Source organism: Streptomyces sp. NPDC050743 (genome assembly GCF_044456925.1).
GTDB lineage: Bacteria > Actinomycetota > Actinomycetes > Streptomycetales > Streptomycetaceae > Streptomyces.
The window spans coordinates 1-57318 of record NZ_JBITGJ010000011.1; the positions used below are offsets into that span (position 1 = coordinate 1).

Annotated in this window: 46 protein-coding genes and 6 pseudogenes (1 of these 52 only partly in view); 22 read left to right on the forward strand and 30 right to left on the reverse strand. The window is 70.2% G+C overall.

The window, feature by feature from the left end; translation table 11 throughout:
• Positions 1-117 precede the first annotated feature (117 nt).
• A complete protein-coding gene (locus ACIBJF_RS14105) occupies positions 118-1821 on the forward strand; it encodes a recombinase family protein (RefSeq protein ID WP_399173972.1) in 1704 nt (567 codons plus the stop codon).
• A 14-nt stretch (positions 1822-1835) separates the two neighbouring features.
• Here the strand turns inward: ACIBJF_RS14105 and ACIBJF_RS14110 are convergent.
• Together ACIBJF_RS14110 and ACIBJF_RS14115 are read right to left on the reverse strand one after the other, a co-directional pair.
• Positions 1836-2087: pseudogene (locus ACIBJF_RS14110) on the reverse strand (IS701 family transposase); the annotation flags it as partial.
• Positions 2088-2571: 484 nt separating this feature from the next.
• Complete coding sequence (locus ACIBJF_RS14115) at positions 2572-2709, reverse strand: hypothetical protein (protein ID WP_399173973.1); 138 nt, start codon at positions 2707-2709, stop codon at positions 2572-2574.
• Between the two features lie 624 nt (positions 2710-3333).
• Here ACIBJF_RS14115 and ACIBJF_RS14120 point away from each other — a divergent pair.
• The 5 genes from ACIBJF_RS14120 (at position 3334) to ACIBJF_RS14140 (ending at position 7431) form a co-directional block, all read left to right on the forward strand.
• Complete coding sequence (locus ACIBJF_RS14120) at positions 3334-4215, forward strand: MBL fold metallo-hydrolase (RefSeq protein WP_399173974.1); 882 nt, start codon at positions 3334-3336, stop codon at positions 4213-4215.
• Between the two features lie 626 nt (positions 4216-4841).
• Complete coding sequence (locus ACIBJF_RS14125) at positions 4842-5534, forward strand: TetR/AcrR family transcriptional regulator (protein ID WP_399173975.1); 693 nt, start codon at positions 4842-4844, stop codon at positions 5532-5534.
• A gap of 44 nt (positions 5535-5578) precedes the next feature.
• Complete coding sequence (locus ACIBJF_RS14130) at positions 5579-6250, forward strand: enoyl-CoA hydratase-related protein (RefSeq protein WP_399173976.1); 672 nt, start codon at positions 5579-5581, stop codon at positions 6248-6250.
• 497 nt (positions 6251-6747) lie between these two features.
• Positions 6748-7191 carry a PaaI family thioesterase gene (locus ACIBJF_RS14135; protein ID WP_263279980.1) on the forward strand — a complete coding sequence of 148 codons (444 nt, stop codon included), beginning with the start codon at positions 6748-6750 and terminating at the stop codon, positions 7189-7191.
• An 84-nt stretch (positions 7192-7275) separates the two neighbouring features.
• Positions 7276-7431 (forward strand): hypothetical protein, encoded by a 156-nt coding sequence (locus ACIBJF_RS14140; RefSeq protein WP_399173977.1) that lies wholly within the window; start codon positions 7276-7278, stop codon positions 7429-7431.
• 709 nt (positions 7432-8140) lie between these two features.
• Here ACIBJF_RS14140 and ACIBJF_RS14145 read toward each other — a convergent pair.
• Positions 8141-8416, reverse strand: coding sequence for a hypothetical protein (locus ACIBJF_RS14145; RefSeq protein WP_399173978.1), 276 nt, complete (start codon positions 8414-8416; stop codon positions 8141-8143).
• Positions 8417-8998: 582 nt separating this feature from the next.
• Positions 8999-9163, reverse strand: a complete 165-nt coding sequence (locus ACIBJF_RS14150; protein WP_014670850.1) for a hypothetical protein — start codon at positions 9161-9163, stop codon at positions 8999-9001.
• 551 nt (positions 9164-9714) lie between these two features.
• Here ACIBJF_RS14150 and ACIBJF_RS14155 point away from each other — a divergent pair.
• Together ACIBJF_RS14155 and ACIBJF_RS14160 are read left to right on the forward strand one after the other, a co-directional pair.
• Entirely contained in the window at positions 9715-9906 is a 192-nt protein-coding gene (locus ACIBJF_RS14155; RefSeq protein ID WP_399173979.1) for a hypothetical protein, read from the forward strand.
• A 388-nt stretch (positions 9907-10294) separates the two neighbouring features.
• Entirely contained in the window at positions 10295-11980 is a 1686-nt protein-coding gene (locus ACIBJF_RS14160) for a ribonuclease J (RefSeq protein WP_399173981.1), read from the forward strand.
• Between the two features lie 225 nt (positions 11981-12205).
• Here ACIBJF_RS14160 and ACIBJF_RS14165 read toward each other — a convergent pair whose 3' ends face one another.
• Complete coding sequence (locus ACIBJF_RS14165) at positions 12206-12694, reverse strand: GNAT family N-acetyltransferase (protein ID WP_399173982.1); 489 nt, start codon at positions 12692-12694, stop codon at positions 12206-12208.
• 247 nt (positions 12695-12941) lie between these two features.
• Between ACIBJF_RS14165 and ACIBJF_RS14170 the strand changes: the two genes are divergently transcribed.
• The gene (locus tag ACIBJF_RS14170; protein WP_399173983.1) at positions 12942-13436 is read left to right on the forward strand and encodes a DUF5994 family protein; all 495 of its coding nucleotides are present in this window, start codon (positions 12942-12944) and stop codon (positions 13434-13436) included.
• Between the two features lie 83 nt (positions 13437-13519).
• Positions 13520-13933: a PAS domain-containing protein gene (locus tag ACIBJF_RS14175; RefSeq protein WP_399173984.1), complete on the forward strand. Its 414-nt coding sequence runs from the start codon at positions 13520-13522 to the stop codon at positions 13931-13933.
• 141 nt (positions 13934-14074) lie between these two features.
• Here ACIBJF_RS14175 and ACIBJF_RS14180 read toward each other — a convergent pair whose 3' ends face one another.
• Positions 14075-14299, reverse strand: coding sequence for a hypothetical protein (locus ACIBJF_RS14180; protein ID WP_399173985.1), 225 nt, complete (start codon positions 14297-14299; stop codon positions 14075-14077).
• A 262-nt stretch (positions 14300-14561) separates the two neighbouring features.
• On the opposite strand from ACIBJF_RS14180, the gene ACIBJF_RS14185 reads away from it, so the two are divergent.
• Entirely contained in the window at positions 14562-15350 is a 789-nt protein-coding gene (locus ACIBJF_RS14185) for a PP2C family protein-serine/threonine phosphatase (RefSeq protein ID WP_399173986.1), read from the forward strand.
• A gap of 32 nt (positions 15351-15382) precedes the next feature.
• Here ACIBJF_RS14185 and ACIBJF_RS14190 read toward each other — a convergent pair whose 3' ends face one another.
• The gene (locus ACIBJF_RS14190; RefSeq protein WP_399173987.1) at positions 15383-16063 is read right to left on the reverse strand and encodes a hypothetical protein; all 681 of its coding nucleotides are present in this window, start codon (positions 16061-16063) and stop codon (positions 15383-15385) included.
• Between the two features lie 341 nt (positions 16064-16404).
• On the opposite strand from ACIBJF_RS14190, the pseudogene ACIBJF_RS14195 reads away from it, so the two are divergent.
• From ACIBJF_RS14195 to ACIBJF_RS14215, 5 genes and pseudogenes are all read left to right on the forward strand, one after another.
• Positions 16405-16666, forward strand: a pseudogene (locus tag ACIBJF_RS14195) (hypothetical protein).
• 73 nt (positions 16667-16739) lie between these two features.
• Positions 16740-17054 carry a hypothetical protein gene (locus tag ACIBJF_RS14200; protein ID WP_399173988.1) on the forward strand — a complete coding sequence of 105 codons (315 nt, stop codon included), beginning with the start codon at positions 16740-16742 and terminating at the stop codon, positions 17052-17054.
• Positions 17055-17247: 193 nt separating this feature from the next.
• Positions 17248-17646, forward strand: a complete 399-nt coding sequence (locus ACIBJF_RS14205) for a DUF5994 family protein (protein ID WP_399173989.1) — start codon at positions 17248-17250, stop codon at positions 17644-17646.
• A 1017-nt stretch (positions 17647-18663) separates the two neighbouring features.
• A pseudogene (locus ACIBJF_RS14210) lies at positions 18664-18801 on the forward strand (transposase); the annotation flags it as partial.
• A gap of 388 nt (positions 18802-19189) precedes the next feature.
• Positions 19190-20896 carry an alpha-keto acid decarboxylase family protein gene (locus ACIBJF_RS14215; protein ID WP_399173990.1) on the forward strand — a complete coding sequence of 569 codons (1707 nt, stop codon included), beginning with the start codon at positions 19190-19192 and terminating at the stop codon, positions 20894-20896.
• A 165-nt stretch (positions 20897-21061) separates the two neighbouring features.
• On the opposite strand, the gene ACIBJF_RS14220 is transcribed toward ACIBJF_RS14215, so the two are convergent.
• Positions 21062-21931 (reverse strand): 3-hydroxyacyl-CoA dehydrogenase family protein, encoded by an 870-nt coding sequence (locus ACIBJF_RS14220; protein ID WP_399173991.1) that lies wholly within the window; start codon positions 21929-21931, stop codon positions 21062-21064.
• Between the two features lie 221 nt (positions 21932-22152).
• Between ACIBJF_RS14220 and ACIBJF_RS14225 the strand changes: the two genes are divergently transcribed.
• The gene (locus ACIBJF_RS14225; protein ID WP_399173992.1) at positions 22153-23109 is read left to right on the forward strand and encodes a hypothetical protein; all 957 of its coding nucleotides are present in this window, start codon (positions 22153-22155) and stop codon (positions 23107-23109) included.
• Between the two features lie 583 nt (positions 23110-23692).
• On the opposite strand, the gene ACIBJF_RS14230 is transcribed toward ACIBJF_RS14225, so the two are convergent.
• The 7 genes and pseudogenes from ACIBJF_RS14230 to ACIBJF_RS14260 all read right to left on the reverse strand — a co-directional run.
• On the reverse strand, positions 23693-23935 hold the full coding sequence (locus tag ACIBJF_RS14230) for a DUF5302 domain-containing protein (protein ID WP_399173993.1): 243 nt from the start codon (positions 23933-23935) through the stop codon (positions 23693-23695).
• Positions 23936-24068: 133 nt separating this feature from the next.
• Complete coding sequence (locus ACIBJF_RS14235) at positions 24069-25484, reverse strand: DEAD/DEAH box helicase (RefSeq protein WP_399173994.1); 1416 nt, start codon at positions 25482-25484, stop codon at positions 24069-24071.
• A gap of 209 nt (positions 25485-25693) precedes the next feature.
• Positions 25694-28255, reverse strand: a complete 2562-nt coding sequence (locus ACIBJF_RS14240) for an ATP-binding protein (RefSeq protein ID WP_399173995.1) — start codon at positions 28253-28255, stop codon at positions 25694-25696.
• Between the two features lie 9 nt (positions 28256-28264).
• Positions 28265-29068, reverse strand: a complete 804-nt coding sequence (locus ACIBJF_RS14245; RefSeq protein WP_399173996.1) for an intradiol ring-cleavage dioxygenase — start codon at positions 29066-29068, stop codon at positions 28265-28267.
• Between the two features lie 120 nt (positions 29069-29188).
• Positions 29189-30022: a sterol desaturase family protein gene (locus ACIBJF_RS14250; protein ID WP_399173997.1), complete on the reverse strand. Its 834-nt coding sequence runs from the start codon at positions 30020-30022 to the stop codon at positions 29189-29191.
• A gap of 1 nt (position 30023) precedes the next feature.
• Complete coding sequence (locus ACIBJF_RS14255; protein WP_399173998.1) at positions 30024-30821, reverse strand: FadR/GntR family transcriptional regulator; 798 nt, start codon at positions 30819-30821, stop codon at positions 30024-30026.
• Between the two features lie 434 nt (positions 30822-31255).
• Positions 31256-32277, reverse strand: a pseudogene (locus ACIBJF_RS14260) (AMP-binding protein); the annotation flags it as partial.
• On the opposite strand from ACIBJF_RS14260, the pseudogene ACIBJF_RS14265 reads away from it, so the two are divergent.
• Positions 32277-32615, forward strand: a pseudogene (locus ACIBJF_RS14265) (MFS transporter); the annotation flags it as partial. The pseudogenes ACIBJF_RS14260 and ACIBJF_RS14265 sit on opposite strands and share 1 nt — an antisense overlap.
• A gap of 225 nt (positions 32616-32840) precedes the next feature.
• Here ACIBJF_RS14265 and ACIBJF_RS14270 read toward each other — a convergent pair.
• Positions 32841-33488: a TetR family transcriptional regulator gene (locus ACIBJF_RS14270; protein ID WP_399173999.1), complete on the reverse strand. Its 648-nt coding sequence runs from the start codon at positions 33486-33488 to the stop codon at positions 32841-32843.
• Positions 33489-34174: 686 nt separating this feature from the next.
• Here ACIBJF_RS14270 and katG point away from each other — a divergent pair.
• Positions 34175-36367: a catalase/peroxidase HPI gene (gene katG, locus ACIBJF_RS14275; protein WP_399174000.1), complete on the forward strand. Its 2193-nt coding sequence runs from the start codon at positions 34175-34177 to the stop codon at positions 36365-36367.
• A 289-nt stretch (positions 36368-36656) separates the two neighbouring features.
• Positions 36657-37376 carry a ribonuclease BN gene (locus ACIBJF_RS14280; RefSeq protein ID WP_399174001.1) on the forward strand — a complete coding sequence of 240 codons (720 nt, stop codon included), beginning with the start codon at positions 36657-36659 and terminating at the stop codon, positions 37374-37376.
• Positions 37377-37471: 95 nt separating this feature from the next.
• On the opposite strand, the gene ACIBJF_RS14285 is transcribed toward ACIBJF_RS14280, so the two are convergent.
• The 6 genes from ACIBJF_RS14285 to ACIBJF_RS14310 form a co-directional block, all read right to left on the reverse strand.
• Entirely contained in the window at positions 37472-38893 is a 1422-nt protein-coding gene (locus ACIBJF_RS14285; protein WP_399174003.1) for a diacylglycerol/lipid kinase family protein, read from the reverse strand.
• Positions 38894-38937: 44 nt separating this feature from the next.
• On the reverse strand, positions 38938-39366 hold the full coding sequence (locus tag ACIBJF_RS14290) for a hypothetical protein (protein WP_399174004.1): 429 nt from the start codon (positions 39364-39366) through the stop codon (positions 38938-38940).
• A 155-nt stretch (positions 39367-39521) separates the two neighbouring features.
• A complete protein-coding gene (locus ACIBJF_RS14295; RefSeq protein ID WP_399174005.1) occupies positions 39522-41609 on the reverse strand; it encodes a SpoIIE family protein phosphatase in 2088 nt (695 codons plus the stop codon).
• 60 nt (positions 41610-41669) lie between these two features.
• Positions 41670-44402: a SpoIIE family protein phosphatase gene (locus tag ACIBJF_RS14300; RefSeq protein ID WP_399174006.1), complete on the reverse strand. Its 2733-nt coding sequence runs from the start codon at positions 44400-44402 to the stop codon at positions 41670-41672.
• 118 nt (positions 44403-44520) lie between these two features.
• Positions 44521-46815 (reverse strand): FUSC family protein, encoded by a 2295-nt coding sequence (locus tag ACIBJF_RS14305; protein WP_399174007.1) that lies wholly within the window; start codon positions 46813-46815, stop codon positions 44521-44523.
• 187 nt (positions 46816-47002) lie between these two features.
• Complete coding sequence (locus ACIBJF_RS14310; protein ID WP_399174008.1) at positions 47003-47338, reverse strand: hypothetical protein; 336 nt, start codon at positions 47336-47338, stop codon at positions 47003-47005.
• Positions 47339-47582: 244 nt separating this feature from the next.
• Here ACIBJF_RS14310 and ACIBJF_RS14315 point away from each other — a divergent pair.
• Positions 47583-47846: pseudogene (locus ACIBJF_RS14315) on the forward strand (trehalase-like domain-containing protein); the annotation flags it as partial.
• Positions 47847-47946: 100 nt separating this feature from the next.
• Here the strand turns inward: ACIBJF_RS14315 and ACIBJF_RS14320 are convergent.
• The 5 genes from ACIBJF_RS14320 to ACIBJF_RS14340 form a co-directional block, all read right to left on the reverse strand.
• The gene (locus tag ACIBJF_RS14320) at positions 47947-49167 is read right to left on the reverse strand and encodes an RNA-guided endonuclease InsQ/TnpB family protein (RefSeq protein WP_399174009.1); all 1221 of its coding nucleotides are present in this window, start codon (positions 49165-49167) and stop codon (positions 47947-47949) included.
• Positions 49168-49177: 10 nt separating this feature from the next.
• Positions 49178-49744 (reverse strand): cytochrome ubiquinol oxidase subunit I, encoded by a 567-nt coding sequence (locus ACIBJF_RS14325; protein ID WP_399174010.1) that lies wholly within the window; start codon positions 49742-49744, stop codon positions 49178-49180.
• Between the two features lie 192 nt (positions 49745-49936).
• The gene (locus tag ACIBJF_RS14330; protein WP_399174011.1) at positions 49937-50776 is read right to left on the reverse strand and encodes an SDR family oxidoreductase; all 840 of its coding nucleotides are present in this window, start codon (positions 50774-50776) and stop codon (positions 49937-49939) included.
• Positions 50777-50939: 163 nt separating this feature from the next.
• On the reverse strand, positions 50940-52520 hold the full coding sequence (locus ACIBJF_RS14335) for a GMC oxidoreductase (RefSeq protein WP_399174012.1): 1581 nt from the start codon (positions 52518-52520) through the stop codon (positions 50940-50942).
• A 111-nt stretch (positions 52521-52631) separates the two neighbouring features.
• Positions 52632-53597, reverse strand: coding sequence for a cyclase family protein (locus ACIBJF_RS14340; RefSeq protein ID WP_399174013.1), 966 nt, complete (start codon positions 53595-53597; stop codon positions 52632-52634).
• A 278-nt stretch (positions 53598-53875) separates the two neighbouring features.
• Here ACIBJF_RS14340 and ACIBJF_RS14345 point away from each other — a divergent pair, with 278 nt between their 5' ends.
• Entirely contained in the window at positions 53876-54886 is a 1011-nt protein-coding gene (locus tag ACIBJF_RS14345; RefSeq protein ID WP_399174014.1) for a LacI family DNA-binding transcriptional regulator, read from the forward strand.
• A 107-nt stretch (positions 54887-54993) separates the two neighbouring features.
• Here ACIBJF_RS14345 and ACIBJF_RS14350 read toward each other — a convergent pair whose 3' ends face one another.
• The 3 genes in view from ACIBJF_RS14350 to ACIBJF_RS14360 are tightly spaced (each overlapping or abutting the next) and all read right to left on the reverse strand, a layout consistent with a single transcriptional unit that may run on beyond the window.
• Positions 54994-55851 (reverse strand): carbohydrate ABC transporter permease, encoded by an 858-nt coding sequence (locus tag ACIBJF_RS14350; RefSeq protein WP_399174015.1) that lies wholly within the window; start codon positions 55849-55851, stop codon positions 54994-54996.
• A complete protein-coding gene (locus tag ACIBJF_RS14355) occupies positions 55841-56803 on the reverse strand; it encodes a carbohydrate ABC transporter permease (RefSeq protein ID WP_399174016.1) in 963 nt (320 codons plus the stop codon). Before ACIBJF_RS14355 ends, ACIBJF_RS14350 begins: the two co-directional genes overlap by 11 nt.
• On the reverse strand, positions 56800-57318 hold the 3' portion of the coding sequence (locus tag ACIBJF_RS14360; protein ID WP_399174017.1) for an ABC transporter substrate-binding protein. Its footprint extends 849 nt past the window's final position; the window shows 519 of its 1368 coding nt (coding positions 850-1368); its start codon lies beyond the right edge, outside the window; it ends in the stop codon at positions 56800-56802. Before ACIBJF_RS14360 ends, ACIBJF_RS14355 begins: the two co-directional genes overlap by 4 nt.

Consider the following 57318-nt stretch of genomic DNA (forward strand, 5'->3'; position numbering starts at 1 on the left):
TAGGGCCTGCTTGAGCCGTGTGCGGGGCCAACCCGCCCGCACGGTTCTCAGGGGGCCGGGGCACAGCAATGTGCCCCGGCTACCCGACAGGCCGAACTCCACCTGCTCAAGCAGCGAATGTGGAGCGGGCGCCTGAACAAGGCCCGCCGCGGCGAGCTGGCCTTCCCGCTGCCCAGCGGCTACGTCCGTCGCCCGTCCGGGGAGGTCGCCTTCGACCCGGACGAGCAGGTGCAGACCGTCATCCGCCTGATCTTCACACAGTTCGAACGGCTCGGCACGCTGCACGCAGTACTTCGCTATCTCGTCGACCACGACATCCAGTTGGGCATCCGGCTGCGCGAGGGACCGGACAAGGGCACCCTGGAGTGGCGAAGGCCGAACCGGATGACGCTGCAAACCTTGCTGCACAACCCCGCCTATGCCGGGATCTACGCCTACGGGCGCCGCAGGGTCGAGCACCGCCGGCAGCAGCCGGGGCGCCCCTCCACCGGCAGGGTGGTGCGCGGTGAGGACGAGTGGCTGGTGTTCATCCCCGACGCGCTGCCCGCTTACATCACCGTCGAGCAGTACCGGGCCAATCTGGCCCGGCTTCAGGCCAACGCCGCCCGGGCCGAGACCCCCGGCGCCGTCCGAAGCGGCCCCGCGCTGCTGGCCGGGCTGGTGCGGTGCGGCCGCTGCGGCAAGCGCATGACCGTGCGCTACCACCAGCAGGCGGGCAGCACCCGCCCCGACTACGTGTGCGCCCGGCAGATGACCGACTACGGGGCCGGGGAGCGTTGCCAGGCACTGAACGGGGCCTGCGTGGATGCCTTCGTCACCGCCCATGTCCTGGCCGCGCTGGCCCCGGCGTCGCTTCAGGTCTCCTTACGCGCGGCCGAGCAGGTCCTGGCCGAACGGGCCGAGCTGGAGAAAGTGTGGTCTCAGCGGCTGGAACGCGCCGCGCTCAGTGTCGACCGGGCCCGGCGCTGTTACCGTCTCGCCGAGCCCGAGAACCGCTTGGTCGTACGGCAGTTGGAAAAGGACTGGGAGCAGGCCCTTGCCACCCAGCAGACCCTGCAGGAGGAGTACGACCGCTTCACCCTGACCCGTCCGCGCACCCTCACCGCCGCCGAGCAGCGGGCCATCACCGAGCTGGCCGGCGACATCGCGGGCCTGTGGAGTGCGCCGACGACCACCGCCGCCGACCGCAAAGAGATCATCCGCGCGCTCGTGGAGCAGGTCACCGTCACCGTGCTGGGCACCAGCGAACGCGTCACCGTCACCATCACCTGGGCCGGCGGCAGGACCACCACCGGCGAGACCGCCCGCCCCGTCGCCCTCCTGCAACAGCTCAGCTACTTCCCGCAGATCAAGGAGCGTGTCCGCGAGCTGGCCGGGCAGGGACATCGCGCCGAGGCGATCGCCCGGCGCCTGCACGCGGAGGGCTTCCGCCCGGCCCGCGGACGCGGGAACCGGATCAGCGCCAGCGCGGTCAAGGAGATCCTGCGCGAACTCGGCTGCCTGCCGCCCGCCCGCTCCCGGTCGGCCGCGGCCCCCGGTGAAGAACCCGGCCGCGATGAGTGGTGGCTGGAAGATCTCGCCGCCGAACTCGACATGCCCGCAGTGACCCTCTACTCGTGGATCTACCGCGGCTGGGTGAACGCCCGCAAGGAGTCCCGGCGCCCCTACCGCTGGATCCTCCACGCCGGACCCACCGAACTCGCCGAACTCCGCAAGCGACGCACCCGCCCGCCCGGCTGGTACACCCGACGACGCTGGACCGACACGGAGCCACCCATCCCGGCCCAAGACGGAGATCAAACAGCCAGTTCCCATTTATGAGTGCACTGTGGTTGACACATCTCGATGGCCCATCGGCTGCCCGCGATGCGGATCAGCTCGTCCAGGGTGGTCTCGGCGGGGCAGTACGCGATGTAGTAGGAGATCTCCTGCGGGCGGGCGACGCTGCGGCGGGCAATCACCCAGTGACGGCGGTCGGGCCGGTGCCAGGGCCGCGCCTCGACGCGTGCCCAGTCGCAGATCCGCAGGCCGTGAGCCCCGGTGCCGCGGGAACGGCGCTTCCATTTCCTGGTCACCGGTCGTCCGGGGAGTGGCAAGAGCACACTCCTGCGCTCCCTGGCCGCCAACCCGGAGATCCGCCGCTTCCGCTTCTACTTCGACCTCAGTCTCAAACCGAAGGACGAACCCTTCTCCGAGTGCGCAGCCCGAACTCCTCGCGCCGGCCATGACATCGGACCGCTCGCGCGCCTACGACCTCTTCCTCTACCTCATCCGTTCCGGGACCGCGCTGTGTCGTAGCCGGCCTCTTCTCGCTGCTTAGCAAGGGCATCCCGGAACCGAGCCACGCATCAAGCCTTCCGAGCAGGGCGATGGGCGAGGCAGCAGGCCCCTGCCACAGCCGCAGGTCAGTATGCCGGACACCGTCCTGCCTGATGCTGACCTTTTGCTGACCTGGAGGCCGCGATCAAGGCTCTGACCTGCGGAAACACCCAAACGCTAGATCTTGGACTTGAACAGAGTACGCAGCACTTTGGACTCCTGGAAGACGGCTCCCTGCCTGCTTTGTGCAGGTCAAAGGCGTTGTTCACTGTACACGGGCATACCTTCGACTCGAAGACCTTCCAGAACATCGTGCGCCGTGGCGAGCAGGTTCCTCACCTGCGCGATCTGCGCGAAACAAGCTGCCGCGAAGCCGTCGACCAGGAGCATGTACGGAAGACTCTCCCGGTCCAATGCCGATTGGATGCTGACTTACCTGATGAGTCATCAGGTAAGTCGAGAGATCCAGAGCAAGTTGCCAACTGGGGTCAGCGGCGGTGAGGTAGAGGACCAGGGCGCGACGCGCTCCTCCACCACACGACCGAGCGCTTGCGCTCTATTTCCGCTCTTCGCCATACCCAATGCGCATGAAAAAGTCTCGGATGACGACGGTTGCAGGCGCCCGTTCAGCCAGGACTTCCAGCAGATCGGGGCGGATCACGACGGCACAACCGGTCCTCCGCGGCCAGGCGAGGTGGTAGGAGCGCCTCTCGCACTCGGTGCACCGACAGGTAACAAGCCACTCCATTTGGGGATTTCGGCGCGGCCGAGAGCACACACCTGATCATGCGTTGCCGTCACCGCCACCAACAACTTGTCGCCGAGCCGGCTCCGGCCGATGACTGCGAGCGCCGCACACTACGCGCGCAGCCCAGACACGCGGCGCTCACCGAGGGGCGCATCACGTGCCCCCACAGACTCGGCGACAACGAGTTCACCGACCCGACAGGAACCATTTCGGATGGTCTGGCAAAAATAGGAATAGAGCATTGAAAGTGCAGAAAGCGGACAATCATGGCTCTCGAATACGACGTCCTCGTCACCCTTCCTCCCCGGGCGGTCCTGCCCGATGGTTCCTCGGTCCGGCCGCTGCCGGCCTGGTCCCCGATGTCGGCGACCCTCATCTACGGGGAGCGGGACGCCATCCTGATCGACGCCCCGCACCTGGAGGAGCAGTCCCGGCAGGTGGCCGAGTGGGTGCTGGCCTCGGGCAAGAACCTGGTCGCGATGTACACCACTCACGGCCACGGCGACCACTGGTTCGGTTTCTCCGAGGTCGCCAAGCACTTTCCCGACGCGCGGATGATCGCCACCGAGGGCACCGTGGCCCTGGCGGAGTTCACCGCCGGAAAGCGAATGGCGTTCTGGAACAGCCAGTTTCCCGGCCAGATCGTCAAGGACATCGTGCTGCCCGAGGTGATCGACGACTACACCTTCCTCCTGGAGGGCGAGGAGGTCCGGTTCGTCGAGGCCGGCGACAGCGACGGGCCGGACACCACGTTCGTGCACGTGCCGTCCATCGGCCTCGTCGTCGCGGGCGACATCGTCTACAACGGCGTCCACCCCTACCTCGCCGGCGGCGAGAAGGCCCGGCCGCTGCCCGAGCGGCGCGCGGACTGGATCGCCGCCATCGACAAGATAGCTGCGGTCCACCCTCGCGCAGTCGTCGCCGGACACAAGAACCCCGCCAACGACGACGACCCCCGCCACCTGGACGAGACCCGCAAGTACCTGCAGGACACCGAGGAAGTGGCCGCCGTCGCCCGCCACGCCAAGGAGTTCGCCGATCTGATGCTGCTGCGCCACCTGGACCGCATCAATCCCACCATGCTGGCCCTGACTGCCGAACACCTCTACCCCGGAACGACCGTCGACGGACGCGCCATCGAGTGGTGACACACCACTCCCGCGGGCACCGGCACCACGGCCCATACCGGCCACGTCGGGCCAACCGCGAGAACGACGGAGCCCCGGCCCATGAAGAGCCGCTCGGACCGCGCAGCAGGTAGCCGTCTTTCGTGGTGCCGTGCTTCTCCTCGTGGCGTTCCCTCGCTTCCCGCAGCGAGCGCGGCAGAGGAACCTCTCGGAACTCCCCTGCCTTGCGGTGCTTCAGCTTCGTCGGCAGTGCGTGTTGGAGTGGATCTGCTCTGCACCCGGTAGACGTCATCCGCCACAACGTTGTTGACGTTCACTGCCCGGGCTTCCCCGTTTCGCAAGCCGCAGCCCACCATCATGACGATCTCGAGAGCAAGGATGTGATCCGCGGCGGTCAGGGCCGTTTTCACATGGTCGAGGGACGGGATGACCGCCTTCCCGCGGGCGTACTCCGGCTTCTGGACCCCCTTTGCCGGGTCGTCCGCGATGAACGCCGCCCCCAAGCCCGCCACCACACTGGCAATGACATTGGCGGCGGCGAAGAACCGCAGGAGCAGTGGCTCGACGGGTAGCTGCCGGCTCTGGACGCGCGGCTGCGTGAGGGCCTGGACCGGGACGTCGGAGTCCTGACCCGCAACCCCTCTTGCATGTTCTATGGCATACACCTTAAGTTACTGACAGGTAGACCGTTTGGTGGCCCGTATGGCCATGGGGAAGCTGGTGAGCAGATGAGCCCGCGCAGGAGTGAAAGCCGTGACCGGATGGTCCTCAGTGCTGCAGCCCTGCTGCGTGAATACGGTGCGAGCGCGACCAGCATCGACCGTGTGCTCGCCCACAGCGGAGCTCCCCGGGGCTCGGTGTATCACCACTTCCCCGGCGGGCGGGCGCAGCTCATCGAGGAGGCGCTGGCACTGGCGGGGGACTTCCTCACGGGGCTGATCGAAACCGCGATGCAGGTGGATGACCCGGTGGCGGCCGTCGACGCGTTTTTCCGGCTGTGGCGTGACCGGCTCGTGGAGAGCGGCTTCCGGGCCGGCTGCCCGATCGTGGCGGTGGCCGTGGAGACCAACGACGATGCACCCCAGCTTGCCCGCTCGGCCGCCGCAGTCTTCGCCCGCTGGCAGGAGGCCCTCACGGCTTTTCTCGCCCGGCACGGCCTGACCGAGGAACGCAGCCGCCGACTCGGTGCCTTCATGATCGCCGCCGTCGAAGGCGCGGTGATCATGTGCCGGGCCGAACGGAGCACCGCCCCGATCGAGGCAGCCGCCGCCGAGATCCACGACCTGCTCCTCCACGCCCTGCGCGACCGCCCCAGTGCCGAATCCGGTCCCCGGCCGTAGCCCGCAGTCGCTTGTCCAAGTCAGCTCAGCCCGAAGGAGTCGCCATGCCCTCACTCGACCGTCAGGACAACGTCTTCGTCCTCGACCTGGGAGACGGAGAGAACCGCTTCCACCCCGACTGGCTCACCGCCGTCAGCGCCGCGCTCGACGAGGTGGAGAAGGCGGAAGGCCCTCGCGCCCTGGTCACCGCCGCCACCGGCAAGTTCTACTCCAACGGGCTCGACCTGGACTGGCTGTCCGGCCACACCGACCACTATCAGGACTACGTCGTCACCGTCCATGAGCTGTTCGCGCGGATGCTGTCGCTGCCGGTCATCACGGTGGCCGCGCTGCAGGGGCACACCTTCGCCGCCGGCGCGATGTTCTCCCTCGCTCACGACTTCCGCGTCATGCGCGCCGACCGCGGCTACTGGTGCCTGCCGGAAGCGGACATCAACATCCCCTTCACCCCCGGCATGGCCGCCCTCATCCAATCCCGGCTGGCGCCGCAGACCGCGCACGAGGCCATGATCACCGCCCGCCGCTACGGCGGCGCCGACGCCGCGGCCACCGGCATCGTCGACCAGGCCGTCACCGAGGAAGCCGTGCGCTCCACCGCGATCGAGATCGCCCAGGCACAGGTGAACAAGGCCGGCGACACCCTCGGCACCATCAAGGCCCGCATGTACGCACCGGCCCTGGCCACCCTGCGCGACACCACCAACCCGCTCGGCTGACCAGCACCTCACCGACCGCACCAAGCCGTGCCCCGGGCGCCGTCCCCCGGGGCACGGGCTGCCCCAACTGCCCACCGCATCAGGGCGTTCACCGCAAACACCATCTTCCGCGACAACACCTGGCACAAGCGCGACCAACAGGACGCCCTGCGCGTCAGCCCGCACGACGCCGAACAGCTGGGCCTGTCCGAAGCGACGCCCTCACCCAGCTCACCGCGTCGCGCGGCACCGCTGAGGCGGTGGTCGAGAGCGACGCCCGCCTGCAGCCCGGGCACGCGGCCCTGCCGAACGGCTTCGGCCTCGACCTGCCCACCCAAGACGGCGGCAACGAACGCACCGGTGTCGCCCTGAACACCCTCACTGACTCACCTGGCGCGACCCCATCGCCGGAACCCCCTGGCACAAGCACGTTCCGGCCCGTGTCCAGCCCCTCCCCGCCTGATGAACACCCTGCCCCTCGGGGCGGCACCACCAGCACCACGCAAGGAGAACGACCCGTGACCACCACCGACCTCACCGCCATGACCGGCCTGGAACTGATGCGCTGGGTGCAGACCGAACGCCCCACTGACATCCCCTCCATCGGCCGCCTGCTCGGCATGCGCTTCGACGAGGTCGCCCACGGCCGCATCGTCATCTCCCTCGACACCCGCCCCGACTTCGCCAACCCTCTCGGCACCGTCCACGGCGGCATCGCCGCCACCCTCCTCGACTCCGCCATGGGCTGCGCCGTCCACACCACCCTCCCCGCCGGCACCGGCTACACCACCCTCGAACTCAAGGTCAACTACATCCGCGCCGCCCGCACCGACGGCCAGACCCTCACCGCCGAGGGCACCGTCATCCACGCTGGCCGCCGTACGGCGACCGCTGAAGGCAAGGTGCTAGACGACCAGGGCAAACTGATCGCCCACGCCACCACCACCTGCATGATCCTTTAGGTCGCTCGCCGAGGTCGGCTTCACCTGCCGTGAAGGTCACGTTCCGCGTGGGCCGTCGGCGGCCGAGGCTGAGGGGGGCAGCCCGTGGACGATGGCAGCGCGCTGCCCGAGCTGCTGGCGCAGGATCTGGTTTTCGACCGTGGCCTGGTGCAGGGCGCCGACGAGAGCTTCGACGTCTTCCTTGTGCTGGGCGATCTCTCGGCGGCCGTGGCACGCAGCTCGTCGAGGGCGAGGACGTGATCCGCAACGGTCAGCGGCGTTTTCACATAGCCGAGGGATGGGATGACCGCCTTCTCACGGACGTACTCCGGTTCCTGGACCCCCTTTACAGGGTCGTCTGCCATAGCGCCCTTGCCATAGGCGTCCCGCAGGCCGGGGCCGCCACTGCTTCGCGGATTCCGCGACGGTCCGCTGACCGAGTTCCCGGCGGGCCTCGGCAACGGATGGCGCCGTGTTCTTTTTCTCCGCGTAGATCTGCGTCAGGCGCTCGACCGCGTCGTCCTGCGTGTCGTAGCCGGCCTCTTCCCGCTGCTCGCCGAGAGCGTCCCTGAACCGAATCGTGTACGGGTGCGGGCAGCGACTCGGCCTGAAGCGGGCGCCGGGCGGCGCAGCAGGTCCCTGCCGCGGGTACAGGTCAGCAAGCCGGACACCGTCCTGCCTGATGCTGACCTTTTGCTGACCCAGAAGCGGCGATCAGGGCTCTGACCTGAGGAAACACCCAAACGCTAGATCTTGGATTTGAACATGGTACGGAACACGGAGAAACTCCCAGTTTATCTGCTCCCTGCCTGCACTTTTGCAGGTCAAGGGCTGTTTCCACACCTTACAACCAGTCGCTTGTTCGGGCAGTTTTCCCATGTTTTTCAGGACTCATACGTGGTTCGGCCGGCTCACTCGGGCTTTTGGCTGGTCGCGCACGAGTCGGGGCTCGTCGGGCCAGGGGGCGCTCTCAGTCGTCCAGGGCGCTCAGCAGTTCCTGACGAGAGAAGCTGTTCGGCGGCAGTGTCGCGGTCCGACGGTACGCAATCGTGCCGTCGGCGTTCACGAGGAAGGTCCCTGCGAAGCGCCCGGGTTCCCACGACCGGCCATGGACAGCCTGCTCGAGCCCTTCGCGCGTGGCGAGCCCGCTCTCTTCGAGGGCCCGGACCAGTTCTTCGATCTCCTCGTCGAGGCGCTGCACGGCCATGGCGGAGGTGCGGCTCGCGGCGCCTGTCGTTCCGGCCATCCCCGGCGAGGAGAAGGAACTGCCCGCGCCGACGCCTGGACGGTACGCGCCGCGCGCGGGAACCCACTCCTGAGGTCGGTGACTTGAACGAGCTGATGGGGCAGGCTCGACAGGATATCCGGGCGGCAGCAGTCGACATCTGAACACGACTGTCGATGGGGCGGTGAACGGCATGACGGTGAGACTGAACGCGATGGCGTTCAACCACGCAGAGAAACTGACCGAAGAGGGCCGGATCGTCCTGGACGACCGGGATGAGTGGAGCGAGCACCGGCCTTCGGCAGCGGACGAGAATGCCTACCTCGAGGAGCACGGATTCAACGAGTACGCCAGATGGTACCTGGGCATCGATGACGAGATGGGAGAGGAGACCAAGGGCCGGTACAAGTTCCCCTACGGAGCGCGTCCACCGCTGCGGTGTGCTCTCTGCCGAGGTACGCGCCGGACAGCAGAAATACGCGGACATCGAGAACGCCGCCGCGCACCTGCACGGACTGCTGGACGGCAGGCGGGCCGGGAACCGGTGACGGCGCCGGAAAAAGTGCACCCTCTCCCGGCCCCCGGCGACGGGTAGTCCTGGCGCTAGGCGTCGTCGCCCCGCTCGCCCTCCGCCTGGGATGGCTCGCTCCGGGGGACGTCCGGGTGCTGTTCCGTTGCGGTACGCTCGTCCGTCTCGTCCCGCTCGCCCTCGGCCTGCGAGGGTGTGCGCGAGTACCAGGCGTCGTAATCAGGGGCTCCGGATTTCATGACGGGCCTCCTTCGTGGCTCACGTCCATCCTCCCCTCTCAGGCCGTGGTGGAACACCTGCGGCTTCACCGTGCGAACGGCAATCCAGCGTCGTTCAGAGAGGCGATCCGCGACCGGTCAGCCCCCACCATCGGCCGTCGCCAGGTCGTCGGCGCCGAGGCTGTCCGGCGCTGGTCCCTCACACAGGGAAAATGCGAATGCATCAACTACGAAAACCAGAGATGAACCGGTGAGCCCAGGACCTCGCAAGCGGGTAGCACCAGAACCGGCGGTGAACGGCCTGCACTTCCGGGCAGGACACCGAAGCAGGGTGTCCGGTGGCGCGGCGTGCGGTGCCGACCGGGTGGCGCGGAGTCTGGTGTTCCGTGGTGGCGCACGCAACCGTGGCCCCGTGGTGGAGCAGGACCCGCACGGGGAGGACGAGGAGATCCGACCGTACCGCCTGCACATGCTGGCAGGGGCCAGCGTGTCACGCGGCGTCGGCGTTACCTCGGGGGCATCCTGTGGCCACGTGCGATCGCGAGGGCAGCCGACGATAAGGAGTCATGCGGGTGTCGTCTCAGGACGTTACGGTCGTGGCTCTCCTGGCGGATCCGGATGCGCCGACGGAGATCGCGCAGCGCATGGCCCAGATGCTTCCTGATCGGCTCGCCGACAAGTCAGGCCAGGGACGACGGTTCGACGTCGAGGTGGTCAGTGAGCCCTTCACCGCAGGGGCCGAGGACCCGCCGCCACATCAGTGATCGGTATCCCGTTACCGAGCGCGTTCGATGCGAAGTAGTGCCGGAAGCTGTGGCTCTGGCCGACCACAACGGACTTCGAAGGTCGACATCACGTTCGACCTCGATACTTCAGCGGCCTGAGCGCATGCCCTGGCCGTCGGTTCGCCCTGCTCCTTCTGTGTGATCGCGGGCGGGGTGCTCACCGCCCGCACGACCCGCGAAGCACCCCGGCACCCGCGGCGGTCGCTGCGGTTGCCGCCGCCCTCTGTCTTGGGGCCGGGGCAGCGGGCAGATGAGACGGATGCCGACCTGAGCGCCAGTACGTCGTCGGCCGCGGGTGGTATCGAGCACTCGTCGGATCCCACAGGCAAGGGATCACCCTGTCCCGTTCTCCGGGTACCGTCAGGGTATGAGTCATCCGCACCCCGAGCTGAAAGCCGCCCCGCCCCTTCCCGAAGGAGGGCTGCGGATCATCGCCCTGGGCGGCCTGGGTGAGATCGGCCGCAACATGACCGTCTTCGAGCACGCGGGCAAGCTGCTCATCGTCGACTGCGGCGTGCTGTTCCCCGAGGAGACCCAGCCCGGCGTGGACGTGATCCTGCCGGACTTCACCTCGATCCGGGACCGGCTGGACGACATCGTGGCCGTGGTACTCACCCACGGTCACGAGGACCACATCGGCGGCGTGCCGTACCTGCTGCGTGAGCGGTCCGACATTCCCGTCGTCGGCTCCAAGCTGACGCTGGCGTTCCTGGAGGCCAAGCTCAAAGAACACGGCATCCGGCCGCGCACGGTGCGAGTGCGGGAGGGCGACCGGCGTGGCTTCGGGCCCTTCGACTGCGAGTTCGTGGCGGTCAACCACTCCATCCCCGACAGCCTCGCGGTCGCGATCCGCACCCGGGCCGGGATGGTGCTGCACACCGGCGACTTCAAGATGGACCAGTTCCCTCTCGACGACCGCATTACCGATCTGCGCGCCTTCGCCCGCCTCGGCGAGGAGGGCGTGGACCTGTTCCTCACCGACTCCACCAACGCCGAAGTACCGGGCTTCACCACCTCCGAGCGAGAGCTGAACCCGGCGATCGAGCAGGTGATGCGCACCGCGCCGCGCCGGGTCATCGTCTCCAGCTTCGCCAGCCATGTGCACCGCATCCAGCAGGTCCTGGACGCCGCCCACCAGCACGGCCGCAAGGTCGCCTTCGTCGGCCGGTCGATGGTCCGCAACATGGGCATCGCCCGTGACCTGGGCTATCTGAAGGTCCCCTCCGGTCTGGTCGTGAGCACGAAGGAGCTGGAGAAGCTCCCGGACCACAAGATCACGCTGGTGTGCACCGGCTCCCAGGGCGAACCGATGGCCGCGCTGTCACGGATGGCCAACCGCGACCACATGATCCGCATCGGCAAGGACGACACCGTCCTGCTCGCCAGCTCCCTCATCCCCGGCAACGAGAACGCCATCTACCGGGTGATCAACGGACTCACCCGGTGGGGCGCCCACGTGGTCCACAAGGGCAACGCCAAGGTGCACGTCTCCGGGCACGCCAGCGCCGGCGAACTCGTCTACTGCTACAACATCGTCAAACCCCGCAACGTCATGCCCGTGCACGGCGAATGGCGCCACCTGCGGGCCAACGCCGACCTCGCCATCCGCACCGGTGTCGACCCCGACCGGGTCGTCATCGCCGAGGACGGCGTCGTCGTCGACCTGATCGACGGACGCGCGTCCATCACCGGCAAGGTCCCCGCCGGCAACGTCTACGTGGACGGCATGGAAGTCGGCGGCGCCACCGAAGCGTCCCTCAAGGACCGCCTTACCCTCGCCGCCGAAGGCGTGGTCACGGTGGTGGCGATCGTCGACGCGGACACCGGCGCCCTCGCCGAGGCCCCCGACTTCCTGGCCCGCGGCTTCGTCCACGACGACGCCACCTTCGAGCCGGTCATCCCCGTCATCGAGAAGACCCTGGCCGCCGCGGCCGAGGAAGGTGTCGGGGACGCGCGCCAACTCGAACAACTCCTCGCCCGCGCCGTGGCGAACTGGGCGTTCCGCACCTATCGCCGCAAGCCCCTCATCATCCCCGTCATCATCGACGCCTGAGCCACAGCCCGGCAGCACGGTCCCCGTTCCGGCCGCGGCCCCGCCCGCGACGGACTCCCCGGGCGGGGCCGCCGCACGCCTCTTCCAGATCGTCGGCCTCGGGTGAGGGAGAGGCCGCCGACGCAGGCGATCCCCTCGCCAGGGCAGAGACGACGGCAGAGACGACGGCCGACACGGAGCGCGCCATGCAGGCGAAGCCGGTGCCCTGCGAACCGGCACACCGCGTCATTCCGCAGGAATGCGAAACTCGAATTGGGGACGGTCCCACAGGACCGCGGGCGGGTTCGCGAGGGCGGTCCCGATCCGTACGGCACCGACGCGGTGGTAGAAGTCCTCGGCGGGAAGGTGCGACACGACCATGACACGGTCGAGCCCGGCGGCACGGGCCTCGGATTGCATGTGCGCGACGAGCAGTCGTCCAATACCCCGTCCTTGCGCTTCGTCGGCGACGAACAGCAGGTCGAGCTCCGGTGGAGCGAGGACGAGCGAGTAGAACCCGAGGACCCGGCCTCCATGCTCGTCGGAGCCGACGGCTACGTAGGCGCGGTGGGCCTCGATGTAATCAGGGCCGACCCGGTAGCCCGCGACTGCGGCTGCGTACTTACCCTCGTAGGCGCCTGAGCCACGCACTAGCCGTGTGAGCCTTTTGGCATCCCGCGCGACGGCCCTCCGTATGGTGATCGGCTGACTGATCGGGGAAGTGCGTGAACTCATCGGGAGAGTATTTCGCACCAGGGGGTGCCTTCGTTCGGAGGGGTCGGCTGCTCGGGCAGGCGTTCCTGCACCGCTCCAGCCGCCGGAGGCATGCGCGTGGAGACGAAGCGGTCGTCCGGGAGGTACACGGCGGCGGCCGGGCGGAAAGTAGCGTGGTAGCGAGGGCGGTGATGCCCTCGGCGGCAGTCGCTAACTCACCGCCATCGGCGGTCGGCGGCCTGCCGGCACCGACAGGCAGGTGAGTTCCATGGCCGTCTCCGAGCCCTCTCCCCCGGCAGGACTACTGGCGGACGGTGTGTACGAATGCCTGCGCCCCGGAACGGCACTCCTGCGGCTCACGACGACCCACGACCGTGAGGGCGTTTTCGACGGGGCGTGGTGGCCCCGCTCAAGGAACCCAGGTGCCAAGCTGCCCGGCCTGATCGCCTCGCTGACCGATCGGCTCGGCCCCATCGCCCGCGTCGGCCTGGACCGGGACGCCTGGGACGAGCTGCCGACCCGGATGACTGTCGACGGACGCGTCGTGCGCATCGACTCCTCAGTCGTAGGTGACGACACCGCCCTCGTGACCCGTGGCGACCGCGACCTCTTCTCGCTGCTCGTGATCCCGCCGGAAACGCCCCCGCCCGCGGCGAGGGCCGCGATGGCCGAGGCGGTCCGCACCGGCAATCTCCGGCAGGCCGGGCAGATCCTGGTCGAGACCGGCAGTGATCGGGCCCGCCCCAGCCGCCCGCCGGAGTAGCGGCACGCGCCGATCGCCCAGCGGATCATCGTGACAACCGTGCGGCCGGGTTCCCACGGGACCATCGGTTCACCGGAGTTCCGGTGGCCCGGGGGCCGGGCCCCGGCGGCGGAGTGTCCCGCGAGGGGGTGCGCGACGTGGTGGAGGGCGTGAGGCCCGGCGGAGAGCGGGAGCGGCGGCTGCCGCCAGCGGAACCGTGGCTGTGGCATCGGGTCGTCGGGCAGCTGGGCACGGCGGTGACGGTGATCGACCCGGCCGGGCGGATCGTCGCGGTCAACCCGGCCGCCGAGCGGCTGCTGGGGCGCCCGGCAGCGGCGATGTACGGGCAGGACTGCATGACCTGTGCCATCGGGACCCGGGAGGCGCCCGGATCCCACGAGAGCGCTGCCCGTTGCTGCGGGCACTCGGCGAGGGGCGTTCGGCGCGCGTGGACGACGGCAGGTGTCTGCGGGATGACGGACGGCTGGTACCGATCGCCTGGTCGGCCACTCCCCTGATGCAGGACGGCGTCTCCCAGGGCATGGTCGTGCTCATCGTCGAGACAGCGGCGGACGGCCATGCCCACAGGGAAACGCGCGGAACCCGCGGAGCAGGCAGAACGCACCGAACAGCCGGAACGAGCCGCTCATACGACCGCTCTAGAGAGTCTCACCAAGCGGTTGACACTCGTCGCGGAGATCACCGAGGTGCTCGGCCAGACCCTGGAGGTGGACGAGGCCCTCGCCCGGTTGAGCCGGCTTCTGGTTCCCCGCCTCGGCGACGGGGCGGCGGTAGACCTCCGGGTCCGCTCCCGTCAGGTGCACCGGGTGGCCGTGACCGGGCCTGAGGGCCGTGACGCCGGACAGGAGGACTGGCGTGGTCAACTTTTACCCCCGGCCGGAGAGACGGCCCCTTCGCCCCTGGCCCAGGTGCCGAACGGAGGCGGTCCCATCCTGCAGGACCGGGCAGACACGGAGACACTGCTCGACTCCCCCTGGCCGCGGTTCACAGCGCCTTCCTCTCAGCGACCGGTGCGTCAGAGGTCGTCACGGTGCCACTGGGCACCGGACGGCAGGTCACCGGCGCCCTGACGCTGGTCCGCACCGACCCGGCACGGCACGGCCCTTCGACACCGGCGATCTGGACGTGGCGAGCAACATCGGCCGCCGGGTCGGCCCGGTCATCGACAACGCCCGCCGGTTCGGCCATCAGCGCGAGGTCGCCGAGGCCATGCAGCGCAACCTTCTTCCTGCACTGCCCGAGCACCGCCGGATCCAGCTGGCCGCCCGGTACCAGCCCGCTCCGGCCGGATCGCAGATCGGTGGCGACTGGTACGACGCGTTCCCGCTGAGGGACGGCGCGCTCGCCCTCGTCATCGGCGACGTCGTGGGCCACGATCTGGCCGCCGCGGCCGGCATGGCGCAGTTGCACGGCGTCCTGCGCTCCCTCTCCTGGGACCACACCGGGCCGACCGGTGCCGTCGTGGACCGCCTCGACGACGCCATGCACGCCATCACGACCGTGCCGATGGCCACCCTCGTCCTCGCCCGGTTGGAAGGCCCGGGCACCGGCCCCTGGACGCTTCGCTGGACCAGTGCCGGGCACCCGCCTCCCCTGCTGCTGCCCCCCGGCGGGAACGCGCAGTACCTCGAAGTCGGGCAGGGACTGATTCTCGGAACCCACCTGGGCGTCGGCAGTCATCGTCCGAGTGCCGCTCGCGCCCTGCCGCCGGGGTCCGCGCTCCTGCTGTACACCGACGGCCTGATCGAGGCTCCGGGCAGCGACCTGGACAGCGGGCTCGGCCGACTGCGCCGCCATGCCCTCGCCCTCGCGCACGAACCGCTGCACACCCTGTGCGACCAGCTGTCCGCCCGGATGCCACCCGGCAGCACCGACGACATCGCCCTCCTCGCCCGGCGCCTGCCCGTGCGCTGACCGGGGCGGGCCGTGATCGATGACGGCGCTGCTCACGCCCCCGCAGTCAGCACCAGCACGCGGCACGAGCCGGGCGGTCCGGCCGTGCGGGTGTCGTCTCCGGCGCTCCGCCACCCCCACGACCTCAACGTCTCAACCATGCCGACGTCCCAGGCTTCCACCAACGTGACTCCGAGCGCGGAGCCGTGGTCGGCGAGCAGTCGCCGCTGCAGGCGCCGGGCGAGGTTCCAGGCACGGCCCTGGTTCTCCCGGCGCACGCGGGACGGGACGACGATCCCGGAGACGACGAAGAGCCGCCCGGGGGCGACGCGGCGGAGCAGGCTCTCCCGAACGTCTCCGTCGAAGCCCGCCCACCACGGACCGGCGCCGCTCACGGGAAAGCCGTAGGCGCATCCGGTCAGGACCGTGGTCTCCGCGATCAGCAGCGAGAACCCCGGTCGTCGTGCGTCGGCCGCGAGGTGTCGCAGAAAGGCGGCACGCGCCTCGTTCCACGCCCATGGGCCGCCGCCGGACACCTCCGCGTACAGGTCGCCCAGCTCCTGCAGGCGGTCCTCGACCTGGCCGCGCGTCAGCGGGCGGAGGCGTTCTCCCTCGTGGGGCGAGGATCCCTGCTCCCGCATCGGTCGGCCCGGCCTGCGCGTGTACGACCTGCCCGGTGCCGGCTGGGGCGCGGGGAGGTTCGAGGTCGTCGGGAGGAGCATGTGCGCGCTCATGGGTCGGACCCTGCCCCGGGCGCGGACCAGGCCCACCCGGCGTCGCCGATCACCGAGAGCGGCACCGGTGCCGGAGCCGATGCCCGGCATGCCCTCGGTGTCTCCACCGTACTCCCGGCCGGTCCCGCCACGGTTGCGCGGCGGCGGCCGACGACTGCGACAGCCCGTTCCGGGAGAGCACCGGTCTTGCGCGAGGGGTCGGTCGTGGCACGCACGCTCCCTTGCCCGGCATACCCTTCAAAAAGGGGGTGGCCGTGGTGACACGCCGCAGCTCGCACCGACGACGGGCGTCGGGCAGCGACCTCGGTCGGGGTTGCTCCCTCACCTGCCAGGAGGTCCGTATGAAGCACGAGCCCTTTCCCTCCGAAGGCCAGGCCGAGGTCCGCATCGTGGCCGCGACGCCGGAGGTCGCCCGGCGCGTCGCCGAAGTGCTCCGGCGCTGCTTCGCCTCGACCGAGCAGCGCAGCTATCCCGCGGGCCACGCAGGAGGGACCCGGCTCCACATCACCCCTCGACACCGCTCAAGCGGCGGAACCCGCACAGTCCTGGCTCACGACCAGCACCTCGACAGAGCAGACACAGACACACGCCGACGAGGTGTGACCCGGATCCGAGCGGCCCGAGGATCCGCCGTCGCCTTGTCCCCGCGCGGCCGTCAAACCGGAGAACGACAGCCATGACGAAACTCCGCGAACGCAAGAACAACCGGAAGGCGGTCCTGCGATCCCTGTACGGGGCCGTCGAGCGCAACCGCCCCGAGGTGAATGGATCGGCGCTGCGCGCCGAGCTGGCCCTGCCCGACGAGGACCTCTCCGCCGCCTGCGCCTATCTGACCGACGAGGGTCTGATCAGCGTGGACTGGACATCACACCACACCCCCGCCACCGTCTCGCTGACGCACGCGGGCATCCGTCTGATGGAGGAACTGGAGGAGGAAGAGGAGGAACAGGAGGACCGGGTGAAGCCAGAGGAGGCACAGCCGGACGACTGACCCGCCCTCTTCTCCTCGTCCAGAGGTAGCCTGACCGCACCGAGAGCTTTTCGCGCAGCGCGACCGGCGGTGCCGTTCCCGGCGAGTGACGAAACGGGCAGTCGTCCGACGGCTCCCGGGACGGGACCGCACGATGGAACCCGGCGGAGCACCGGCCGAAGGCGCGTCCTCGGCCGACACGCACACGTACCGCATGCCCACGCCTCGCCTGGCCCTCACCCCGGACGTCAGCCACGGCCCGCTGAACGGGGCCTGGTGGCCGCACTGCGATGCGCTGGAGCTCGAACTTCCCTCGCTCGTCGGCTCGTTGGGGCCGGACCCGGACACGACGGTTCGGGTCACCGTGGACCCCGCCGAATGGTTCGACACCCCGCGCACCGTCATGGCGCCCGGCCGGGTGATCGCCGTGGAGTCGGCCGGCCCCGGAGGCGAGACGCACGTCATCTCCCTGGACTGCGGCTCCGTGGGACGTTGGGTGCTCCTGGTCATCCCGCCGGATGAGCCGGCCGGAACAGCCGCCCGGCTGCTGGCCGCCGCGGCCGACTCCGAGAACCCGCTGACCGCCGCGCGCCTGCTGGCGCTCGGCTGGTGAACGATTCCGAAATCCACAGCAGGTGAATTGTCGTCCGCGGGTTGGCACACCGAAGGATGTGGCACCCGGCTGGTGGCGGGCCGGACGCGCGAACCACGTCCCGTAGGGCCAACGGTTCGGCAATGAGCCGCGAGGCCGCACGAGGCCGGTACGACCCGCCGGCCCGGTTGTCGTCGCGGGGCTGCCCGGCGGCAACCGGTGTAGCCGGTCCGAGCCGTTACCCAGCAGTGCTGCACATGTGCCACCGCGACCGCGCATGGACACACGGCGCCGAACCGCCGACAACTACCGTCATCCTGCGCTGCCGAGGGCGCCACTGCTTCGCGTATTCAGCGACGGTCTGCTGACCGAGTTCACGGCGGGCCTCAGCAACGGACGGCGCCGTCTTCTTCTTCTCCCCGTAGATCTGAGTCAGGCGCTCGATCGCGTCGTCCTGCGTCCCGTAGCCGGCCTCTTCACGCTGCTTACCGAGAGCGTCCCGGAACCGAATCGTGTACGGATGCGGGCAACGAGTCGGCCTGGAACAACCGCACTCCTTGAAGAACGACCCCATCCCACGAGCGAGCTGTCGAGCCACCTATCAAGCCTTCCGAACAGGGCGGCGGACGGCACAGCAGGCCCCTGCCACGGGTGCAGGTCAGCAAGCCGGACACCCTCCGGCCTGATGCTGACCTTTTGCTGACCCGGAGGCGGCGATCAGGGCCCTGACCTGCAGAAACACCCAAACGCTAGATCTTGGACTTGAACATGGTACGGAACACGAGGAAACTCCCGATTCGTCTGCTCCCTGCCCGCTTCTGCAGGTCAAGGGCGTTGTGCGGAGGCTACATCGTTTCTCATGTGTGGTCAGCTGCCGGCAGCTGTTCGAGGACTCACGCTGACCCGTTGCTGCTTTTCTGAGGTGTATTCAGGACGAGATGTCCCGCAAACGCTTCTTGCCGACCTGACCGATCTTCGTCGACGGCTTGACCGGCTACCAAGCGCGCGCCCGCCGGATCGGCCGGTCTGGGCGTCATCGTCGACGCAGAGTTCCTGGCAGTCACCGGCGGGGACATGGACGTCTTCGGCACCGACGACCGCCTCGCCGGCTGCGCCGGCGTCGCCCCCGTGCCCCGCGACTCCGGCAGGATCAGCGGCAGCGGGCGGTGCCCGCAGATCCACCTGCCTGGCATCTACGTCCAGCGGATTGTGGCGCTCACCCCGGAGAAGCCGATGACCAGCAGAGCGAGAGGGGTACGGCACGTTCCTGATGGCCTGGGCCCGCAACCAGATGGCCGCCCGAGCCGTCATGCGTGCGCTGGGCGAGCGTCCGCCCGTCCCCGCGCCCGACAAGAGACTCTGCCGGCGATCTTGCCGTTGCAGCGTGCCCTGGCGCCACCACAGGGGCCGGGGTACGCGACCGCCCGCAACTCCCTGGTTGATCCGCCCGTGAGCGGAAGCGCGAACACCCCCACAGGCCCCCAACCATCTCTCATCGCAAAATGGACATAAGCCGCTCCCGCTCCCGGCGGAGACGACACCGGCGATTTCGGAGGCACAGGCGATGTCCACCAGCCCGAGCCGATGGATGACGATCGGCGACTTCCTGCTCCGGCGTCTGAAGGAGGCCGGCGTCGGCCACCTCTTCGGCGTCCCTGGTGACTTCAACCTCGAACTGCTGCAGCAGCTCCAGGACACGGGCACGCTGAAATGGGTCGGCAACTGCAGTGAGCTGAACGCGTCCTATGCAGCGGACGGCTACGCCCGGCTGAACGGCATGGGCGCGCTCCTCGTGACGAACGCCGTAGGCGCCCTGAGCGCGATCAACGGGGTAGCCGGCTCCTACAGCGAGCACGTGCCGGTGGCCTGTATCTGCGGGTCGATACCGCTCAAGTCCATCGATCGCGGCTTGGGGATGCACCACACGATGGCCGACGGCACCTGGGACCGCTTCCTCGGCGCCTACGCGCAGGTGACCGCCGCGCAGGCGCGACTGACCCCGCACAACGCGGTCACCGAGATCGACAGGCTGATCCTCACCGCGTGGCGGGAAAAGCTCCCGGTCTACATGGAGTTGCCTTCCGACATCGCCTATCTCGACATCGAGGTTCCGCAAGCCCCGCTCGAGCTCGCGCAACCGCCCAGCGACCCGGAACGGCTGCGGTCGTGCATCACCGCAATCGCAGCCCACCTGTCCGCCGCCAAGTCACCGGCGGTCCTGGTGGATCTGGACGCGGACCGGTTCGGCGTGGCAGCCGACGTCATGGGGCTGGCCGAGAAGATGCAGCTTGCCGTAGCAGTGATCAGCTCAGCCAAGGCGGTCATCGACGAAACGTTCCCCTATTACGTGGGCATCTACAACGGCCAGGCAAGCGAGCCGCACGTGCGCGCGGCGATCGAGACCAGCGACTGCCTGCTCTCCATCGGCTACCGGCCGATCGAGGTGACCACGGGCGACTTCACCGCTTCGCTGCCCGCCGACACGATCCACGCCCGCAGCCACTCGGTGGACATCGGCGATGACAACTATCAGGCGGTGACGCTCAAGGAAGTCATCCGCGGCGTACGGGACGCCGTCCCGCACGTCACGAGCCGCGCTGCACCACAGCGGGGGGCTACGGCGGCGGAGACACCCGCAGGCGGCTCCACCAACCTGACGCAGGCCGCGTACTGGCAAGCAATCCAGGGCTACCTCCGGTCCGGGGACGTGCTCCTCCTCGACAACGGCACGTCGTACGCCCTCCTCGGCCTGCACCTGCCACCGGACTGCACCTTCGTCGGATCGATCAACTGGGGCTCGATCGGCTACTCGGTCGCAGCCCTGCTCGGCACGCTGACCGCAGCACCAGACCGTCGCCACCTGCTGTTCCTGGGCGACGGCTCATTCCAGCTGACCGCCCCGGAGCTGTCGACCATCCTCCGGCACGACCACAAGCCGGTGATCTTCCTGATCAACAACGGCGGATACACCATCGAACGCGGTTACCTAGGCAAAACCGAGCAGTACAACGACATCGCCACCTGGGCCTACGCGGATCTACCGAGGGTGCTCCGCCCGGACACCACGGCGCGGTCGTTCGTTGTCAAGACCACTGCGGACCTGGCGGAGGCCCTCAGCGCGCCCAACGACACGCTGATCTTCATCGAAGCGGTCATGGATCCCTACGACGCTCCCGCCGCGGTCATGACCAGCAGCAACACCGGCGCGGACATCGACTACGGGCCTCGCGGCCCGCAGCACCGCGACAACGTACAGCTCAGGCCGGCCTGACTCCCCGGCCAACGCGAAGCGGCGGCGCGGCCGGGGGGGCAGACCGCCCGGGTGGCTTCATCTCTGCGCGGGCGCCATGCGGTACAGGCCCTTGCGGTCGTCATAGCAGGTCTTCGCGAAGCCGGAGGCGAGCGCGACCACGAAGCCCACCGCGATGCGGGCAGTTCAGTCCTGGTGGCTGTAGGTGTAGAAGCCCTGCCCGGTCTTGACGCCCAGGTGGCCTGCGTCCACGTACTTCTTCAGCAGCTCTCGCGGCCCGGTGGGCAGTGCCGGGTTCTCGGCGGCGTAGTGCTTCTCGATGTCCAGGACCACGTCCAGGCCGACCTGGTCCATCATCCGGAACGGTCCGGCCGGGGTACCCGTGTTGATCTTCCACATCTCGTCCACGTCCTGCGGCGTGGACACCCCCTCGGCGACCACTTCGAGGGCTTCGCGCTTGATGGCCGCCCAGATGCGGTTGAAGATGAAGCCGGTCGACTTCTGGTGAGCCTCGAACGCGTACACGCCGTACCGGGGCAGCTCCTTCTTGAGCAGTTCCATGATGCCCGGAGCGGTGTGGCCGTCGGACATGATGTCGATGGCGTTCTGCGCGGGCGGCATGTAGAAGTGCATGTTCAGCACCCGTTCCGGGTGCTCGACCTGGTCGATGAACTCGCTCGACGCGTAGGAGGAGGAGTTGCTGGCCAGGATCGCGTCGGGGGCCGCAGTGCGGTCGAGTTCGCCGAAGATCTCCTTCTTCAGGTCGAGGCGTTCGGGCACGGCCTCGACCACGAGCCAGGCGTCCGCGAGGGCTTCGGCCATGTCGTTGGTGACGACCACCGAGCCCGGCTTGCCGCCCTGGATCTTCGCGGCGACCTTGGGGAGGTTCTCCTCGACATAGGCGCGCGCCGCTTCGCCGGCCTGCGCGGACTTGTCGTAGATCCGGACGAGCCCGCCGCGGTCGGCGAACATCAGCGCGATCCTGCGGCCGAGGGTGCCTGCGCCGATCACCGCGACCGGACGGCTCTCGATGTTCGTGGGGAGCGCGAAGGACATGCTGGTTCCTGCTCTCGTGGCGGCAGCTGCGATTGCTGCGATGGTGAATCGCCTCGCAATCTCAGTCTCAGCGCGCGCCATGCGGTCGGAAACCGGGGAGGACCGTTCGAGGCAGAGCTCAGCCGCGGCCGGACTCGGTGGCATACGGCCTCTCCCATGTCATCCATCCGTTCCGCCGATCGGCCCATCTGCAGTCGCACCGCCGGGCGGAGCGCACTGCCATGGAAGGCACGCCCGCCGGCCAGGCCGAGGGACACGAGGAGAGCCAGATGTGGGACGAACTGCTGGCACTGACGGCCGTACCGGGGAGCGTGCTGCGGGTCGGCATCGCGGACGGCCGGATGGAAACCCTGGTCCAGGACGCGGGCTCCGCCCCGGACGGGATCGTCGTCGAGGCCGGTGTCGTCTACTGGACCACCATGGGCACGCCGACGCACGATCCGGCCAAGGGCTCCGGGGAGGCCGCCCAGGACTTCTCCCGGCGCAATGGCGGCGTGCACGCGGTGCGTCTGGACGGCAGCGGCCGCCGGGACGTGGTCGAGCCCGGAGCGATCACCACCGGTAAGCAACTGGCCTCGGACGGCGCCGGGTTCCTGTACTGGGGCGACCGTGAGGGCTGCCGGGTGAGCCGAGTCCGGACGGACGGCAGCGGCCTGTCCGACCTGGTGGTCAACCCGCCCGGCGACATCGCGCAGGAATGCGTGGGCGTGGCTGTGGACCCCGTACGCGGGCACCTCTACTGGACTCAGAAGGGCCCGGCCAAGGGCGGCCAGGGCCGTATCTTCCGCTGCGGCCTCGAGCTCCCCGCCGGGGAGAGCCCCGAGCGGCGCAGCGACATCGAACTGCTCTGGACGGGCCTGCCGGAGCCGATCGACCTGCACCTCGACGGCGACTGGCTGTACTGGACCGACCGCGGCGCTCCCCCGGCCGGAAACACCCTCAATCGGGCCCCGGTCCCGGCGGCGGGTGCCCCCGGCGGTACACCACAGATCCTGGCCGGCGGGTTCGCCGAGACGATCGGCCTGGCCGTCGACGACGACGCGGGCACCGCCTACGTGTCCGACCTCGGTGGACACATCCGCGCCGTCCCGCTGCCCGGCGGGCCGGCCGACGGGCGAGGGGAACGCGAGATCGTGTCCCTCCCCCACCCGCTGACCGGCATCGCCGGCATCAGTTGACCCGCACACCCACACGGCCGACCGGACAGCCACAGGCCCAAGGGGGCCGCAGAGCAAGGATGTGATCCGCGGCGGTCAGCGCCGTTTTCACATAGTCGAGGGACGGGATGACCGCCTTCTCGCGGACGTGCTCCGGCTCTTGGACCCCCTTCGCAGGGTCGTCCGCCACGCCCGCTCACCGTAAGCGTCCCGCAGGATGGCTTTGAGGACACGGAATAGCTGTCGACGTGCCGGCCCGTGGAGTACTCCGTCATCCTGCGCTGCCGGGGGCGCCACTGCTTCGCGCATTCCGCGACGGTCTGCTGACCGAGTTCACGCGGTCCTCGGCAACGAACGGCACTCCCCTTGAAGAACGCCCCCCGCCCACGGGCGAGCTGTCGAGCCACGCATCGAGCCTTCCGAGCAGGGCGCCGGGCGGCGCAGCAGGTCCCTGCCACGGGTGCAGGTCAGCGAGCCGGACACCGTCCGGCCTCGCCGGCAACGTGCACAGGGGTGTGCGCACGTTGCCGGCCACTGCACGGGACGCGCGTGTGGGTAGCGCTCAGAGTGCTGGTGAAGCGGCCGGAGCCCTGAACCGATCGACTCAGCCGCCGCTCTTGCGCCTGAACGACCGCTGGCTCGCAGCCGGGCCGTGCGCCGCGCGCACTTTCGACGCATTGGGGTTGGCGGCAGCATCGGCGGCGTCCGCCTGCACACCCCGCTTGCGCGCCAGGGCTTCGCGGAACTTGCGCTTGAGGTCGTAGTTGCCGTCGCTGTCCGGCGTCAGAGAGGACGTCTCCGGGTCAGCCGGCTCCGAACCTTCCGTGGATACGGGCTCTGCGGTCATGGTGACCTCCTGGGTTCGGGAGTGGGCGAGCACAGCATGTCATGCCGGGCGCGGTGCGGGGCGCCGGCAACATCATCCTGCTCCGCTGCGGCGGATATCTCTCTCATGACATTCACCGCCAGGGCAACGCCTCTCAGCCGTTGCGACGCACGAGGGCGGCCTTGCGGGCCTCGGCGAGCTTGCGGGCCTCGCCGGCCTTTCGTGACTTGCCGCCGACGCCGCGGGAGGGGTCCTTGCTGGTGCCGAGGCCGCGGAAGGGAGCGTTGGTGTTCTTGGGCCGGGGGACGGCGGGGCCGCCGTCGAGCGGGGTCCCGGAGGGAGCCTTGGCACCGGTGATCCGGCTCAACTCCGCCTCGCCCGAGCGCACCTTGGTGACGGTTGCCTCGATGCCGGCCCCGGCCAGCATGCGGCTCGTCTCGCGGCGCTGGCCCGCCGGCACGAGCGTGACCACGCTGCCGGACGCACCGGCCCGCGCGGTGCGGCCCGCCCGGTGCACATAGTCCTTGGGGTCGGTGGGCGGGTCGACGTTGACCACGAGATCGAGGTCGTCGACGTGCAGGCCACGGGCCGCGACATCGGTCGCGACCAGAACGGTGATCTGGCCGTTCTTGAACTGCGCCAGGGTCCGTGTGCGCTGTGGCTGGGACTTGCCGCTGTGCAGGGCCCCGGCGTGCACCCCGCTGGCCCGCAGGTGCCGGGTGAGCTGGTCGACGGCGTGCTTGGTGTCGAGGAACAGCAGTACGCGGCCGTCGCGGGCGGCGATCTCCGTGGTGACGGCGTAGCGGTCAGGGCCGTGGACGACCAGAACGTGGTGCTCCATCGTCGCGACCGTGCCCGCGGACGGGTCGACCGAGTGGACGACGGGGTCGTGGAGGTAGCGGCGGACCAGCTGATCGACGTCGCGATCCAGAGTGGCCGAGAACAGCATCCGCTGACCGTCGGGGTGCACCTGGTCGAGGACGTCGACAACCTGTGGCAGGAATCCCAAGTCGCACATCTGGTCAGCCTCGTCCAGCACGGTGATCCTCACCCGTCCCAGGCGGCAGGCGTTGCGCTCGATCAGGTCGTGCAGGCGTCCGGGGGTGGCAACGACCACCTCGGCTCCCTGGCGCAGCGCGGCGACCTGCCGGCCGATCGACATGCCGCCGACGACCGTGGCCATCCGCAGCCGCAGTGCCTCGGCGTACGGCGCCAGCGCCTGGGTGACCTGTTGCGCCAGCTCCCGGGTGGGCACAAGGACCAGAGCGAGGGGCTGCTTCGGTTCGGCGCGCCGCCCGGCCGTACGGGTCAGCAGCGGCAGGCCGAAGGCGAGCGTCTTGCCCGATCCGGTGCGCCCGCACCCCAGGACGTCGCGCCCCTCCAGGGCATCGGGCAGTGTGGCGGCCTGGATCGGGAAGGGCTCGCGCACCCCGAGTCCGCTCAGCGTCCGAACCACCTCCACCGGCAGTTTCAGACCGGCGAAGGATACGGCCGGGGGCAGCGCCGGGGTCGTAACCTCGGGCTGGGCGGGACCGCCGTGAGCGGTGCCGGAGTCATCGGGATGCTTCATGAACAGCCTTCCGCAGGGGAACGTACCGAGGAAGGCCCGGCAGGATTGAACAGCCCACGCACAAGCGGAACCGAACAGGCAGAATCGCCCACCGCGACGACCACGCAAACGCACAAGGCTAACACGATGCCTCGGGCCCTGACACCGATCCCCCCCCCCGCGTCGATGACGCGACGCACGGCGAGCCGGGACACTGCCCGGCCAGGTGCTCACCGCCGGGCCGTCCACCCGCCCTCGGTCCGTGCGGCTGCCCACAGTGCGATCTGGGTGCGGGAGCGCAGGCCCAGCTTGTCGCGTACCTTGTCCAGGTGCGTGGCGACCGTATGGATCGAAAGACCGAGCCGGTCCGCAATCTGGCGGTTGGTCAGCCCTTCGGCGACGAGTTCGGCCACCGTGGACTCCCGTGCGGTGAGCAGGAACCGATCGTCTGTGGCCCGGACATCACGCCGCGTTCGGTGGCCCCCGCTCCCTGCCCCGAGCGCGTACGCGACCAGCCGCTCTCCGCGCAGTCCACGAGCACCGGCGACGGCAGCCTCCCGCGCCGCCGCCGACAGCTGTGTCCGGGCACGCTCCGCCGCCTCTTCCACCCTGTGCCGCCAGGGACCCTCGGGCTCGGTGTCCAGGCGGCGCCGTGCCTGCACGCTCGCCTCGTACAGCCGCAGCGCACGCTGCATGTCGCCGCTCTCCACGGCCACGAGGGCCAGGCCCTCCACGGGGTACAGGGCATGGAAACTGGCTCCTGGAGCGATCCGCAGGACCTCGGAGAACAAGGTCTCCGCGCTGCGCAGCCGCCCCAAGGCCAGCCGTATGGCCCCCGCGGTGTGCAGCGCGGCCGCGGTACGAGGCCACGGCGCTTGCTGCCTCAGCACGGGCAGACACCGTGACATCAGGTCGTCGGCCTCCAGCTCCCCGCCGGCCTGAAGCAGCGCCCAGGCCAGGTGATGGCTGCACCAAGCAGTGTCCTGCGGCGTGCCGAAGGAGGCGACGACCTCCAGGCACTCCCTCAGATCCGCGACGGCCTCGGCGAACTCACCGCGGCACAGTCGCGCCGCCGCCCGGGCGTCCAGGGCGTTGGCCAGTCCGGCCGGGTCACGGCGCATCCGCTCGCTCTGCACCGCCTGCTCGCCCAGGCGCAGTGCCTCTTCCGGATCGGCCTGCTGACAGGCCACGCGTGCGGCGAGCGCCGGCAGCTGCCCACCCAGCGCCCGGCCCCCAGGTTCCCGCAGTAGTCCGGTGAGTAACGCACGGGCGGCCGACGGCTGCTCCTGCTGGTAGTGCACACGCGCCAGCTCCAGTGTCAGCCGCACCCGTACGGCATCGCCGTGGCCGGCGCTGCAGGCCAGCACCGAGGCGAGATTGTCCCGTTCCGCCGCGAGCGGGCTGCCGGCCTGGTCGGCGAACACCTCCCCGCGGCTCCGCCCGGCCAGCTCGGTCAGCCACGCGAGCGCCCGGTGCACGGTGGCGTGCAGCTCGCCGGATGCGCGCAGACGGTCCAGGGCGCAGACCCGGATGGCGCTCAACTGCTTGAAGCGTGTGGGCGCCGTATCTCCCGGCAGACGCACGACGAGCGACTTCGCTTCCAGGGCGCGCAGGATGCGGAAGACCTGCCGCCGGCCTATGCCGTTCCCGGCGCAGACTGTTTGCGCAGCGGTCGCGTCGAACCCGCCGACCAGGACCGAGAGGCGCCGGAAGACCGTCTGCTCGGCCGGATCCAGCAGCCGATGGCTCCAATCGACCGCTGCGGCGAGCCCGCTGTGGCGTGCGGGTCCGGTTCGGCTTCCCCCGGTCAGGAGGTCGAGCTGGGAGAACTGGTCTTCCAGCCCCGCCAGGATGTCGCTCAGCGCGAGCGCACCGACGTGGCGGGCCGCGAGTTCGACGGCGAGCGCCAGGCCGTCCAGGCGCCTGCAGATCTCGGCCACCAGGTGGCTGTTGCCGCGATGGAGTGCGAACCCCGGGGAGTTGCTCGCTGCGCGGTCGACGAAGAGCCGTACGGCCTCGGACTGTAAGAGGGCCGTCACATCGTCAACGGCGTCGGCCGGCGGCAGGGACAGCTCGCCGACCCGGAACACGGTCTCTCCGGGCACCCTCAGGGCCTCCCGGCTGGTGGCCAGGATCCGTAGACGGGGGCAGCGGCCCAGCAGGGTCGCCGCCGATCGGGCGCACTGCTCGGCCAGATGCTCGCAGTTGTCCAGGATCAGCACCCGGGGGGCGTCACCGATCGCCCGTACCAGCACGTCGACGCCGGTCCGGCCCGCTCGCTCACCCACCCCCAGCGCGGCGGCCAAAGACTGCGTCAGCAGCGCGCTGTCCTGGAGTGATGCGAGTTCCACGAGGTCGACTCGTGTGAAGCGCTTCGGTAATGCCTTGGCGAACTCCAGCACCAGCCGGGTCTTGCCCACACCGCCGGCACCGGTGAGCGTGAGGAGGCGCGAACTCCTCAGGAGAGTACGCAGGCACGACAGCTCGTGCTGCCGACCGACGAAGGAGTCGAGCGCCGGCGGCAGGACGCTCCCACCGGCAGTCGGGACCGCACCCGCGGCCTTCGAAGCCGTCCGTCGCCGCAGTGCCCGCTGCCGGCAGGCGCTGGAGCAGTATCGAGCCGGCCGACCCCCGTGCGGCCTCACGATCAGCGCCGCACCGCACACCTCACATGTTCGACTCCGGCTCATCTCCGATTCCTGGCCGCACCGCCCCGGAAGGAAACCATCGCCTTCAGCCATGTGTCTCTGCGCGATGGCCGGCACCGTGGCAGGGCCGGCCACCGCGGGCATCCGGGTGCGTCAGGGGGTGGCGGCGGGGTCGATGCCGAGTACGACGGTTCCGGTCACCCCCTTGCCGAGGTCGCCGCCTGCCTGGGTGAGGCTCAGCAGGGTCGAGGACCCGCCGTTGCGGTAGATGCCGTCCCGTGCGTTGAGCGTGCGGGTGGCCGTGTTGTTCCGGTACGGGGACAGGGCGGCGATCCTGGTGTTGTACGCCTCCGGGAAGTAGAGCTGGCCCGTATGGGACACGTGGCCGCCGTGGTACGTCCCGTTGGACACGGTGCCTCCCGCATGCGTCTTGACGTGGATGTGGAGGGCCCGGCCGACGTACCAGCCGGGGTAGACGGTGGTGAACTCCGCGACACCGGCGGAGTCGGTCAGCTGCACGCCGCGCAGGAATGTCGTGTCCGGGGTGGAACCTCCGGCGACATAACCGGAGTAGACCCCAAGCGCGTCGCAGTGCCAGATGTCGACCGCCGTCTGGGGCAGCGGGGCGCACGTCGCCGCGTCGACCACCGTCACGCGGAGGGTCAGCGGAACGCCGGCCTTCCCCTCTGTGATGTTCTTTCGGACCGTCTCCAGGTCCAGGTAGTACGGCCCCTCGGTTTGTTCGGGCGTGAGGACGCAGTCGGCGGCCGGCCGGGCCGCGGCCCGGTGCTCGGTGACAGCGGTCGCCTGCGTGGCGGCGAGACCCAGCGCGGCCACGCCGAGGGTGGCGCCGCCCAGGGTGGCTATGACGGACCTGCGGGTGGCACCTGCGGGAACGTCCGACGGCTCCAGGTCGCGCTGCGGTTCCACGGTGTTGTCGTGGGGGATGTCAGTCATGGTGCGAGCATGACGCCGGTGACGGCCCACGGGATCGCACGGACGACCCACGAAGCCACCGCGTTACGAAACCCACGGGACCGGCCTGAGCACCCTGGTGCGAAGATCAGCGGTGACAGGTCATCCATCCGCCCCGGGTGCCCAGCCGGGCGGCCCGAACAGATACCCGACCCGGTCGCGCCAGCGGCGCGCCGCGCGGACGTCGCGCCAGGCGGCCGCGAACTCGTGGAAGGCCACCCGCACCGGGTTGTAGGTGTCGATGTTCTTCGTCAGGCCGTACGCCACCCGCACGCCTTCCGGCTCGAACGTGCCGAAGAGCCGGTCCCAGACGATGAGGATGCCGCCGTAGTTGCGGTCCAGGTAGACCTCGTTGGAGCCGTGGTGGACGCGATGGTGGGAGGGCGTGTTGAAGAACCACTCCACCGGCCGCCACAGCTTGTCCACCCGCTCGGTGTGCAGGAAGAACTGGTAGACGAGGCTGAAGGCCTGCTGGAGCAGGATCATCCACGGCGGAATGCCGAGCAGTGCCAGCGGCAGCCAGAAGGGCAGCCCCGTCATCGGCGTCCAGCTCTGGCGCAGGGCGGTCGAGAGGTTGAAACGGACGCTGGAGTGGTGGACCACATGGCTCGCCCACAGCACCCGCACCCGGTGGTGGGCGCGGTGGAAGGCGTAGTACGCAAGGTCGTCGCCGAAGAACAGCAGCACCCACGTCCACGCCGAGGACGGCGACAGGTGCCAGGGGGCGACGGCGAAGAGAGCCGCGTACAGCACGATCGTCACCGCCTTCCACGGCATCGCGACGACCTGGCTGCCGGCGCCCATGGACATGCTGGTGACGGTGTCCCGCAGCTCGTAGCCGCGTTCGTCGTCGTCCGGGAGGAAGCGGTAGGACAGTGCCTCGACGACGACCAGCAGCACGAACGCCGGTATCGCGTAGACCACGGCCGGGATCATGTCAGCGCACCGCCTTCCGCGGCGTCGCGGGCACACTGCGGGACAGCAGCTCGCGCGCCAGCCGTTCGGCTGCCTCGGCCTCGCGTGCCGCGATGTGCGCCGCCAGCCGCTGATGTGCTTCGACGTCGAGGAGTTCCGCGGTCCGCAGGCCGTCCGGCACGTCGGCCACCGGGAGTGTGCCGCCCACCAGGCTGTTGAAGGCCAGCAGGTAGGCGACGTTCCCGGAACCCTCCACGATCAGCCGCCACCAGGCGACGTCCGCATCGCCGAGCTCGGTCAGATCGGGGCCGGTGCGCGCGTACCGGCACGCGGCTTCGACGATCTCCCCGGCGGTGTCCTCGGAGCACCGGATCGCGCACAGCCGGGCCGCGTCGGCGCCGATGCACGCCCGCATCTCCAGGGCGTCGCGGGCGAGGTCCTCCACCGAGGGCCCGGCGTCGGCCGCCGCGATGCCCATGGCGAGGTCGAGGCCGGCGGTGTGCCGCCAGTCCAGGACGAGCGTGCGGCCGCCGTGGCTGACCTCGACCAGCCGTGCCTGCTGAAGCCGCTTGACGGCCTCTCGGACGGCATGCCGGTTCACCCGGAACTCGGCCGCCAAGTCCCGTTCGGCGGTGAGCGCGGCACCGGCCGGCAGTTCCCCGCCGAGGATCCTGTCGCGCAGCAGCGCGAAGAGTTGGTCGGAGACCGCCTCGCGCCGGACGAGTCCATGGTTCATGGCGATCAGGGTGAACGCGACCGGCTCACTGGTCAACTGGTTGGACCAGTTTTTCTGCGGCGTTCCGCGCGCACGGATCGCCATCGGCGGACCAACCTGACGCATCCGCGATCCGGTCGGCGGACCGGGTTCCACGAGTCGATGTCGGCATCCCCGGCGAGCTGTGCCGCGAGCAGCGCGCCGTTGTATCCGGCGCCGATCGTGGGCGTACGCATCTGCTGTGGTGAGCGGTGCACGCTGCCGCCGCTTCAGCAGCAGTGAGGCCGACGACCCGACAACCGGTCGCCCCGACGACCGGCTCGCACACCGGTGCGCGTCAACCACCGTGACGGCAGAGGGGTTGGCGCGCACCACGACGCGGCCAGGCGCATGGCAGCGGAGAGTTCAGCGCGCTGACCCCGAGTTGATGGAACGCCTCACACGCGACGTGTGAGCCCTGGCGAAGGCAGACATGCCGTGGCCGTGCACCAGTTGGGGGGCTGCCGCAGCGCGGAGGGGCGGGCTGTGTGCCGTGGCCATGACGACCGGTTCCGGCGTTCGGCTCCCACGCGGGCGAAGTAGCCGATCAGATCAGGGTCGTCGACGGCGGCGGGGTTGACGACCTGCTCGACCGGAGCTCCTTGGAGGAGGCGCTTGACGGGTACTTCGAGCTTCTTGCCCGTGCGGGTGTGCGGGATCCCAGGCACTTGCAGGATCTCGTCGGGGACGTGGCGGGGTGAGGCACCGGAACGGACGGCGGCGCGGATCTTCTCGCGGAGGGTGTCGTCCAGGGTCACCCCGGGGGCCGGGACCACGAACAGCGGCATCCAGTAGCCGCCGTCCGGTTCTTCCGCGCCGATGACCAGGGCCTCGGTGATCTCGGGGAGGCGTTCGACGACGTCGTGGATGTCGGCGCTGCCCAGGCGTACGCCGTTGCGGTTCAGGGTGCTGTCGGAGCGGCCGTGGACGATCACCGAGCCGTGACCGGTGAGCGTGATCCAGTCGCCGTGCCGCCAGACGCCGGGGTAGGAGGAGAAGTAGGCGTCGCGGTAGCGGGTGCCGTCGGGGTCGTTCCAGAAGTACAGCGGCATCGACGGCATGGGGCGGGTGACCACCAGCTCGCCCACCTGGTCGGTGACCGGGGCGCCCTCGGTGTCGTACGCGGCCAGCGCCACGCCCAGGTGGGGTGCGGACAACTCCCCCGCCCAGACGGGGGGTTGGGCGCGCTGCCGGCGAAGCCGGACACCACGTCCGTGCCGCCGCTGATGGAGGCGAGCAGGGCGTGGTCGCCGACGTGGTCGCGGACCCAGGGGTAGGCGGAGGCCGGCAGGGCGGAGCCGGTGCAGCCGACCACGCGGATCGACGACAGGTCGTGCGCGGACGGGTCGATGCCGTACTTGGCCATGCCCAGCAGGTACTGGGGGCTGGTGCCGAAGACGGTCACCCGGTGGCGCGCGGCCAGCTCCCACAGGACGCCGAGCTTGGCGAAGGGCGCCGGGCTGCCGTCGTAGGTACAGGTCGTGGCACCCGTCAGCAGGGTGGAGGCGACCAGGTTCCACATCGTCCTACGAGCACAAGCTGACCGGCCTGGTCGGCGGACACCTTCCGGCCGCCGCGATGGACACCGCCAAGGACTCGGTCGGCGGCGGTCTCGCGGTCGCCGAGCAGGTCGCGAAGAACCCGCAGGCCGGGGCCCAGCAGGCCCAGGCCCTGGTCGCGGCGGTGCACGAGTCCTTCGCCCACGCCATCGCCCACACCAGCCTCATCGGCGGCATCATCATGGCCGTCGGGGCCGTGATCGTCATCGCGGTGCTGCCCGGCCGGGGGCACACCGGCAAGCACCGTCAGCAGGACGCGGCGGTGGCGGCGCAGGAAACCGAGTCGGTGGGCGCCGCCTGAGACCCACAAGACGGCGGGCCGGACTCCGTTTCGGCCCCCACCACCCCAGGACGGGCTGTGCCTGAGCGGCGCACGGCCCCGGACGGTGCCGGGAGGGGACGCCCGGCGCCGTCCCTTTTCCGCTGTCCGCTCCCGCTGCCCCGCGTTCGTCGTCCGCTGCCACACCGCACTCGGCGGCCAGCCGCCCAGCAGCCGCGTCGACGATGTCGGTGAGCGCGCTGCGGCTCAGCCGCCGGCGGCATCCTCCGCCGCTGCCGTGGCGGCCGCGTCATCGACCATGACGAGCGCACGCTTCTCCGGGACACCGGCCGCGATGAGCGTGGCGACGGCCACTCGGGTGCCGTCGTCCTCGAAAGCGCCGGTGTTGACCTCTTCCAGCAGGGCGACCGTCATCGCCTCCAGACCGGCGCTGAGCACAGCGGGGGGCAGATGGGAATGGAAGACGCCGTCGCGCTGCCCCCGCTCCAGGATGCCTGTGGCCCTGACACGGGCGGGCTTGAGGATCTCGTTGACACGTTCCACGCCCAGGTCCCGACGGGCCAGCGCCAGGAGCATCCGGTAGCGGTCACCCACGGGCCACATCGACAGGGAGAAGTGCGCGAGTGCCCGCTCGGCCTGCTCGGGCGCCGGCGGTGCGGCCGCCACGGCGGTCTGCAGGGCCTCGGCGGCTTCCTCGGCCAGCGCCTCAAGGAGCGCCGCCCGTCCGGGAAAGTGCCCGAAAAGGGTGCGCCTGACGACACCGGAGGCGCGAGCCAGCTCCTCCAGGGTGATGTCGGGGTTCCGTCCCAGCTCCTGACGCGCGGTGGCCAGGATGCGCGCCCGGTTGGACCGCGCGTTGCGTCGCTGCGGCACGCGGCCGACGGGCTGGGACACGGAAGAACCTCGATGCGGGCGGATGGACGAACGGGCGCCTTCATTCTGACACGCGAGCCCCGGCCCGATCCGTGGCCGCCTCAGCAGGGCATGGGCTTCCGTGCGGCAGCCGACTGCCGCCTGCAGGGCCGCCGCCCGGTCCGCGCACAGGGTGGCCCGCGCCGCGCCGACCCGGCCTGCCGCGTCGAGGTCGGCCATGGCCTCGGCGAAACGGTGCAGGGCCGCCCGTGCCCGGGCGCGAGCCGGCAGGGCGGTGCTGTCCTCGGGAGCGAGAAGGCCGCCCCGCACCAGTCCGACTTCGCGATGCTGACGGCTCTGACGGTGTTCCGGGCGGGCGCGTCGCCGCCATCACGGCCTCGTCGAGGACGGGCTCCGCCTCGGTGCGTCTCTCCCTTCGCACTCGCTTCTCACTCGCTCGAATTCGATTCGGCTTGCGCCGGAAGTCGGCACGGGAGCGGAAAGGCCGCGACTTCTCTCACGTCTGTCATGAGGGGTGCTCTGCGTGTTTCATAGAGGTGTGGTCTGCGGTGCGCCACGATAATACGGACGTGGCACAGCATATTTTCCAGCCGGTGGGCGCCATGGCGCGCTGATTGTGCGGGTCGACGTGCTCGACACCAGCAAAGCCGACGACGTCAAGGGCGGCAGCCGGCAGCAGGAACACCGAGACAGGAAGAAGGACGGGCATGTCCGGCAGTGAAAGCGAGAATCCTGCAATCCCTTCACCGACGCCCACACCGACTCGGCGGCCCAGGACGAACCGGGACTGGTGGCCGAATCAGCTGGACCTGCAGGTTCTCCACCAGCACTCGCCCCGGTCCAACCCGATGGACGAGGACTTCGACTACGCGAAGGAGTTCGCGACCCTCGACGTCGACGCGCTGAAGCGTGACGTCTTCGAGGTGATGACGACATCCCAGGACTGGTGGCCCGCCGACTACGGTCACTACGGGCCGCTCTTCATCCGGATGAGCTGGCATGCCGCGGGAACGTACCGCATCGAGGACGGCCGCGGCGGTGGCGGCAGCGGGGCACAGCGCTTCGCCCCCTTGAACAGCTGGCCCGACAACGCGAGCCTGGACAAGGCGCGCCGTCTGCTGTGGCCGGTCAAACAGAAGTACGGCCGGAAAATCTCCTGGGCCGATCTTCTGGTCTTCGCCGGAAACTGCGCCATGGAATCCATGGGGTTCAAGACGTTCGGGTTCGGTTTCGGACGAAAGGACATCTGGGAACCCGAGGAGATCTTCTGGGGGCCCGAGGACACATGGCTCGGAGATGAGCGCTACAGCGGCGACAGGGAACTCACCGGTCCTTTCGCCGCCGTGCAGATGGGACTGATCTACGTCAATCCGGAGGGGCCCAACGGAAACCCGGATCCGATGGCCGCCGCCCGGGACGTCCGGGAGACGTTCGGGCGCATGGCGATGAACGACGAGGAGACGGTCGCACTCATCGTCGGCGGCCACACCTTCGGCAAGTGCCATGGCGCGGTCGACGCCAGTTACATCGGCCCGGAGCCCGAGGCGGCCCCCATCGAGCAGCAGGGCCTCGGCTGGCGGAACACATACGACGGCGGCACGGGCCCCCACGCGCTCACCAGTGGTCTGGAGGGCGCATGGACCACCGAGCCGACCACATGGGACAACGGGTACCTGGACAATCTCTACGGGTACGAGTGGGAGCTGACGAGCAGCCCCGCCGGCGCCCACCAGTGGACTCCCACGGACCCCGCGGCGCGGAACACCGTGCCCGACGCCCATGATCCGTCGAAGCGGCACGCCCCCATGATGCTGACGACGGACCTCGCGCTGAAGGTGGACCCGGTCTACGGCCCGATCACGAAGAGGTTCCACGAGAACCCGGACGAACTCGCGGTGGCGTTCGCCAAGGCGTGGTACAAGCTGCTGCACCGCGACATGGGGCCCCTCTCGCGTTACCTCGGCCCGTGGATTCCCGAGCCACAGCTGTGGCAGGACCCCGTTCCCGTCGTCGACCACGAACTGGTCGGGGACGAGGACATCGCCGCCCTCAAGGGCAGGATCCTCGCCTCGGGTCTTTCCGTCCCCCAGCTGGTCACCACCGCCTGGGCGTCGGCGGCGAGCTTCCGCGGTACCGACAAGCGCGGCGGGGCGAACGGAGCACGGATCCGGCTCGCGCCGCAGAAGGACTGGGAGCTCAACGCCCTCCCCGAGGTGACGGAGGTACTGCGCACGCTCGAGGAGATCCAGCAGGACTTCAACGCCTCGCAGACCGGCGGAACGCGGGTCTCCCTCGCCGACCTGATCGTCCTCGCCGGGTGCGCGGCCGTCGAGCAGGCCGCGCGGAACGCCGGGTACGACGTCACGGTTCCGTTCGCACCGGGGCGTACGGACGCCTCGCAGGAGCAGACCGACGCGGCGTCGTTCGCCGTGCTGGAGCCCAAGGCGGATGCCTTCCGCAACTACCTTCCGGCGGGCGAGAAGCTGTCGCCGGAGACCCTCATGCTGGACCGCGCCAACCTGCTGACGCTGACCGCTCCCGAGATGACGGTGCTGATCGGCGGCATGCGGGCCCTGAACACCGGCTTCAAGGGATCCCCCCACGGTGTCTTCACCCACCGGCCGGAGACCCTGACCAACGACTTCTTCGTCAACCTGCTCGACATGGGCACGGAGTGGAAGGCGTCGGCTACGGACGAGAACGTGTTCGAAGGCCGGGATCGCGCCACCGGCGAGGTCAAGTGGACCGCCACCGCCGTCGACCTGATCTTCGGTGCGCACTCCCAGCTCCGAGCCGTCTCGGAGGTCTACGCGTCCCAGGACGCGGGAGAGAAGTTCGTACGTGACTTCGTGGCAGCGTGGAACAAGGTGATGAATCTCGACCGGTTCGACCTCGCCTGAGCCCGACGTCCCGGTCGGCCGTCATCGGCCGACCGGCGGCGAGCGCGACCGCGAGGACCAGGTGAACGGCTGCCCACCAGAAGGCGGTGGTGCAGCCGTGGGTCATGCTCGCGGGCGCCGCCCGCGTCCGTCGGCCGGCTGAAGGGACGTCACGATGGCGGTACGCCGACCGAGTCCACCTGGCCGCCGCCCCCCTGCCAAGGGCAGGCGTACGGCCTCGTACTGGAGTCGGCTGGACCACGCATGGCAGGCGACAGGAAGCCGTTTCGGGGCAAGCGCGGCGGGACGTTTGTGGGAACGCCTCAGCGCGGCGGACTTCTTCGGCCATTCGTTCCAGCTCGCGTCGCTCGCCTTCCTCTGCTTCTTCCCGTTCCTGATCCTTGTCACCGCCGCGTTCGGCCAGGACGCGGCGAAGGTCATGGCGGGATGGCTCGGACTGAACGAGCAGGCGGCCCAGGCCGTGGCCGGTCTGTTCAAACCCAATCCCGGCTCGTACACCCTCAACCTGGTGAGCGCCGTGTTGCTGATCGCGGGGGCGGTCGCCGTGGCCGGCACCCTGCAAGGCTGGTACCAGTTCCTCTTCGGCACGCCGTCACGTTGGTGGCGGGACCTGGGGGCTCAGCTCGTGTGGCTGGCGACGCTGGTCGCCTACAGCGCGGCCCGGGCCGGGATCGGCGCAGCACTCGGATCGCGGCTGAGCACCCTGCCCGATTTCGTCCTGGCGCTGTTCTTCTGGTGGGGGACCATGCGGCTGCTGCTGACCGGAGCGGTCACCTGGCGCTTCCTCCTGCCGGCGGCTGTGACCACCGGTGTCGCCTGGACCGGCCTCGGGTGGTTCTCCTCCCGCTTCTTCTCCGAAACGATCGTGGCCAACAATCAGAAATACGGCCCCGTGGGTGTCGTCATGGTCATCCTGTCCTGGCTGGTGGCGGTAGGCGTGGTCATCCACCTCGGTGCCGTCGTCGGACACGAGTTCGCCAAGTACCGCGCGGTTCGCCGACAGCACTAACCTCAGGCTCGACGCCGGCCGTGGTCCCCGCGTCCGGTCAAGCCGCCCGGCGTGACGGTCGCCGTGGCCGACGGTGCGTGTCCGTGGGCCTTCCATCACTTCAGGCGGTCAGACGCCGGCGGCTTCGGGACGCGCCGCAGCGTCGGACGGGCCAGGGCCAGGTGGAGCACTCGTCGCCAGTCGGCCGGGGGCCTGTTCGGCGGCGTTCCCGGACGGTGACGTGGTACACGCACCCGCAGGGCTCCGGGTACCACCCGGCAGACCACCGGAGCGGGCAGTACGACGGACTCGCCGTCGATGCCGGCCGGCACGGTGTCCGTGTCGGCCTCGACGACCACTTCGGAGGCCGTCAGCCGAGTCACGCCCGGTGACCGCCGGCTTCCCAGGAGCCGGGTCGACAGCCGGGCCGCCTGGCGCGGGGTGTCGACCCGCATGCACAGCACCCCCAGTCGCCCGGAGTCCAGGCTCTCCCGGAGTCCGGGATGCGCCGAGTCGACGACGACGGGGCGGTAGGGGTTGTTGCTAACCAGCAGGGCCTGCAGTCCCCCGATCCGCGTGTGTCCGGCACGCATGCGCAGCCGTGGGGCCCCGGGGCCGGTGAGGAGAACGGGCAGCGCCTCCAGCGCCGTGCGCAGCTTGGCCTCCCGGTAGGAGGGTTCGCGCACCACGGCCGCGTACGTGCCGAAGGACGCGTTGTTGACGAACACCCGGTCGGCGGCGAACCCCAGGTCGACGCGGAACTCGACGGCATCGGTGAACGCCTCCAGGGCGGCCGCCGGGTCGTCGCGGTCGAGACCGAGATCGAGGGCGAAGTGGTTGCGCGTTCCGGCCGGGACGACCACGAAGGGCACGTCGTGCTGGGCAGCGACCTCGGCGACCAGGGCCTGGGTGCCGTCGCCGCCGGCCACGGCCAGCAGATCGGCCCCCTCGGCCACCGCACGCCGGGCCAGGTCCGCCACGTCCTGGTGTCGCACCGGATCCAGCACGACGATGCTCGCGCCCGTCGCCCTCGCCTTCTCCACCAGGTGGAAGCGGTCCACCTTGCCCCCGCCGGAGCGCGGATTCATCACGACCCACGGGTGCCGCGCCGCCGGCACCGGCCCGGGCTCGCGGGTGCGTCCGGCGGAGGGTCCCGCCGGTGTGATCGCGATCCGGGCGGCTGCGAGTGCCAGGATCCAAAAGCCCCAGGACAGGCAGGCCGGCCACAGCATGCCCCGCGTGGCGAGCAGGGCCGGCACCGCGATGGGAACCAGGACGGCAAGGAGGGCACCCGCGGCCCGGAGGACCCCGGAGTGGGCGAGGACCCACCACACGCCGACGGCCGTGAGGGCCACTCCCGCCACGGCGACGAGTGCCCAGAGCAGGCCTTTCAGCCCGGCGGCGACGAACAGCACGAGCACGCTGCCCGCGAGGGCGAGGAGTGCCAGCCGGGCCCATGCCACGGGCGTTCCGCGGCCGGCTGCCCATGCGACGGCCCGCGCGTCCCGGCCTCGTCCCTGTCGCACGTCGAATCCCATCCCCTCATGCCGCGAGAACAGTGCCGTGCGACGGTCGCGTCGCCCTACCGGAAGCCGGCCGAGGGCCGCTCGGTCTGCACGACGCACAGCGCCCAGATCACGAATCCGGAGATCGCGATCGCCACGATCGACCACAACGGGTAGTACGGCATGGAGAGGAAGTTGGCGAGGATGAGGAAGCCGGCGATGACCACGCCGCCGACCCGGGCCCACGTCGCTGCCTGGAACAGGCCCAGGCTGACCACGAAGGCGACCGCGCCGAGAACGAGGTGGATCCAGCCCCAGCCGGTGAGGTCGTACTGGAAGACATATCCGTTCGTGGTGATGAACACGTTGTCCTGGGCGATGCCCATGATGCCGCGGAAGACGTCGAGCACTCCGCAGATCATCAGCATGACGGCGCCGAACATCATCAGGCCGCCGGCCCATTGCTGCTTCGCCGTTTCCGGGCGGGCTGCAGGTGTCGCAGTCATGGCCCACCTCCTTGTGTGCGTCGTCGCAAGACACCACCACGGCCACCGCTCAGGACCGGCTCGTAGGTGTCGAACTCCTTCTGCCGATTCAATTTGCGCATGTCAAAAGGCCATGCCGCCTCACCCCGAACGGGTGAGATGGCGTGTTCGAGGACTCACCCTGCCCCGTTGCCGAAGGGCCGGGCCCGGGCGATGAGCAGTGCCACGTCGTCCTCGCCGCCGGGCGGGCGCAGGATCTCCAGGAGCCGGTCGCAGGTGCTTTCCAGGTCGTGGCCGCGTGTCGCGGTGAGGGCGTCGAGGAGGGTGTCCAGGCGAGCGTCGATGGGTTCGCTCCGGGTTTCGACCAGGCCATCGGTGTAGAGGACCAGCACGTCGCCGGGGTGGAAGGTGATGGTGGCGGCCTCGAAGGGCACCCCGCCGACGCCGAGCGGCGCGCCGGTGGGGAGGTCGAGGAGCCGGGCTGCTCGGCCGAGTCGTATCAGGACCGGAGGCAGGTGGCCGGCGAGGCAGATCTCGCACGTGCCCAGGTGCGGGTCGTAGACGCAGTAGACGCAGGTGGTGATGGTCTGCTCGACACCTTCGGTCAGGTGATCCAGGTGATGGAGAGCCTCGGCGGGGGCGACGGCGAGCTCGGCGAACGCGCGGGCGGCACTGCGGAGTTGCCCCATGGTGGCGGCGGCTTTGATACCGCTGCCCATCACGTCCCCGACGACCAGGGCGGTTCTGTCACCCTGGAAAGGTACGGCGTCGTACCAGTCGCCGCCAATCTCGCACGTGGCGCTGGCGGGCTGGTAGCGGCAGGCGACCTCCAGGCCGGGCAGGTGCGAGGGGCGCTCGGGGAGCAGACTGCGCTGGAGGGTGAGGGCCGTCTGGCGCTGGGCCTGGTAGCCGCGGGCGTTGTCGATGCAGACCGCGGCCCGGGTGGCCAACTCGCCGGCGAGGAAGGCGTCGTCTTCGTCGAACGGCGCGGGGTTCAGGGTGCGTGCGAGGTCGAGGGCGCCCAGGACTTCGCCCCGGGCCAGGAGCGGTACGGCGAGATAGGAGTGAACGCCGGCCGCGGCGAGGAGGGCGGCGGCCTCGCCGTGCCGGGCGATGCGCTCCAGATCCTGACGGGTGGCGTGGGGCACCAGGACCGGTTGGCGGGTGCGCACGCACTGGGTGATCAGGCAGTCGCTGTCGTAGGTGGCGAGTCCCTCTGGCGGATCGGCCGCGCGGACCGCCTCGGTGGAGTGGGCCGCACTGACGGCGAGGGCGCGGAAGCGGGCCGGGCCCTCGCGTGACGCGCTCCGGCCGTCGAGGGCGCTGTCGAGTACGTCCACGGCGGCCACGTCGGCCAGGACCGGTACGACGATGTCGGCGAGCTCGCGTGCCGTCGTCTCCAGGTCGAGCGTGGAACCCACGCAGGCGGAGGCCTGGGCGATCAGTGCCAGCCGTTGCCGGGCCTGTGCCACCTCGGCAGCGGCTCGATGGCGCTCGGTGACGTCGATGACGGAATACGCCAGGCCCAGGACCCGCCCACCGGAATCCTCCAGCCGGTAGTACGAGACGGACCAGGCGTGCTCGTGGTCCGGGTCGGCGGGGGGACGGCAGACGATGTGCCGGTCCACGACCGACTCGCCCGTCTCCAGGACCCGGCGCAGACGTGCCTCGGGGTTCGTGTCCAGGTAGGTCAGGACCTCGCCGACCGGCCGGCCGAGACGCTCTGCGGCGGACTGGCCGGTGATGCGTTCGAGAGCGGGATTCACCGCGAGGTACCGCAGGTCCGGGTCCAGAATGGCCAGCCCGACCGGGGACTGGGACACCAGACGCATGGCCAGGGAGGCATCTCGCTCGATCCGTTCCACAGCGGCCTGGTCCGCGGCGAGGCCCAGAACGTAGACACCACCGAGGTCGTCCATCAGCCGCATGTTGCGGAACTCCACCCGGCGGGTGCTGCCGTCCTTGTGCCGGATCGGGAAGGACCCTGCCCAGTCGGTGCCGGATTCCATGATCCCGGCGAACAGCTTGATCACTTCGTCCCGGTGCTCCTCGTGGACCGTGAGCCGGGCCGCCTGCTGACCCAGCGCTTCCGCGGCGGTGTAGCCGAACAGGTCCTCGGCCTTCGGGCTCCAGAAGACCACCCGGCCGTTCGCATCCAGCACCACCGCGGCGACGCTCAGCAGATCCAGCAGGCCACTGGGCGGCGCGCCAGGACCCGCCACCGGCCGGCCGTGGCCTGCTCGGGAGGAGTCCTTCGTGCCCATGCCTCGTGTTCCTTCCCGCTCGGCGCCTCGGCTCCTGCCGTACCGGCGGGTTTTCTGCCCTCATCCATGGTCCGCCCAGACCCGGGAGCGCACACCTGGACCTTTGTGTGGTTCGGCGGTGTCCGCCACCGGTACGGGGGTCGTCTGCTCGGCCCAGATGATCTTGCCGGTGGACAGGTACCGGGCGCCCCACCGGGCGGCGAGCTGGGCGACGAGGAAGAGACCTCTGCCGCCCTCGTCGGTGGTGGCCGCGTAGCGCAGGTGAGGCGAGGTGCTGCTGGTGTCCGAGACCTCACAGATCAGGCTGCGGTCGTACAGCAGGCGCACCCGGATCGGCCCGGTCGCGTAGCGGATGGCGTTGGTGACCAGTTCGCTGAGGATGAGTTCGGTGGTGAACACCAGCTCGTCCAACCTCCACTCCGAGAGCACCTGGTGGACCCTGGTGCGCGCATCGGCCACCGCCGCGGGATCGGAGGGCACTTCCCAGGTGACGATCCGGTCGTCCGCCAGGGCGCGGGTCCGGGCGACGAGCAGGACGACGTCGTCGCGGGGACGCACGGGCAGCAGCGCGTCCAGCACCGCGGTGCAGGTCTCCTCCGGGGTGCGGCCCGCGTCGCCGAGGACGGCGCTCAGCAGCGCGAGGCTCTCGTCGACGTCGCGGTTGCGGGCCTTGATCAGCCCGTCGGTGTACAGCACGAGCCGACTGCCCTCGGGCAACCGCAGTTGCGTGGTCTCGAACGGCAGCGCTGCCAGACCCAGCGGCGGCCCGGCCGGCACGTCCGGGAACTCCACGGTGCCGTCGGGGATCACCACCGCGGGCGGCGGGTGCGCGGCCCGTGCCATCGTGCAGGCCCGGGTGGTCGGGTCGTAGATCACGTACACGCAGGACGCGCCGGTGATCCCCGTCCTGCCGTCGTCGCTGGCGTCCTCCTCGTCGATCCGTGCGACGAGCTCGTCCAGATGCCACAGCAGTTCGTCAGGGGGGATGTCGAGCGCGGAGAAATTGCGCACGGCCGTTCGCAGCCGCCCCATGGTGGCCGCCGCGTGCAGGCCGTGACCGACGACGTCGCCCACCGCCAGCGCGACCCGCCCGCCGGGCAGCGGGATGGCGTCGAACCAGTCGCCGCCCACGGACCGGGCCGGCAGATACCGGTGGGCGAGGTCGACGGCGTTCTGGTCGGGCATGGCGCGCGGCAGCAGGCTGCACTGCAGAGCGACAGCCATCGCGTGCTCGTGGGTGTACCGGCGGGCGTTGTCGACGGAGACCGCCGCGCGGGCCACCAGTTCCTCGGCCAGCGACAGATCGTCCTCGTCGAAGGGCTCACGCTCCCGCATGCGCCAGAAGTAGGCCACGCCGAGCAGCACACCCCGGGCGCGCAGCGGGGCCACGATGCGCGAGCGGAGGCCGGCGGCGAGGATGGCCTCCGCTCGCGCCGGGTCCTGGGCACGCCACGCCTGCGCGGCACGGAGGTCGGGCTCGAGCACCGCCTGCTGGTGGCCGAACGCCCACGCCTGCGGTGTGGCGGGGTCCAGCTCGAAGACCTCGTCGAGCCGGATGAAGGGATGCTCCTCGCGAATGCCGTGCACGGCCACCCGGTGCATCCGGGAGCCACCGCCGGGCGCCGGTTCCTCGCCGTGCAGGACGCACTCCACGAGATCGACCACGGCGAAGTCGGCGAAGTGCGGTATCACGACCCTGGCGAGTGCTGCGGCGGTATGTTTCACGTCGAGTGAGGTCCCCATGGACCCGCTGGCGTCATAGAGAAGCTGCAGGCGCCTGCGAGCCGCCTCGGCCTTCTGTGAGAGCAGCCGGAGTTCGGTTGAATCCCGCAGCGTGGCCACGCTCCCCGGAGGGCCGCCGTCGCGCCCCGTCGGCCAGCAGTTGACCACCAGCAACCGCTCCCCGACGGTGAGCACCTCGTCGCTGACGACGCGTCCCGGAGCCAGCAACTCGGCCGCCGCCCGCTCGAGCCCGAGCTCGGACAAGGGACGTCCCTCGACGTCTCCCGTGAGACCGAGCAGCCGCCGCGCCTCGTCGTTGACCACGGTGATCCGCCCGTGCGGGTCCAGGCCGACGACGCCCTCCCGGATACCGTGCAGCGTGGCCTCCCGGTCCTGGAGCAGGCCCGCGATCTCCTCCAGCTCCAGTCCGAACGTGCTCCGCTTGAGCCGTGCGGCCAGCAGGAAGGCGGCGCCCGCTCCGACCGCCAGCGCGACCCCGGCGTAGATGCCCAAGGCGGGCAGCTCACGCACCAACTCGCCGGACACCTGCGCCTCCGGAATGCCGGCCGAGACCTCTCCCACCAGACGGCGACCGCCGCCCGGTGCGTACACCGGCACCAGGCCATTGGCCGAGCGGCCCGTCGCACCCACGTTGATCCTCGTGTGTGCCTTTCCGTCCCGGACCACGATCGGTTCGGAGACTTTCCGGCCGATCAGGGCGGGAGTGGGATGCGAATGACGGACACGGTGCAGGTCGATCACCACGACATAGGAGGCACCGGAGTCGGTGGTGATGCGCTGGGCCGTGCTTTGCACGACGCCGTGGCGCGTCGGCGGCGCTCCGGCGGCCAGCGCGCCGCGAATCTGCGGGTCTCCGGCCGCGATCCGCGCGATCGCCACCGCCCGCTGCTCGTACAGGGCGTCCAGCCGGGCGCGCTGGGTGGAGGCGAACAGTGCGAAACCGATGGTGCTCGTCACCGCGAGGATCAGCAGCAGGGCGAGGAGAATGCGCTGCGAGAGCTTGCGTCTGCGGCCACCCGGCCGCCGTCCCCGCCCGGGCCACCAGACCACCGACGCCCACATCCCTCCGGTGACGGAGAAGACATATAGACAATTGTCGCGCCTTCTCCTGGCGGACGCAGACTCGTCCGGGGAAAGGCATGCGCGCACCGGGCGGGCCGTACCGGCATCAGCGGACGACGTTTCCCCGCGCCGCCGCGGCGAGGCTCGGCTGGAGGCGGCGGGCGGCGTCGACGTGGTCACGGGTCCAGATGACGCGGACGGCGGTGGCGGTGGCCCGGCCGCGGCCGTCGACGAGGTCGGTGCGGACGGACTCCACGAGCTGCGATGCGGACTTGGGGCGGAGCGGTACCGGGTCGGGGGTGGGCGCCTTGTGACCGAGACTCGCCGCGAAGCCGCAGTACCAGTCCATGACCGCGCAGGCGGCGCCGACGACGGCGCGGTGGGCGTCGGTCTGCCCGGCGTGGCCGGGCGTCGGCCCGCTGTCCCGCCACAGGGAGAGGACGGCGTCGGCGGCCAGGCGCAGGGCCGCCACTCCGGTGACGAGCGCGGTCATGTCGGCCAAGGGCAGGGGCTTGGCGCCGCGTTCGGCCAGGTACGTCCGGAAGGCGTCGTCGAGGCGGCGGGCGGAGGCCGCCGCCTGGAGGTTCTGCCGCACCGGTTCGCCGACGGGCGCGGCGGGGTCCGCTGGGCCGGAGGCGCCGAGGGTGTAGCGCACGGCGTCGACGAGGTAGTGAGCGCTGTCGGTGTACGCCTCGGCGAGAGCCTTGTGGACGGCGGCCGCGGCACCACGGGGCCAGAAGAACAACGCGACGGCGATGCTGACGGCGCAGCCCAGGGCGATGTCCTGGACGCGGAGCAGGACGATGTGCCAGTCGGGGTTCTGGCCGATGTTGAACAACACGGCGACCGTGACGGTGAAGGCGGCCTGTCCCGCGGTGAAGGAGATCGCGGCGGGGGCGATGCCGGCCACCAGGACGGCGGGCGGCAGCAGGAACCAGAGGGCGGTGCCGTGCTGGCCGATCAGTTGGAGCAGCCCGGCGCCGATGAACGAGCCCACCACGGTGCCGAGCACCGCCCGCAGGGCGTTCTGGCCGGTGTTGAGCGCATTGGAGCGCAGCACGGACAGGGTGCCGAGCAGGACCCAGAAGGAATGCTGTATCCCGGTGAGCTCGGCGAGGAGCACCGCGATGGCGAGCCCGACGGCGCCGCGCAGGCTGTTGTGCAGCCAGACCGAGCGGAGTCCGAGGTGCGCTGTGGCCCGTTCGCGGGCCAGGGCCAGCGGTGCGGTCAGCGCGCCCGGTTCACGGCCGAGGAGCCGTTCGTGCCAGGGACGTTGCCATGCGGTGGCGGCCAGTTCGACGTTGCCGGCGATCTGCAGGACGGCGTAGCCGAGCTCCTGGGCCCGGAAGGACAGGTCGAGTGTGGCGATGAACGCGTAGACCTCCGCCGGGCTGTCACCGACCGGGTGGTCGGCGGGCAGGCGCACCGTGGAGGTCTTCTCCATCCCTTTCATGGTCTGCCGCAGCACCTCCATGGAGGTCCGCAGCGGGCCTGTGTCGCCGCGCATCTCCGTCAGGAGGCCGGCGGCGTGATCGAGGACGTCGGCGGCGACGAGGCGCACCGTGCGCGCGGCCGGGTCGCAGGCCGGGGGCCCGTCGGTGTAGGCGGGTCGGTCCGCCAGGATGGTGCTCAGCCAGGTCAGCTCGTCGACCAGGCGGACCACGGCGCGCGAGGTCGTGGACAGACCGGTGGGGCGGTACGGGGTGGTGTCGAAGGCGCGCCGCAGTTCCGCGCCGGCGTCGGCGATCAGCTCGGCTGCCGCCCGGCGCTGCGCGGCGTCGGCCACCGGTCCCAGGCCCCCCAGGCCGGAGGCGTCCGTGCGCAGGTGGGCGGCGGCGGCACGGCAGACCTGGGCCGCGGGCGCGCAGAGCGGATCGGCGACGGGCCGCGGCCACAGCAGCCGGACCGCGGGCAACGCCGCCGCGGCCGCCAGCCCGGCACCCGCGAGGCGGTCGGGCAGCTGGGACAGCGGCACCTGTGACGTGACCGGCAGAACGAACGCCAGCAGGAGCGCGGTCGTACTGCCCGCCAGGAGTGAGCTGACGACGCCGGAGAAGAGGACGACGAAGCCGACCAGCAGCGTCGTGACGACGGCGAGCCAGGTCACGCGCGCCACGAGTGTCCCCACGCAGATCAGCACCGCCCAGGCCACCCCGAGCCACGTCTGCGCGCGCAGCCGCTCCGCCATCGGGCCGCTGAAGTCGACCAGCAGCAGCATCGAGAAGGACCCGAACGCGGCGAAACTCGCCATCGCCGGGGAGTGCAGGACCTGACCGCACAGCGCGAACAGGGCCGGCATGACGATCGCGGTCCGCCCGGCCCGCCGCGTCGCCGCCAGATCCGGATCGCGCTCACGCCACCACGAGAGCAGCCTCGGCGCGGTCGGTGTCTGCCCGGACATACGCACCTCCCGCCGACCCGGCCGTGGCCGGCTGCGACGCCCCGCGCCGCGCCCTTCATGGCATCCGGTCGGCCGACGGCCGAGGGGCGGCGGGTCACGTCCACATCGTGGTGACGCGACCGGCACCTGAGCGCGCGTCACCAGAGCCGATCCGGCCGCTGGTTGAGGCGGCGCCGAGCCCGCGGTGTCATCCGGGCGCGAAGGAGAAGCTGTGCCACAGGCCGGTGGCCCTGACAACCCGGTCCGACGCCCCGATGTCCAGGTAGCTGCTCTGTCCACCGGGCGGCACGGTGCAGTCCGGTGTCGTGTACAGGAGCAGGCTGCTCTGTGTCTGATTGTTGACGTGGGTCACGCCCTCGGGGAAGCGGTGGCACCGGTGGATCGGCGGGTTGGAGAGGGTCTGCACGATCCTGAAACCGTTGCGCGCCACGATCTGACCGGACGCCTGGTCCTGGCAGGCGGTGAGCGCGACACCGAGCAACGTGATGCCGGTGAGCGCGGCCAACAACCGTGAAGGGGGCATCGAGCGCCTCCTGAGGTGCGGGGAGCTGCCGGGGATCTCGTCCTTTCCTCACTATCCGCCAGACGGGACGGAGTCGCACGGTGAGGCCCCGCCGCCCGGCGGTTGCGGGCGTGCCGTCGCCGAGCGTTCGGTTCCCGGCTGTGTCCGGGGGCCGGTGGCGGCGCCGTGGCCGCACCAGGACCCGCGACTTACGCTGATCCAGGGGGCCCATCCGGGTGAATCGCACACCGAAAGGGGCGCCCCGATGGACGACTACCCGCTGATCGAGAACCACGGTCTGATCGGAGATCTGCAGACCGCGGCGCTGGTGACCACCGAGGGCGTGGTCGACTGGTTCTGCTCTCCGCGCTTCGACTCGCCGAGTGTCTTCGGGGCGCTGCTGGACAAGGACAAGGGCGGGCACTGCACGGTCCGGCCGGCGCATCTCACCCATGCGACCAGGCAGTTGTACCTGCCCGACACGGCGATCCTGGTGACCCGGTTCATGACCGAGGCGGGCGCCGGTGAGGCTGAGGTGAGGGAGGGTGCTCGACTTCATGCCCTTGAAGGCTCCCCTCCCTGGAGGGAGGGGATGCGTCGCCCTCCAGGGCTGTGCGGGGATTTACGGCTCAGGCCGCCGCCGGAGCCGGCGGCTCGGGTGGTCTTACGCCCTCGGCACCGTCCGGGTTCCAACCTGCCCGGACCAGCATCACGCGGGCGGAGTTCTTGTCCCTGGGGGACACGGCCGCGCACGCGGTGCAGGTATACGTTCTCATCGAGAGAGGTAGTGCGTGCTTGGTTCTCGCTCCGCACGTGGCACAGTCCATCGTGGTGTGCGCCGGGTGCACGAGACGGACGTCCCGTGCGTGCTTGCGGCCCATCTCGCACAGGGCACGCTTCGTCGCGGCGATGGCGGCATCGGCCGCCTTGCGGGCCATGGTGGTCTTCGCCAGGAACCTCGGCCGAAAGTCCTCCACCGCGACCCCGTCGTGGCCGCGCATCACCCGCTTGGCCCACTTGCGGGCGGTGTCCTCCCGCCGCCTCGCGATCTTCTTGTGCAGCTTCGCCGCCTGTGCCTGCGCCTTGCGGTAGCCGGCGGATGCGGGCTGTCCCTTCGAAGGCCGGCGCCGGGCCATCATCCGCTGATACCTCGCCAGCCGCTGCGCGGCCCGCCTGCCGTGCTCGGCATGCGCCAGGTCGTAGGCGTCGTCCGTGGTGGTGGCGGTCTCCGTCACACCCCAGTCCACCCCGAGCACGCGCCCCGTGGGAGCGAGCGGTTCGCTCTGCGCGGGAACGACGAAGGACGCATACCAGTGGCCAAGGCTGTCCTGGTACACGCGCACACTGGACGGGTCCGCGGGCAGCTCCCGCGACCACACCACCGTCAGCACGATCTGGCCCGCGAGGTGCAGGCGGCCGTCATCGAGGCGGAAACCGCGCTTGGTGTAGTTGAGGCTGGGCCGCGCCTCCCGCTTCTTCTTCCACCTGGGCATCCCGGCCCGGCGGTGCATCGGAAGCCGGTCCTTGATGTCCTTCAGCGCTTTGGCACGGGACGTGGCGAAGTCGCGTATCACCTGCTGCTGCGGCACGCTCGCGCCCTCAGCCAGCCAGGGCGTCACCCCGCGCGCCTCGGTCAGCATCTTGTCCAACTGCCCCGGACCACAGGTCACCTTCTCACCCGTCGCCCGGCCCTGCGCGTGCACCTGCCGGGACTTCCCGACGCACTCATTCCAGATCCACCGGCAGCGATCCCACTCCGCTTCGAGTGCGCGCCGCGCGGTAGCCGACAGGCGCACACGGAAGGTGTACCGGGCATGCCCGGTCTCCTTCGTGGTCGCCTCTGTCGTCATGCATCCGAATCTACTTGAGGGGGCTGACAGTTGGGAGTTCTTGATCATGGTGGGCGGCATCACCGCCGTGCGGGGTGGACGCCGGATCGCCCTGACGGCGATCCGGCTGTCCCTGCCCTGCTCCGCAGGAGTCCGATTCCTCCCCGGTCTGAAGGCCGGGGCATCCTCGGAGGAACCCGGTGAAGACCGCCTTCCAGATCTTCACGTCGACCGGGTTGCCGGCGGCGTCGAGGGTGAAGCCCCTCGAGGTGTTCATCCACGAGTTGGCCGCCAGGATGCCGAAGGCGCCGAGCAGGGCCACGAGCGGCAGTGGAAGACCGAGCAGGAAGTGGGCCCGGGAGGCAAGCCGCCGCCAGCCGTAGAGGTAGATGGCGATGAGGACGGCCTCCAGGAAGAACGCCCAGGCCTCGACGCCGAACCCGATGCCGAAGACATCGCCCCACCGGCCCATCATGCCCGGCCACAGCAGCCCGAACTCGAAGGACGGCACGGTACCGGTGACGACGCCGATCGCGAACTGGACCGCCATGACGGCCGACCACCGGCGGGCCAGCAGCAAGGGCGGTGGCGTCGCCACGGCGCAGACCGTAGTCGTGCATGATGAGCGTGATCAGCGGCAGGGCCACGCCCAGGGGCATCAGAATGATGCGCGAGGCCAGGGTGAAGGCCATCATCGATCGGGCCGGCAGCGTCTGCGGCGGCACGTCCGCGGGCAGCAGGAGCGTGTGCATGTGAGGTGTCTCCAGAGGCCGACGCGGGTGGGTGGGGGTCAGCCGCCGGTGGCGAAGCCGGGGAAGAGAGTCATCCCGCCGTCGACGTACAGGGTGGTGCCCACGACGTAGTCCATCAGGTCGGACGCGAGGGCGACGACGGCGTGGGCGATGTCCTGGGGATCGCCGATCCGCTTGTACGGGATCAGCCGCATGAGGTCCTGCTGTGCCTCCGGCGTCTCCCAGGCGCTGCGGTTGATGGGGGTCTTGACGGCTCCGGGGGCGACCGCGTTCACCCGGATCCGCTTCGGAGCGAGTTCCTGGGCCAGGGTCTCCATCATCATCTGCACGCCGCCCTTGGACGCGGCGTAGTTGACGTGACCGCTCCACGGGATGATCTGGTGCACCGAGCTCATGCAGATGATCTTCCCGGCCGCGCAGGACACCTCCGGGACGGTCCCGCGGCGCAGGAACTCCTTGGTCACCTCACGCGCGCACAGGAACTGCCCGGTGAGATTGACGTCCAGGACCTTCTGCCACTGGGCGAGGGTCATGTCCGTGACCGACGCGTCCCGCTGCAGTCCCGCGTTGGCGACCAGGATGTCGATCGTGCCGAACTCCTTGACCATCCGGTCCACCATGGCGACGACCTGCTGCTCGTCGGAGACGTCCGCCTCGTAGGCGGCCGCCCGCACCCCGAATGCGGTGATCTCCTCGACCACCTTCTCGGCGTCCTCACGGCCGGCCACGTAGTTCACCCCGACATCGGCGCCCGCCCGGCCCAGGGCGATGGCCGTGGCCTTGCCGATGCCGGAGTTCGCGCCGGTCACGAGTGCCTTCTGGCCCCGCAGCAGCTGGGTGGGGATGACGCCCTGGGGCGCGCCCTCGGTGGAACTCACGATGTCCTGCTCCTCCACTGCGTGCCCGCATCCAGCCGGGCCCGTCGCCCGGAGGTCCGGGCATCAGCCAAGCACCGCCGGGAGGGGGCGGCATCCCGGAGGGGACCGCGTTGCGCTGCCCGGCTGAGTTCTTCGCCCGGTCGGAGCCGGGGCAGGCGGAGGGTCAGCCGAGCCGCTCCAGCAGGTGGTCGCCCACGCGAAGGGCGTTGGCCATGGCCGTCAGGGACGGATTGACCGCGCCGATGCTCGGGAAGAAGCTCGTGTCGACGACGTAGAGGTTGTCCAGGTCGTGGGCCTTGCAGTGGACGTCCAGGGCCGAGGACGCCGGGTCGGTGCCGAAGCGCACCGTGCCGGCCTGGTGTGCGGTGGCGCCGATCGGCATGCCCTTGTGTAGATAGATGCTGCGGGACAGCAGACGGTGCTCGTGCATGCCCAGATGGCCGAGCATGTGCTGTAGTTCGTGCCGCAGGCGCTGGACCCCGGCGATGTTGTTGCCCTCGTCGAGGGTGAGCCTGATCCGGCCGTCGTCTTCCAGGGTGACCCGGTTGTCCGGCTGCGGCAGGTCCTCTCCGCACAGCCAGAAGTCGACGGCGTGATGGGCCAGGACCTCGAACGGCATGTCCGGCGCCACCGCTCCGGCCCAGCGCGGCGCCTCGCCGTGGATCTGCTCGGCGTCCGACTTGCCGAGCATCTGGATCCCGCCGAGGGGGTAGTCCCAGTCGTCCGCGCCCAGGTACCAGTCGTGCAGGGCGAGGGTCTTCTGGAACTGGGTGTCGTTGGGCTCCTTCGACACGGCCATCAGCGCCAGGTTGTTGTGGCGCATGTAGTGGCGGCCGACGACGTCCGAGCTGTTCGCCAGCCCGTTCGGATGCCGGTCGCTCGCCGAAGCGAGCAGCAGGGCGGCGGAGTTGACGGCCCCGCAGGCCACGACCACGACGTCGGCCGAGAACCGGGCCTCCTGCTCGTCCGGGAGCTGGACGACGACGCTGGTGACGCTGCGCCCGGAGGGGTCGGTCTCCAGCCGTGTCACCCGGGCGTTGGTGATCATCTCCACGTTGGGGTGCTCCAGCGCCGGCTCCACACAGATCACCTGGGCGTCGGACTTGGCGCGGACCAGACAGGGGAAGCCGTCCACCCGGTTGCAGCGGATGCAGGTACTGGTGTGGGTGGCGCGGCCGACCGCGTCCTGCGTCAGGTTGACGCCGATCGGCAGGTGGAAGGGGTGCAGTCCGCGCTTCTCCAGGTCGTGGCTCAACTGCTCGATGCGCGGCTCGTGTTCGACCGGCGGATAGGCGTACTGAGCGCTGCACGGCCCTTCCCAGGGGTCCTCGCCGTGCCGGCCGTGCACCAGGTAGAGGTGCTCCGCCTGGGTGTAGTACGGCTCCAGGTCGTCGTAACCGATGGGCCAGGCGGGCGAGATGCCGTCGTGATGGCGGAGTTCGCCGAAGTCCTCGGGACGCAGCCGGAACAGTGCCGCCCCGTAGAACTTGGTGTTGCCGCCGACGTAGTAGTTCGCCTCGGGCGGGAACTCGTTGCCGTGCCGGTCCAGCCAGAACTCCGGGGCGCGGTACTTGGCCTTGACGAACACGGCCGTCGAGTCCCAGTTGTCGCGTTCGCGCGGCAGGTAGTCACCGCGTTCGAGGACGAGGACGCGCTTGGCGGACGGGGCGAGACGGTGGGCCAGCGTGCCGCCGCCGGCGCCGGTACCGATCACGATGACGTCGTACGAGGGCAGGGCGTCCACGTCAACCACCGTCCTTGCTCGCGTGGTCTGCGGCCGTTGCGGGTATCCCTCTTCGAACCTACGCGCCCGGCGGTGGTGCGGCACCTGGAATCGAGCCGCGCACCGGTGCGGTCACAGGACGGCGATCGGGTTCACCGGGGATCCGGTCGCCGCCGGGAGCCGCAGCGGGGCGACCACGCACAGGAAGTGCCAGCGCCCCTGCTGTTCGCACACCTCCGCCAGGTCCTCGAAGTCCAGGTAGTCCAGCAGGTGCAGCCCCATAGCGTTGACGGCCAGCACATGCACGGGGAACGCGACCTCGGCGACCGCGCTCGGCGCGGCGTCGCTGTTGCCGTCCGACCCCAGGACGGACACGCGCCGCTCGGCCGGGAAGCGCATCGCCGTCGGATGCAGACCCGCCCTGGCCCGCGTCACGTCCCAGGCCCCGAGGGTCCGCCGCCGCAGGCGGTGCCCCACGCGCACGAACAGCAGATCACCCGGTCCGACGGTGGTCCGCTGGGCGGTCTCGGCCGCGACGAGGTCCTCGGCGGTCACCTGATCGCCGGGCTCGAGCCACTGGACACCGCGCAGGCGCGGGATGTCGAGGAGGACTCCGCGTCCCACGATGCCGTCGCGCACCAGATCGAGGGTGAGCGCCCCGGCGCCGTCCGGTGTCACGGTGCTCGCCGGGATGCCGCCGTACAGCTCGCCGTCGAAGATCACGTGGCACAGGGCGTCGAGGTGGCTGTCGACGTCGCCGTGCACGTTCATGGCGAAGCGGTCACGCGCGAAGTCGAGGCCGTGCCCGTAGGCCTCCCGGCGCGTCGGTGCCGTCATCCGATGGGACGCGGGCTCCGGGCTGTCCGGGCCGGACCGGGTCTCGACGGGCGCGGCCAGCGACACGGTGCGCCCCGACCGGACCTCGGCGGCGGCCGCCACCACCCGCTCCGGGGTCATCCGGTCCAGTGCGCCACGCCGCCGGTCCCCGCCGTCGAGGGCCTGCTCCCTCAGCCGGTGGTACAGGTCGCGGAAGTCCGCTTCGGACAGGGTCCGCGGCGGCGGGGAGTGCGTGGGAGCGGGCCGCTGGTGCGGGGTCATCGGGAACTCCTCCGGGGCTCGGCACGGACGGGCGGCAGCGGTTCCGCCGGCACGGCCGCCCTGCCCGCCGCCGTGCCGGCTCTCCGCCCGGGCCGGGCGGCAAGCGTGCTCCGGCGTGCGTCGAACTCGGGGACGCCCTGCCGTCATTGCACCACTCGGCCACGGGCCCCGCATGTCCGCCCCGCGCCGCCCGTCCCATCTGCCCCGTCCTGGGCTCAATTCGGGGATGAAATCCTTTTCAGACGCGGGGTAGGGTGTTATCACACACGGGTGAAAGGATGCGCACTCAGTTGGTGACGATCCATGACGTGGCGCGGGCCGCCGGGGTGTCCCCGGCGACGGTCTCGCGTGTCTTCAACGGCGGCAAGGTCACGCCGGAACGCGCCCGGTCCGTCCAGCAGGCCGCCGCGGCCCTCGGCTTCGCGCCGAACCGGTTGGCCCGGTCGCTGCGAAAGCAGCAGTCCAGCGTGATCGCCCTGATCATCCCGGACATCGAGAACCCCTTCTTCACCTCGCTCGCCCGCGGGGTCGAGGACGCCGCACAGCGCACCAGCTTCTCGGTCGTCCTGTGCAACTCCGACGAGGACACCGACAAGGAACGCCGCTACCTGGAGGTCGCGCTCGGCGAGCAGATGGCCGGTGTGATCGTGGCCGCGGCCTCGCAGGACGAGACGGACCTCGCGCCGCTGAACGCCCGGGGCGTGCCCGTGGTGGCCGTGGACCGGCGGCCGCACGCGGCCGAGGTGGACGCCGTACAGGTGGACAACCAGCACGGCGGCGAGGTGGCCACCCGTCATCTGCTGCAGGCCGGTTACCGCCGGATCGCCTGCATCACCGGCCCCCGGGGCGCCTCCACGTCCGAGGAGCGCCTCGCCGGGTACCGCATGGCGCTGTACTCCGCGGGCGACGCCGCCCAGGCCGGGGACGCCTACGTGCGGCACGCCGACTTCCGGGTCGAGGGCGGCCGGGCCGCGATGCGCGAGCTGCTGGCGCTGCCCGAGCCGCCGGACGCCGTCTTCGTCGCCAACAACCTCATGACGATCGGTGTCCTGGACGCGCTGCGCGAGGTCGGGCGCACTCCCCCGGCCCTCGGGGTGCTGTCCTTCGGCGACGTGCCGTGGGCGTCGCTGCTGCGGCCCTCTTTGACCGCCGTCGAGCTGCCGTCGTACGAGCTGGGCCGTACCGCCGCCGATCTGCTGCTGCAGCGCATCGAGGGCAAGCCGTCGCCGCTGCAGACCGTGGTGCTGCGCACCAAGCTCCAGGTGCGGGAGAGCACCGCCGGGCCGTGAGCCGGCCGGACGCGCGAAGGGCGCGGTACCGGTCGGGTGACCGGTACCGCGCCCTTGTTCGTGGGCCCTGCGCCGCCGCACGCCCGGGCCCACGGCAGGGTCCGGAGCTACTTCAGTCCGGACGTCTTGATCGACTCCACGATCTGCCGCTGGAAGACGAAGAACAGCACCAGCATGGGCAGTGCCGCGACCGTGGCCGCCGCCAGGATGTAGTTCCAGTTGGAGCCGTACTGCGTCTGGAACGAGGCGATGCCGAGCTGGACCACCGTCAGGGACTGGTCGTTGGTGGCGACCAGCGGCCAGACGAAGGCGTTCCAGTTGGCGAGGAAGAAGAAGATCGCCAGGGCCGAGAGGATGGGCCGGGACATCGGCAGGACGATGTTCCAGTACACCCGCCAGTGGCCGCAGCCGTCGACGATCGCCGCCTCCTCCAGCTCCTTGGGCAGCCCCAGGTAGAACTGGCGCAGCAGGAAGATGCCGAAGGCGTTGAAGATGGCCGGGATGATCAGGCCGGCGTAGCTGTTGAGCAGGCCCAGCTCACGGGCGACCAGGAACAGCGGGATCAGCACGACAGGGGCCGTGACCAGCAGGGTGGCGAAGATCGCGCCGAAGAGCTTCTCGCGGCCCGGGAAGCGCAGCCGGGCGAGCGCGTAGGCGGCCGTGGAGTGGAAGAACAGCGCAACGACGGTGATCACCGCGGAGATGAAGAAGCTGTTCCAGAGGTAGCGGCCGAAGGGGACCTCGGTGAAGACGTAGACGAAGTTGTCGAAGGTGAAGTCCTTCGGGATCAGGTTGCCGTCGGTGACGGTGGCCCGGGACTTGAAGGACGACGTGACCATCCACAGCACCGGGAAGATGCTGATCAGCGACAGGACCACGGCCAGGGCCGTCAGTCCGGCGCGTGAGGAGCGCGGCCGGCGTCCGCCCTCCCGGCCGGCCCGGGTCGTCAGGGCGTCACTCGCCATCGTCGAACCTCCCGCCTCTCGTGAGCTTGAAGATCACGGCGGAGATCACGACCATGATCAGTACCAGGAACGAGCCCATGGCCGACGCATAGCCGAACTCGCCGAATCCGAAGGCCTGCTGGTAGATGTAGAAGATCGCCAGGGACGTGCCGTTGGCGGGGCCGCCGTTGGTCAGGACGAAGATCAGGTCGAGGCCACCGGTGATGGCGGCGACCGTCGACATCAGCAGGACGAAGAAGCTGGTGGGGCGCAGCAGCGGCCAGGTGATGGTGCGGAAGGTGGTCCACGGTCCGGCGCCGTCCAGCTTCGCGGCCTCGTAGAACTCCTTGGGGATCTCCTGGAGCCCCGCCAGGAAGATGATCATGTAGTAGCCCATCATCACCCAGACCATGACCGCGATGACGCAGCCGAGGGCCAAGGAGGGGCTGCCGAGCCAGGACTCGCCGTCGAAGCCGGCCGCCCGCATGGCCCGGTTGACCGCGCCGGTCTGCTCGTCGAGCAGGAACTTCCACAGCACGCCGACCACCACGAGGCTGATCACGTACGGCAGGAAGAGCGCGGTGCGGTAGACGCCGACGCCGGGCAGCTTCTGCTTCACCAGCAGGCCGAGGCCGAGGCTCACGCAGAACAGGACGGGGACGAGGATCACGACGTATTCGCCGGTGATCTTCATCGAGTCCCAGAACAGCGGGTCGTGCATCATCCGCTCGTAGTTGCCGAGCCCGATCCACTTGTACGAGCCGAAGCCGCTGACCTGGAAGAAGCTCAGGGCGATGGAGAGGACCATCGGGATCGCGACGAAGACCAGGAGGCCCAGCACGTCGGGCGCGAGGAAGAGGCCCGCGGCCAGCCATTCGCGGTGCTTGCGGCTGAGTCTCGGCGTGTCCGCGGAGGCGGGTGCCTGCGCCGGGGCCGCGGCCCGCCGGCGCTGTTGTGCGGCGACGCTGCTCATATCAGGCTCGCCCCCTTGTAGCTCTTGGTGTACGCAGCGATGGACTGGGCGGCTCTGGCCGCCTCGCCGGCCACACCGCGGCCGGCGAGCATGGTGCCCTGGATGGCGTCGGAGATCGCCTTGTAGACGACCGGGGGGTAGCGCGGCTCGGCGCGCCCGCCGGGGAAGATCTCGTCCTTGAACTTCTTCATGATCTCGGAGTCGTAGCCGCCCTTGGCGGCGCCCCGCTCCAGGGCGCTGGCGCGCGGCGCCACGTCGGACTTGGCGCCCACGCACCAGTCGACCATCCGGTTGATCGAGTCGTCCTTCATGGACCCGAGCGCCCAGACGCAGAACTCGGCCGCCGCCTCGGGGTTGCGGCCCTGGGCGTTGGCGCAGAAGGACCAGCCGCCGAGCGTGGTGACGTACTTGCCGCCCGCCGGGACGGGCAGCTTGAAGATGCCGTAGCGGTACTTGGGAGCGAACGCCTTGAAGCTGGAGACGTTCCAGATGCCCTGCTGCCACATGGCGACGTT

Bases quoted from the DNA above. Each gene is read 5' to 3' on its own strand.
- ACIBJF_RS14105 (WP_399173972.1), top strand. From the start codon at position 118: ATGTGGAGCGGGCGCCTGAACAAGGCCCGCCGCGGCGAGCTGGCCTTC.
- ACIBJF_RS14115 (WP_399173973.1), bottom strand. From the start codon at position 2,709: ATGCTCCTGGTCGACGGCTTCGCGGCAGCTTGTTTCGCGCAGATCGCG.
- ACIBJF_RS14120 (WP_399173974.1), top strand. From the start codon at position 3,334: ATGGCTCTCGAATACGACGTCCTCGTCACCCTTCCTCCCCGGGCGGTC.
- ACIBJF_RS14125 (WP_399173975.1), top strand. From the start codon at position 4,842: ATGTTCTATGGCATACACCTTAAGTTACTGACAGGTAGACCGTTTGGT.
- ACIBJF_RS14130 (WP_399173976.1), top strand. From the start codon at position 5,579: ATGCCCTCACTCGACCGTCAGGACAACGTCTTCGTCCTCGACCTGGGA.
- ACIBJF_RS14145 (WP_399173978.1), bottom strand. From the start codon at position 8,416: ATGGCCGGAACGACAGGCGCCGCGAGCCGCACCTCCGCCATGGCCGTG.
- ACIBJF_RS14150 (WP_014670850.1), bottom strand. From the start codon at position 9,163: ATGAAATCCGGAGCCCCTGATTACGACGCCTGGTACTCGCGCACACCC.
- ACIBJF_RS14160 (WP_399173981.1), top strand. From the start codon at position 10,295: ATGAGTCATCCGCACCCCGAGCTGAAAGCCGCCCCGCCCCTTCCCGAA.
- ACIBJF_RS14165 (WP_399173982.1), bottom strand. From the start codon at position 12,694: ATGAGTTCACGCACTTCCCCGATCAGTCAGCCGATCACCATACGGAGG.
- ACIBJF_RS14170 (WP_399173983.1), top strand. From the start codon at position 12,942: ATGGCCGTCTCCGAGCCCTCTCCCCCGGCAGGACTACTGGCGGACGGT.
- ACIBJF_RS14190 (WP_399173987.1), bottom strand. From the start codon at position 16,063: ATGAGCGCGCACATGCTCCTCCCGACGACCTCGAACCTCCCCGCGCCC.
- ACIBJF_RS14200 (WP_399173988.1), top strand. From the start codon at position 16,740: ATGACGAAACTCCGCGAACGCAAGAACAACCGGAAGGCGGTCCTGCGA.
- ACIBJF_RS14205 (WP_399173989.1), top strand. From the start codon at position 17,248: ATGCCCACGCCTCGCCTGGCCCTCACCCCGGACGTCAGCCACGGCCCG.
- ACIBJF_RS14215 (WP_399173990.1), top strand. From the start codon at position 19,190: ATGTCCACCAGCCCGAGCCGATGGATGACGATCGGCGACTTCCTGCTC.
- ACIBJF_RS14220 (WP_399173991.1), bottom strand. From the start codon at position 21,931: ATGTCCTTCGCGCTCCCCACGAACATCGAGAGCCGTCCGGTCGCGGTG.
- ACIBJF_RS14225 (WP_399173992.1), top strand. From the start codon at position 22,153: ATGGAAGGCACGCCCGCCGGCCAGGCCGAGGGACACGAGGAGAGCCAG.
- ACIBJF_RS14230 (WP_399173993.1), bottom strand. From the start codon at position 23,935: ATGACCGCAGAGCCCGTATCCACGGAAGGTTCGGAGCCGGCTGACCCG.
- ACIBJF_RS14235 (WP_399173994.1), bottom strand. From the start codon at position 25,484: ATGAAGCATCCCGATGACTCCGGCACCGCTCACGGCGGTCCCGCCCAG.
- ACIBJF_RS14240 (WP_399173995.1), bottom strand. From the start codon at position 28,255: ATGCCCGCGGTGGCCGGCCCTGCCACGGTGCCGGCCATCGCGCAGAGA.
- ACIBJF_RS14245 (WP_399173996.1), bottom strand. From the start codon at position 29,068: ATGACTGACATCCCCCACGACAACACCGTGGAACCGCAGCGCGACCTG.
- ACIBJF_RS14250 (WP_399173997.1), bottom strand. From the start codon at position 30,022: ATGATCCCGGCCGTGGTCTACGCGATACCGGCGTTCGTGCTGCTGGTC.
- ACIBJF_RS14255 (WP_399173998.1), bottom strand. From the start codon at position 30,821: ATGGCGATCCGTGCGCGCGGAACGCCGCAGAAAAACTGGTCCAACCAG.
- katG (WP_399174000.1), top strand. From the start codon at position 34,175: ATGTCCGGCAGTGAAAGCGAGAATCCTGCAATCCCTTCACCGACGCCC.
- ACIBJF_RS14285 (WP_399174003.1), bottom strand. From the start codon at position 38,893: ATGGGATTCGACGTGCGACAGGGACGAGGCCGGGACGCGCGGGCCGTC.
- ACIBJF_RS14290 (WP_399174004.1), bottom strand. From the start codon at position 39,366: ATGACTGCGACACCTGCAGCCCGCCCGGAAACGGCGAAGCAGCAATGG.
- ACIBJF_RS14295 (WP_399174005.1), bottom strand. From the start codon at position 41,609: ATGGGCACGAAGGACTCCTCCCGAGCAGGCCACGGCCGGCCGGTGGCG.
- ACIBJF_RS14305 (WP_399174007.1), bottom strand. From the start codon at position 46,815: ATGTCCGGGCAGACACCGACCGCGCCGAGGCTGCTCTCGTGGTGGCGT.
- ACIBJF_RS14310 (WP_399174008.1), bottom strand. From the start codon at position 47,338: ATGCCCCCTTCACGGTTGTTGGCCGCGCTCACCGGCATCACGTTGCTC.
- ACIBJF_RS14320 (WP_399174009.1), bottom strand. From the start codon at position 49,167: ATGACGACAGAGGCGACCACGAAGGAGACCGGGCATGCCCGGTACACC.
- ACIBJF_RS14340 (WP_399174013.1), bottom strand. From the start codon at position 53,597: ATGACCCCGCACCAGCGGCCCGCTCCCACGCACTCCCCGCCGCCGCGG.
- ACIBJF_RS14345 (WP_399174014.1), top strand. From the start codon at position 53,876: ATGCGCACTCAGTTGGTGACGATCCATGACGTGGCGCGGGCCGCCGGG.
- ACIBJF_RS14350 (WP_399174015.1), bottom strand. From the start codon at position 55,851: ATGGCGAGTGACGCCCTGACGACCCGGGCCGGCCGGGAGGGCGGACGC.
- ACIBJF_RS14355 (WP_399174016.1), bottom strand. From the start codon at position 56,803: ATGAGCAGCGTCGCCGCACAACAGCGCCGGCGGGCCGCGGCCCCGGCG.